This is a genomic window from Veillonella sp. Ser01 (assembly GCF_053850375.1).
The window spans coordinates 230,687-288,171 of sequence record NZ_JBSPUA010000003.1 but is presented as its reverse complement, the minus strand read 5'-3'; the positions used below and the strand labels follow the sequence as shown (position 1 = coordinate 288,171).

General features: G+C 39.0%; 56 protein-coding genes, 1 tRNA gene and 2 riboswitches (1 of these 59 cut by a window edge). Of the genes, 11 read left to right on the top strand and 46 right to left on the bottom strand.

Annotation, left to right across the window (positions count from 1 at the left end; all coding sequences use genetic code 11):
• Positions 1-147 precede the first annotated feature (147 nt).
• The 4 genes from ACWTVK_RS07630 to ACWTVK_RS07615 form a co-directional block, all read right to left on the bottom strand.
• On the bottom strand, positions 148-588 hold the full coding sequence (locus ACWTVK_RS07630) for a hypothetical protein (RefSeq protein ID WP_105094718.1): 441 nt from the start codon (positions 586-588) through the stop codon (positions 148-150).
• A gap of 11 nt (positions 589-599) precedes the next feature.
• Complete coding sequence (locus ACWTVK_RS07625; RefSeq protein WP_024064651.1) at positions 600-1,046, bottom strand: hypothetical protein; 447 nt, start codon at positions 1,044-1,046, stop codon at positions 600-602.
• A gap of 26 nt (positions 1,047-1,072) precedes the next feature.
• Positions 1,073-1,648, bottom strand: coding sequence for a xanthine phosphoribosyltransferase (locus ACWTVK_RS07620; protein WP_105085269.1), 576 nt, complete (start codon positions 1,646-1,648; stop codon positions 1,073-1,075).
• 247 nt (positions 1,649-1,895) lie between these two features.
• Entirely contained in the window at positions 1,896-2,801 is a 906-nt protein-coding gene (locus ACWTVK_RS07615; RefSeq protein ID WP_024064082.1) for a LysR family transcriptional regulator, read from the bottom strand.
• 268 nt (positions 2,802-3,069) lie between these two features.
• On the opposite strand from ACWTVK_RS07615, the gene ACWTVK_RS07610 reads away from it, so the two are divergent.
• The 3 genes from ACWTVK_RS07610 (at position 3,070) to ACWTVK_RS07600 (ending at position 8,446) form a co-directional block, all read left to right on the top strand.
• Positions 3,070-6,810, top strand: coding sequence for a phosphoribosylformylglycinamidine synthase (locus ACWTVK_RS07610; RefSeq protein WP_456046464.1), 3,741 nt, complete (start codon positions 3,070-3,072; stop codon positions 6,808-6,810).
• A gap of 162 nt (positions 6,811-6,972) precedes the next feature.
• Positions 6,973-8,208: an FprA family A-type flavoprotein gene (locus tag ACWTVK_RS07605; protein WP_456046463.1), complete on the top strand. Its 1,236-nt coding sequence runs from the start codon at positions 6,973-6,975 to the stop codon at positions 8,206-8,208.
• Between the two features lie 147 nt (positions 8,209-8,355).
• Positions 8,356-8,446 (top strand) — tRNA-Ser (locus ACWTVK_RS07600).
• 193 nt (positions 8,447-8,639) lie between these two features.
• Here ACWTVK_RS07600 and mmuM read toward each other — a convergent pair.
• The 3 genes from mmuM to ACWTVK_RS07585 form a co-directional block, all read right to left on the bottom strand.
• A complete protein-coding gene (gene mmuM, locus ACWTVK_RS07595) occupies positions 8,640-9,653 on the bottom strand; it encodes a homocysteine S-methyltransferase (protein WP_456046462.1) in 1,014 nt (337 codons plus the stop codon).
• Positions 9,654-9,740: 87 nt separating this feature from the next.
• Positions 9,741-10,526, bottom strand: a complete 786-nt coding sequence (locus tag ACWTVK_RS07590; protein ID WP_308522329.1) for a basic amino acid ABC transporter substrate-binding protein — start codon at positions 10,524-10,526, stop codon at positions 9,741-9,743.
• A gap of 326 nt (positions 10,527-10,852) precedes the next feature.
• Entirely contained in the window at positions 10,853-12,790 is a 1,938-nt protein-coding gene (locus ACWTVK_RS07585) for an OPT family oligopeptide transporter (protein ID WP_119208625.1), read from the bottom strand.
• 244 nt (positions 12,791-13,034) lie between these two features.
• Between ACWTVK_RS07585 and pepT the strand changes: the two genes are divergently transcribed.
• Positions 13,035-14,258, top strand: a complete 1,224-nt coding sequence (pepT, locus tag ACWTVK_RS07580) for a peptidase T (RefSeq protein ID WP_105085258.1) — start codon at positions 13,035-13,037, stop codon at positions 14,256-14,258.
• 186 nt (positions 14,259-14,444) lie between these two features.
• Here pepT and ACWTVK_RS07575 read toward each other — a convergent pair whose 3' ends face one another.
• From ACWTVK_RS07575 to yedE, 14 genes are all read right to left on the bottom strand, one after another.
• On the bottom strand, positions 14,445-15,695 hold the full coding sequence (locus ACWTVK_RS07575; protein WP_024065714.1) for an MFS transporter: 1,251 nt from the start codon (positions 15,693-15,695) through the stop codon (positions 14,445-14,447).
• 282 nt (positions 15,696-15,977) lie between these two features.
• Positions 15,978-16,571: a DNA glycosylase gene (locus tag ACWTVK_RS07570; RefSeq protein WP_456046461.1), complete on the bottom strand. Its 594-nt coding sequence runs from the start codon at positions 16,569-16,571 to the stop codon at positions 15,978-15,980.
• A gap of 146 nt (positions 16,572-16,717) precedes the next feature.
• Positions 16,718-17,656 (bottom strand): hypothetical protein, encoded by a 939-nt coding sequence (locus ACWTVK_RS07565; protein WP_060923819.1) that lies wholly within the window; start codon positions 17,654-17,656, stop codon positions 16,718-16,720.
• Between the two features lie 54 nt (positions 17,657-17,710).
• The gene (locus tag ACWTVK_RS07560) at positions 17,711-18,442 is read right to left on the bottom strand and encodes a COG3415 family protein (RefSeq protein ID WP_308522331.1); all 732 of its coding nucleotides are present in this window, start codon (positions 18,440-18,442) and stop codon (positions 17,711-17,713) included.
• A gap of 248 nt (positions 18,443-18,690) precedes the next feature.
• Entirely contained in the window at positions 18,691-19,425 is a 735-nt protein-coding gene (locus ACWTVK_RS07555; protein ID WP_308522332.1) for a hypothetical protein, read from the bottom strand.
• An 8-nt stretch (positions 19,426-19,433) separates the two neighbouring features.
• Positions 19,434-20,390 (bottom strand): flotillin-like protein FloA, encoded by a 957-nt coding sequence (floA, locus tag ACWTVK_RS07550; protein ID WP_129823811.1) that lies wholly within the window; start codon positions 20,388-20,390, stop codon positions 19,434-19,436.
• A 36-nt stretch (positions 20,391-20,426) separates the two neighbouring features.
• Positions 20,427-20,891, bottom strand: a complete 465-nt coding sequence (locus tag ACWTVK_RS07545; RefSeq protein ID WP_456046460.1) for an NfeD family protein — start codon at positions 20,889-20,891, stop codon at positions 20,427-20,429.
• A 216-nt stretch (positions 20,892-21,107) separates the two neighbouring features.
• Positions 21,108-22,391: a uracil permease gene (uraA, locus tag ACWTVK_RS07540; RefSeq protein ID WP_105085250.1), complete on the bottom strand. Its 1,284-nt coding sequence runs from the start codon at positions 22,389-22,391 to the stop codon at positions 21,108-21,110.
• 110 nt (positions 22,392-22,501) lie between these two features.
• The gene (locus ACWTVK_RS07535) at positions 22,502-23,845 is read right to left on the bottom strand and encodes an FtsW/RodA/SpoVE family cell cycle protein (RefSeq protein WP_119208615.1); all 1,344 of its coding nucleotides are present in this window, start codon (positions 23,843-23,845) and stop codon (positions 22,502-22,504) included.
• A gap of 1 nt (position 23,846) precedes the next feature.
• Positions 23,847-24,506 carry a tRNA (guanosine(46)-N7)-methyltransferase TrmB gene (trmB, locus tag ACWTVK_RS07530; protein ID WP_456046459.1) on the bottom strand — a complete coding sequence of 220 codons (660 nt, stop codon included), beginning with the start codon at positions 24,504-24,506 and terminating at the stop codon, positions 23,847-23,849.
• A gap of 171 nt (positions 24,507-24,677) precedes the next feature.
• The gene (locus ACWTVK_RS07525) at positions 24,678-25,361 is read right to left on the bottom strand and encodes a carboxymuconolactone decarboxylase family protein (RefSeq protein WP_456046458.1); all 684 of its coding nucleotides are present in this window, start codon (positions 25,359-25,361) and stop codon (positions 24,678-24,680) included.
• A gap of 278 nt (positions 25,362-25,639) precedes the next feature.
• Positions 25,640-27,397, bottom strand: coding sequence for a 1-deoxy-D-xylulose-5-phosphate synthase (locus tag ACWTVK_RS07520; protein ID WP_456046457.1), 1,758 nt, complete (start codon positions 27,395-27,397; stop codon positions 25,640-25,642).
• 290 nt (positions 27,398-27,687) lie between these two features.
• Positions 27,688-27,936 (bottom strand): DUF3343 domain-containing protein, encoded by a 249-nt coding sequence (locus tag ACWTVK_RS07515; RefSeq protein WP_308522335.1) that lies wholly within the window; start codon positions 27,934-27,936, stop codon positions 27,688-27,690.
• Positions 27,937-27,953: 17 nt separating this feature from the next.
• On the bottom strand, positions 27,954-29,015 hold the full coding sequence (gene yedE / locus ACWTVK_RS07510; protein WP_456046456.1) for a YedE family putative selenium transporter: 1,062 nt from the start codon (positions 29,013-29,015) through the stop codon (positions 27,954-27,956).
• A gap of 120 nt (positions 29,016-29,135) precedes the next feature.
• Between yedE and ACWTVK_RS07505 the strand changes: the two genes are divergently transcribed.
• Positions 29,136-30,296, top strand: coding sequence for an aminotransferase class V-fold PLP-dependent enzyme (locus ACWTVK_RS07505; RefSeq protein WP_456046455.1), 1,161 nt, complete (start codon positions 29,136-29,138; stop codon positions 30,294-30,296).
• Between the two features lie 48 nt (positions 30,297-30,344).
• On the opposite strand, the gene ACWTVK_RS07500 is transcribed toward ACWTVK_RS07505, so the two are convergent.
• From ACWTVK_RS07500 to ACWTVK_RS07460, 9 genes are all read right to left on the bottom strand, one after another.
• The gene (locus ACWTVK_RS07500; protein ID WP_303940602.1) at positions 30,345-31,175 is read right to left on the bottom strand and encodes a radical SAM protein; all 831 of its coding nucleotides are present in this window, start codon (positions 31,173-31,175) and stop codon (positions 30,345-30,347) included.
• Positions 31,176-31,177: 2 nt separating this feature from the next.
• Complete coding sequence (locus tag ACWTVK_RS07495) at positions 31,178-31,984, bottom strand: 4Fe-4S binding protein (RefSeq protein WP_303940600.1); 807 nt, start codon at positions 31,982-31,984, stop codon at positions 31,178-31,180.
• Positions 31,977-32,840: a substrate-binding domain-containing protein gene (locus ACWTVK_RS07490; protein ID WP_456046454.1), complete on the bottom strand. Its 864-nt coding sequence runs from the start codon at positions 32,838-32,840 to the stop codon at positions 31,977-31,979. Before ACWTVK_RS07490 ends, ACWTVK_RS07495 begins: the two co-directional genes overlap by 8 nt.
• 416 nt (positions 32,841-33,256) lie before the next feature.
• Positions 33,257-33,487: a 30S ribosomal protein S18 gene (gene rpsR, locus ACWTVK_RS07485; RefSeq protein WP_004693795.1), complete on the bottom strand. Its 231-nt coding sequence runs from the start codon at positions 33,485-33,487 to the stop codon at positions 33,257-33,259.
• 39 nt (positions 33,488-33,526) lie between these two features.
• Entirely contained in the window at positions 33,527-33,925 is a 399-nt protein-coding gene (locus ACWTVK_RS07480) for a single-stranded DNA-binding protein (protein WP_009352155.1), read from the bottom strand.
• A 19-nt stretch (positions 33,926-33,944) separates the two neighbouring features.
• A complete protein-coding gene (gene rpsF, locus ACWTVK_RS07475) occupies positions 33,945-34,229 on the bottom strand; it encodes a 30S ribosomal protein S6 (RefSeq protein ID WP_004693799.1) in 285 nt (94 codons plus the stop codon).
• 142 nt (positions 34,230-34,371) lie between these two features.
• Complete coding sequence (locus tag ACWTVK_RS07470) at positions 34,372-35,556, bottom strand: multidrug effflux MFS transporter (protein WP_456046453.1); 1,185 nt, start codon at positions 35,554-35,556, stop codon at positions 34,372-34,374.
• 288 nt (positions 35,557-35,844) lie between these two features.
• Entirely contained in the window at positions 35,845-37,020 is a 1,176-nt protein-coding gene (locus ACWTVK_RS07465) for an MBL fold metallo-hydrolase (protein WP_456046452.1), read from the bottom strand.
• Between the two features lie 2 nt (positions 37,021-37,022).
• On the bottom strand, positions 37,023-38,048 hold the full coding sequence (locus ACWTVK_RS07460) for a hypothetical protein (protein ID WP_456046451.1): 1,026 nt from the start codon (positions 38,046-38,048) through the stop codon (positions 37,023-37,025).
• Positions 38,049-38,385: 337 nt separating this feature from the next.
• Between ACWTVK_RS07460 and ACWTVK_RS07455 the strand changes: the two genes are divergently transcribed.
• From ACWTVK_RS07455 to ychF, 3 genes are all read left to right on the top strand, one after another.
• A complete protein-coding gene (locus ACWTVK_RS07455) occupies positions 38,386-39,615 on the top strand; it encodes an LL-diaminopimelate aminotransferase (protein ID WP_303940290.1) in 1,230 nt (409 codons plus the stop codon).
• A 218-nt stretch (positions 39,616-39,833) separates the two neighbouring features.
• Positions 39,834-40,808 carry a diaminopimelate dehydrogenase gene (locus ACWTVK_RS07450; RefSeq protein WP_105085236.1) on the top strand — a complete coding sequence of 325 codons (975 nt, stop codon included), beginning with the start codon at positions 39,834-39,836 and terminating at the stop codon, positions 40,806-40,808.
• A 353-nt stretch (positions 40,809-41,161) separates the two neighbouring features.
• The gene (gene ychF, locus ACWTVK_RS07445; RefSeq protein WP_308522342.1) at positions 41,162-42,268 is read left to right on the top strand and encodes a redox-regulated ATPase YchF; all 1,107 of its coding nucleotides are present in this window, start codon (positions 41,162-41,164) and stop codon (positions 42,266-42,268) included.
• Positions 42,269-42,349: 81 nt separating this feature from the next.
• On the opposite strand, the gene ACWTVK_RS07440 is transcribed toward ychF, so the two are convergent.
• From ACWTVK_RS07440 to ACWTVK_RS07410, 7 genes are all read right to left on the bottom strand, one after another.
• Entirely contained in the window at positions 42,350-42,586 is a 237-nt protein-coding gene (locus ACWTVK_RS07440) for a CsbD family protein (RefSeq protein WP_456046450.1), read from the bottom strand.
• Positions 42,587-42,650: 64 nt separating this feature from the next.
• Entirely contained in the window at positions 42,651-42,890 is a 240-nt protein-coding gene (locus tag ACWTVK_RS07435) for a GlsB/YeaQ/YmgE family stress response membrane protein (protein ID WP_308522344.1), read from the bottom strand.
• 153 nt (positions 42,891-43,043) lie between these two features.
• The gene (locus tag ACWTVK_RS07430; protein ID WP_456046449.1) at positions 43,044-43,754 is read right to left on the bottom strand and encodes an NAD(P)H-dependent oxidoreductase; all 711 of its coding nucleotides are present in this window, start codon (positions 43,752-43,754) and stop codon (positions 43,044-43,046) included.
• Positions 43,755-43,911: 157 nt separating this feature from the next.
• The gene (locus tag ACWTVK_RS07425; RefSeq protein ID WP_303940282.1) at positions 43,912-44,169 is read right to left on the bottom strand and encodes a DUF3343 domain-containing protein; all 258 of its coding nucleotides are present in this window, start codon (positions 44,167-44,169) and stop codon (positions 43,912-43,914) included.
• A 44-nt stretch (positions 44,170-44,213) separates the two neighbouring features.
• Positions 44,214-44,810: a sulfurtransferase-like selenium metabolism protein YedF gene (gene yedF / locus ACWTVK_RS07420; protein ID WP_456046448.1), complete on the bottom strand. Its 597-nt coding sequence runs from the start codon at positions 44,808-44,810 to the stop codon at positions 44,214-44,216.
• Between the two features lie 182 nt (positions 44,811-44,992).
• Positions 44,993-46,024 carry a selenide, water dikinase SelD gene (gene selD / locus ACWTVK_RS07415; RefSeq protein ID WP_456046447.1) on the bottom strand — a complete coding sequence of 344 codons (1,032 nt, stop codon included), beginning with the start codon at positions 46,022-46,024 and terminating at the stop codon, positions 44,993-44,995.
• Between the two features lie 9 nt (positions 46,025-46,033).
• On the bottom strand, positions 46,034-46,237 hold the full coding sequence (locus ACWTVK_RS07410) for a DUF951 domain-containing protein (RefSeq protein ID WP_004693828.1): 204 nt from the start codon (positions 46,235-46,237) through the stop codon (positions 46,034-46,036).
• 629 nt (positions 46,238-46,866) lie between these two features.
• Between ACWTVK_RS07410 and rbr the strand changes: the two genes are divergently transcribed.
• Positions 46,867-47,412, top strand: coding sequence for a rubrerythrin (gene rbr, locus ACWTVK_RS07405; RefSeq protein ID WP_298696737.1), 546 nt, complete (start codon positions 46,867-46,869; stop codon positions 47,410-47,412).
• Between the two features lie 193 nt (positions 47,413-47,605).
• Here rbr and thiM read toward each other — a convergent pair whose 3' ends face one another.
• Genes thiM through thiW form a run of 3 tightly spaced genes read right to left on the bottom strand, consistent with a single transcriptional unit; the run spans position 47,606 to position 50,449 of the window.
• Positions 47,606-49,123 (bottom strand): hydroxyethylthiazole kinase, encoded by a 1,518-nt coding sequence (thiM, locus tag ACWTVK_RS07400; RefSeq protein ID WP_456046446.1) that lies wholly within the window; start codon positions 49,121-49,123, stop codon positions 47,606-47,608.
• A gap of 4 nt (positions 49,124-49,127) precedes the next feature.
• Positions 49,128-49,970 carry a bifunctional hydroxymethylpyrimidine kinase/phosphomethylpyrimidine kinase gene (gene thiD, locus ACWTVK_RS07395; RefSeq protein ID WP_456046445.1) on the bottom strand — a complete coding sequence of 281 codons (843 nt, stop codon included), beginning with the start codon at positions 49,968-49,970 and terminating at the stop codon, positions 49,128-49,130.
• A complete protein-coding gene (thiW, locus tag ACWTVK_RS07390) occupies positions 49,970-50,449 on the bottom strand; it encodes an energy coupling factor transporter S component ThiW (protein WP_456046444.1) in 480 nt (159 codons plus the stop codon). Before thiW ends, thiD begins: the two co-directional genes overlap by 1 nt.
• Before the next feature lie 63 nt (positions 50,450-50,512).
• Positions 50,513-50,607, bottom strand: a riboswitch (TPP riboswitch).
• Positions 50,608-50,688: 81 nt separating this feature from the next.
• Positions 50,689-50,794: riboswitch (TPP riboswitch) on the top strand.
• A 56-nt stretch (positions 50,795-50,850) separates the two neighbouring features.
• Here thiW and cytX point away from each other — a divergent pair.
• The gene (cytX, locus tag ACWTVK_RS07385; RefSeq protein WP_456046443.1) at positions 50,851-52,047 is read left to right on the top strand and encodes a putative hydroxymethylpyrimidine transporter CytX; all 1,197 of its coding nucleotides are present in this window, start codon (positions 50,851-50,853) and stop codon (positions 52,045-52,047) included.
• A 195-nt stretch (positions 52,048-52,242) separates the two neighbouring features.
• Here cytX and ACWTVK_RS07380 read toward each other — a convergent pair whose 3' ends face one another.
• The 3 genes from ACWTVK_RS07380 to modA form a co-directional block, all read right to left on the bottom strand.
• On the bottom strand, positions 52,243-52,872 hold the full coding sequence (locus ACWTVK_RS07380; protein WP_456046442.1) for an ATP-binding cassette domain-containing protein: 630 nt from the start codon (positions 52,870-52,872) through the stop codon (positions 52,243-52,245).
• Between the two features lie 8 nt (positions 52,873-52,880).
• Positions 52,881-53,549, bottom strand: a complete 669-nt coding sequence (modB, locus tag ACWTVK_RS07375; protein ID WP_308511426.1) for a molybdate ABC transporter permease subunit — start codon at positions 53,547-53,549, stop codon at positions 52,881-52,883.
• A gap of 122 nt (positions 53,550-53,671) precedes the next feature.
• Positions 53,672-54,460, bottom strand: coding sequence for a molybdate ABC transporter substrate-binding protein (gene modA, locus ACWTVK_RS07370; protein WP_456046441.1), 789 nt, complete (start codon positions 54,458-54,460; stop codon positions 53,672-53,674).
• Between the two features lie 399 nt (positions 54,461-54,859).
• Between modA and ACWTVK_RS07365 the strand changes: the two genes are divergently transcribed.
• Positions 54,860-55,849, top strand: coding sequence for an AEC family transporter (locus ACWTVK_RS07365; RefSeq protein WP_456046440.1), 990 nt, complete (start codon positions 54,860-54,862; stop codon positions 55,847-55,849).
• A 75-nt stretch (positions 55,850-55,924) separates the two neighbouring features.
• On the opposite strand, the gene ACWTVK_RS07360 is transcribed toward ACWTVK_RS07365, so the two are convergent.
• From ACWTVK_RS07360 to ACWTVK_RS07350, 3 genes are all read right to left on the bottom strand, one after another.
• A complete protein-coding gene (locus ACWTVK_RS07360; protein ID WP_024063797.1) occupies positions 55,925-56,215 on the bottom strand; it encodes an ArsR/SmtB family transcription factor in 291 nt (96 codons plus the stop codon).
• Positions 56,216-56,408: 193 nt separating this feature from the next.
• On the bottom strand, positions 56,409-56,855 hold the full coding sequence (locus tag ACWTVK_RS07355; protein ID WP_005387768.1) for a universal stress protein: 447 nt from the start codon (positions 56,853-56,855) through the stop codon (positions 56,409-56,411).
• Between the two features lie 169 nt (positions 56,856-57,024).
• Positions 57,025-57,485: the final stretch of a hypothetical protein gene (locus ACWTVK_RS07350; protein ID WP_456046439.1), read on the bottom strand. Its footprint extends 811 nt past the window's final position; 461 of the gene's 1,272 nt are visible here — the last part of the coding sequence; its start codon lies off the right edge, out of view — the gene reads right to left on this strand; the stop codon is at positions 57,025-57,027.

Here is a 57,485-nt window from a genome sequence, read left to right as displayed (position 1 = left end):
TATGCTTATTTTTTTGCAAAAAAATAATGTTGGAAGTGACACCGTAGTGGTGTCACCCCAACATTTATTATAGAGCCTATAAAGATAGGATACCCTCTTTTATTTAATTTCCGAACATTATGTCCATTAATCTATATTTGTTATTGATTAGTGAGTACCACTTTCAAAAGCAGCTTTCAACTCACCTACAGCTTCAGGTACATAATCTACAATAGAAGACATCAATGCGTACATCAATGCAGGTTCAAACGCATCATCACCACACATATATACGCAGTCTAAATATAGACTAGAGTCTTGTTCATCAATATATAGTTTATAATTTTTGTATGTCGCATTATCACGGTTGATTAAAGCATTCAAGGCATTCATATTTTGTGCAGTTACCTTTTCAGGGCCCAACACCAAACGAATAACACTGTAAATACTGTTATCAAGAATGACAAATAACGGCATATCCCACAACGGGGATTTAATGTAAGAACGGTATACAACAGTACCGTCTTCATCATCAAAATCCTTACGTTCAAAGGATGTGATTTCTTCGTCTTTTAAAAACTTATCAAATAATAACGCTTTAGGATTCATAACAACCTCTATTAAGCTAAACCAGCTACTTTAAGAATGCCTTTATGCACAGCATCTAAGTGTGGTTGAACAACTTCAAGCAATAAATTAACTACTACTGTAGGATCAAACTGTTCTGTCAAACCAGGAACAGATACATCCATATAGATGTTATTGTCTTCATTGCTTACATAGTATTTAGATACTTTATAATCTTGATTCAATGTGTTAAGTTCTTTTAACACTGCAGGAATCACTTTTTCATCAATAGATGTTGTTGTGATAGCTATACGAGCATAGGAGAATGCAGAATCATCCACAACGATGAATACAGGCAAGCTATGCTCATGAACATCCAAACGGCCGTGATAAACGACTGTATGAAGATCATCTGTCATTTCTTCCTTTGTAAACCAAGAGTTACCACCTTTGTTTAGGTCAGCGATGAGTAAGTCGAATTTTTCTGCTTTTTGATTCATAATTCCCTCTACAAATAATCAGACTATTAGTCTTCGATAAATACACAACCATTGTCTTTAAATTCTTTAATACGAACTAAAGACTCTACACGATAACCTGCATGTTCAAGGCGTTCGCGACCAGGTTGGAATGATTTTTCGATAGCAATAGCCATACCTACCACTTCATCACCTGCGTCTTCTACCAATTTAGCAAGGCCCATAGCCGCCTCACCAGATGCCAAGAAGTCATCGATGATTAACACTTTTTCACCAGCTGGCAAGAATTTTTTAGAAATAGTAATATCGTAGTTTTCTTCTTTTGTGTAGGAGTACACCACACTATGATATACATCGTCTACCATAAGAATAGATTTTTTCTTACGCGCAAATACCAATGGCACATCAAGTTCAAGAGCAGCCATCAATGCCAATGCAATACCAGATGCTTCAATAGTAACAATACGTTGTACCCCTGCATCACGATAACGATCAGCAATTTCTTTACCAATTGCTTTAAACAATTGTGGATCGATTTGATGATTTAAAAAACCATCGACTTTTAGCACGCGATTATTGAGGACAATTCCCTCTTCACGAATGCGTTGTTTTAATAATTCCATGTGCTCTTACCTCCGCAGTATAACTATCTTTAAATTTTAACGTAAATAACCCCTTAGGGTCAACCTATATCAAGTAAAAGCCTTAACAATATGACTAATACAATAACTATCAAAGAGACTTAAAAACTTTCAACTCTGAATTATAAAATTCAACAGGTTTATAACAATATAATATAGCACAGATAAGACTAGTCTAAAATATAAAAAGACACACTTTCTGAAATCTCTCAAAAAGTGTGTCTTATAATTATAAGACCTTATCACGAGTGCTTTCACGATTAATAAGCAAGGATGTGAAGCGCGCAGCCCCTTCAGATTGAGGTACCAAACGAGAACGGACAAGTACAATATCACGGGTCGGTACAGGAATATCTGTATCGATACGCACGATGGAGCCTTCTTGCATCTTTTGTTGCACTACATGGTTAGGCAACATGGAAATGCCCATATTAATTTCTACAAGATCGAGCAATACATCGACGCTACCAAGTTCAAAACGAGGTTTACGGCATGCACCATGTGTTACTTCATCAAAGAAGGTACGGCTCGCAGAGCCCTTATGTAATAATAAAATAGGCTCGTTAAGTAAACGACCTTGATCAAAGAACCCTGCCCCTTTATAGTCAGGGCCACCAACAAATACATCTTGAATTGTAGCCAATGTAGTGACCTCTAATTGAGGATTATCACGCAAGCCTTCATAATCATTAACCACCGCTAACTGAGCCTCTTTATTGAGTACCAACTCTACGCAATCAGGGGATGGACGATTAATGATATGCAATCCGATTTCACTTTCTTGCAATTGCCATTTATGGAAATATGGTAATAAGAAATGGCGACATAATGTATCTGTAGCAGCAAGGTTTAAACTTTCATAAGCTTGGCTAACACGTTCTTGTAATTGAGTCACCCCATTATCAAGGATGGAGAACGCTTTAGCTACCGTATCGAACAATTCCTTACCTTCCGGCGTGAATCCTACAGATTTTGTAGTACGCACGAAAAGAGGCATATTGAGCTCCCCTTCTAATTGTTTAATGCTTTGACTGATGGCGGATTGAGACACACCTAATTCTTTTGCGGCACGAGAAAAGGATAAATATAAGCCTACCCCTAAAAAGGTTCTATATAAATCTGCAGATACTGCCATTTTATTCACCTCTGTTATATACTAATAGTAACGTCTTACTTTTAAATATACATATCATTTACCATATTATAATTATATACTCTCAATATATAATGAATATGTAGAAATCTTCATGAAATCCAGGTCCTATGACCTTCATGAACCTTTCATATTTATTAGTATTTCTAATCTTTTCATAAGTAAGATTATCTTTACTTATAAGTCTAGACCGACTATACTTAATTTGTCAATATCCCATAGGGAATTATATACATTACAGGAGGCTACAATGGCTATACAACGATTATTCGTAACAAAACGAGAATCTTTCAACCAAGAAGCACAACGCATGTTACACACCTTACAACAGGAATTATCTATGCCTGTTACAGGTGTTACCATTTATGAACGATATGATATTGAAAATTTAGATGCCAAAGATTTAGAAGCTGCAAAAAACTTAATTTTCTCCGAACCTCCTGTGGATACAGTATTAGAAGAAATTCCAGCTGTACAAGGTTTCATATTCGCTGTTGAATATGTACCAGGTCAATACGATCAGCGCGCCGATAGTGCTGACCAATGTATTTCTATGCTAACCCTTACATCTGGCCATGTTGTTCGCTGTGCCCGTGTATTCGCTATCGAAGGTACTTTCACAAAAGAACAAGAAAATGCCATCAAAGCATACTATATTAACCCCGTTGATTCCCGTGAAGCAAGCCTTGAATTACCTAACACTTTGGCTCTCAATTTAGAGGACCCAAAACCAGTGGCAACTATCGATGGCTTCACGACAATGAGCGATGATGAGTTAGAAGGACTTATCAAAAATTATGGTCTTGCTATGACATTAGCGGACCTGCAAATGATTAGACAACAATATGCAGAGGTAGAACACCGAGATCCTACGATTACAGAAATTCGCCTCTTCGATACATATTGGTCCGACCACTGCCGCCATACCACATTTATGACAGAGTTAACGGATATCTCTATCGAAGCTAATCGTTTCACAGGCCCTATTGAGGAAGCCCTCGAAGAATACATGGAAGGTCGTGCTGAGCTCTATACAACTAAGAAAAAAGCGCGTTCTCTCATGGACATGGCTACACTAGCCGTAAAAGAATTGCGTCATGCTGGTGGTTTAACAAATCTCGATGAATCCGATGAAATCAATGCATGTACTATCATCGTTCCTGTCGATGTAGACGGAAAGACTGAAGAATGGTTGTTATTATTCAAAAATGAAACTCACAACCACCCTACTGAAATCGAACCATTCGGCGGTGCGGCTACATGCTTAGGTGGTTGTATCCGCGATCCATTGAGCGGCCGCGCTTATGTATACCAAGCAATGCGCATCACTGGCTCTGGCGATCCACATACGAGCCTGGAAGATACATTAGAAGGTAAATTACCACAAAAGAAAATCACTCAAGAAGCAGCTCGTGGCTATTCCTCTTACGGCAACCAAATCGGTCTTGCTACAGGGGAAGTAAAAGAATATTACCATCCTGGCTACGTAGCAAAACGCATGGAAATTGGCGCTGTTATCGGTGCAGCTCCACGCAATCAAGTACGCCGTGAAACGCCTGTTGCTGGCGATGTTGTAGTGTTATTAGGTGGCAAAACTGGTCGCGATGGCTGTGGTGGTGCTACTGGCTCCTCTAAAGAGCACACAGTAGAATCTCTTTCCACATGTGGTGCAGAGGTACAAAAAGGCAACGCCCTTACAGAACGTAAAATTCAACGCCTCTTCCGTCGCAGTGAAGTGACTACACTCATCAAACGTTGTAATGACTTTGGCGCTGGCGGTGTATCCGTTGCTATTGGCGAATTAACAGATGGCGTAACTATCAATCTTGATTTGGTGCCTAAAAAATACGCTGGCCTTGATGGTACAGAATTGGCCATCTCTGAATCCCAAGAGCGTATGGCCTGCGTTATCTCCGCTTCTGATGTAGATACATTCAAAGCCTATTGCGATGAAGAAAACTTAGAATGTACGGTTGTAGCAGATGTGACCGATACAAATCGCCTCATCATGAACTGGAATGGCGAAACAATCGTCGACATTAGCCGCGACTTCTTAAATACAAACGGCGCTAGCCAACAACAAGAGGTTATTGTAAAAGCTCCAACGGATCGTTCTTACTTCTTACGTGGTTCTTCTAGTGCAGATAACTTTAAAGAAAAATGGCTCGCAGCTGTATCCGATTTAAACGCTGCTTCCCAACAAGGCTTAGCAGAACGCTTTGACAGCACAGTTGGTGCAAATACTGTACTCATGCCATTCGGTGGCAAATTCCAAAAAACGCCTACTCAAGGCATGGTAGCAAAGTTACCTGTGCTAAACGGTGAAACTACCACTGCTAGTATCATGACACATGGCTTCGTACCAGAATTATCTGACTGGAGCCCATACCATGGCGCACAATATGCAGTACTATTATCTGTCGCTAAATTAGTGGCTCTCGGTGGTCGCCGTGAAGACGCATATTTAACATTACAAGAGTACTTTGAACGCCTTAACTCAAAAGAATCCTGGGGTAAACCTGTAGCTGCACTTCTCGGTGCCTATAAAGCTCAAAAAGAACTTGAAATTGGTGCTATTGGTGGCAAAGATTCTATGAGCGGTACGTTTATGGACCTTACAGTTCCTCCTACCCTCGTATCCTTTGCGGTTGGTACAGCCCATGTAGATAACATCGTAAGTCAAGACCTTAAAGGCGTAGACCATCGCCTCGTATTCTTCGATGTACCTCGCATGTACGATGACACTCCTGATTGGGATCGATTCAAAGAAAACTGTGATGTCTTACAAGAACAAATTGAAAAAGGTCGTGTTTACTCCGCTTATGTAGTTGACCAAGGTGGTATTCCTGAAGCAGTCACAAAAATGGCTCTTGGCAATAACATCGGTGTTAAATTCGATAAATATGCTGAACGAGGTATTTTCCAACCTGCTCTTGGTGCATTTATCGTAGAGGTAGACATTAAAGCTGTTAACTATCTCTTAGAGTTACCAGGTTTAAAAGTAATCGGTGTAACACAAGCAAATCCAGTTATTGAATGGGCGGATCAATCCATATCACTCAAGGAAATCCAAGCAACTTATGAAGCTCCACTCAACGATATCTTCCCTATACATGCTCCAAATGGATCTGGAGAAGCAGTAGCGTACATCCATGATCAACACGCTAAACCTCGCAGTACATCCTTAGGTGCCAAGCCTAAAGTTCTCATTCCCGTATTCCCTGGTACAAACTGCGAATTTGATGCGGCTCGTGCCTTCGAACGAGCTGGAGCCGAAACAGATATTGTAGTAATTCGAAACCAAACACCAGAACAATTAAAAGAATCTATCGACGTAATCAAAGCTAAATTAGTAGAAGCTCAAATTCTTATGTTCCCAGGTGGATTCAGTGCTGGTGACGAACCAGATGGTTCTGGTAAGTTCATGGCTACCCTCTTCCGCAACCCATACCTTGCAGAAGGCTTAGAAAATCTCTTGTATAAACAAGATGGTCTAGTTCTTGGTATTTGTAATGGTTTCCAAGCTCTTATCAAATTAGGCTTGTTGCCAGGTGGTCATATTGAAACATTAACGGCAGATCACCCTACATTGACGTATAATACAATTGGCCGTCACTTGTCTCGCATGGTCAATACAAAAGTTATTTCTACTAAATCCCCTTGGATGAGTGATGCTAAAGCAGGAGAAATCTACACTGTACCGATCTCTCACGGTGAAGGTCGCTTCATTGCATCCCCTCAACAAGTATTGGAATTCAATAAAACTGGTCAAATTGCTACACAATATGTAGACTTTGATGGTATTGCATCCATGGATAGCCGCTTCAACCCTAACCAATCTGTAGCTGCTATTGAAGGTATTTATAGTCCTGATGGTCGCGTATTTGGTAAAATGGCACACTCCGAACGCTGTGGTGTTGGTATTAGCAAAAATATTCCTGGCCAATTAGAAATGCCAATCTTTACATCTGGTGTAAAATACTTTAAATAATTTATGACTATTCTTCCATGTGAAAGCCTACTCCTTGGGGTAGGCTTTTCAATATTGATTTTTTTCGAAAATATTAGTATTATAAGTTGATGATATATTTACGAACATGAGAATTCGTGTAAACCTATACATAACAAATGTGAGTTAAGAAAGGATTTTATTATGCATTGTGCTCAGAAAATGACCCATAATATCTACTGGATTGGTAGTAATGACTGGACTACAGAACGTTTTGAAAACTTATTCCCTATTCCAAATGGTGTTAGCTATAATAGCTATTTCATCGATGATGAAAAAACTTGTGTTGTTGACTCTGTAGATGCTGAAATTCGCGAAGAATACTTTGACAACTTGACTCATCTTTTGAATGGTCGCGACCTTGATTACATCATCGTAAACCATATGGAACCAGATCATTGCCAAACATTGTTAGATACATTGGAACGCTATCCAAACTGTAAAATGGTTGGTAATGCTACAACATTCCGCATGTTTGAACAATTCTACAATTCTCCAAAACCTGACCAATACTACACAGTTAAAGAAGGCGATGAAATTTGCTTAGGTAAACATACTCTTGTTTCCTACACTATGCCTATGGTTCACTGGCCAGAAGTAACTTGTACATTTGAAAAATCTACTGGTACATTGTTCTCCGCAGATGCTTTTGGTACATTCGGTACCGTTAACGGCAACATCTTTGCAGACCAAACTGATTACGTTGCTACATATGAAGAAGAAGCTCGTCGTTACTATACAAACATCGTTGGTAAATACGGTCCTCAAGTACAAAATGCAATCCGCAAAGTTTCTGGTCTTGATATTAAACGCATTGCTCCGCTTCATGGTCCAATCTGGCGTACACCTGAATCTATCGATTATATCTTGCACAAATACTTGCACTGGTCCAGCTACACAGCTGAGAAAAAAGGTGTTGTTATCGCCTTCGGTTCTATGTATGGTAACACTCGTGACATTGCACAACAATTAGCTAAACAATTATCCAAACGTGGTGTTACAGATATCAAAATCTACGATGTTTCCAAAACTAATGCATCCTACATCATCTCTGATGCTTGGAAATATACTAACTTGGTAACAATCGCACCTACATACAATTTGAACCTATACCTTACTATGGAAAACTTCATTCATGAATTGAAAGCTCTTAACTTCCAAAACCATAAGGTATCTATCATCGGTAACCACTCTTGGGCATCTGCTGCAATGAAAACAATGGTTGCTCACTTTGAAAATGACTTCAAAGACATTGAAATTGTATCCGAACCACTTGATATCAAATCCTCTTTAAAACCAGAAGATCTTCCAAAAATCGAAAAAATGGCAGACGATATCAAAGCATCCATCGATGCAGCTGAAATCAAAGAAGTATTATAATACTAACACCAAAAGCCGCCTGAAAAGGCGGCTTTTTCTTATACTTTAAAAGTCTTATGAAAGTTCAATTATTTCACTATTTTTTGCTTGACATAAATCTAACTTTTTCATATACTATACAAGTACCTGTTACACAACAGAATACATGGAGAGGTGTCCGAGCGGCTGAAGGAGCATGATTGGAAATCATGTGTGCGGTTATCCCGTACCCAGGGTTCAAATCCCTGTCTCTCCGCCATAGTAAAAGCAGTGCTTAGGCACTGCTTTTTTATTATTCCAAAAGAAGAGGTAATACTAATATATCACCTCTTTTATTATATTTACATTACTATTTCCGTTTCTATATCACATACCACAAGCTAATAATCTTTTACTAAAATCTAAAAAGGCTATTCCTATCTAAAGGAATAGCCTTTCTATTTACTTACTAGTTATTTATGAATTTTCTTTGCAATATCACCGATGATTTCAGGTGTCGTTCTACAGCAGCCACCTATAATATTAGCACCGGCCTCGCGCCATGAATCTACATAATCAACAAAGGATCCTGGGTCACCATACCAAGTCTTAGTTTCACTATCATAACTTTCACCAAGATTTGGATATACCGCAATTGGTTTATCAGTAACTGTACGAACATCCTTAACCAAAGACTCTACATATTCAGGTTTAGTACAATTGATACCAAGGCCAGTTATAGGACGAACCTTATCGATCATTTCCGCGCATTTAATGATTGTTTCTCCACTAGAGACATGATGCTCATCCTTACAAGAGAAGGCAATCCATCCAGGAATCCCTCTTGATGTATATGGATCAGACATGGCCCGGGCAATAGCAATAGCTTCGTCATAGGATGGTATTGTTTCAAAGGATAGTATATCAGGATTTTCTTCACAGAATAAGGCTAAGCGCGGAATATGGAACACCTCGAGATACTCAGTTTGTACGCCAGGATAACCACGGTACTCAGAGCCATCCGCTAAAAAAGCTCCGTATGGGCCTACAGAAGCTGCTACTAATGGTTTAGGTAATGCACCTTCGGAAAAATATTTAACGCCGTCTCCTGTTTCTTCTCCTAGCTTAATGCCTCTAAGTGTAAGCGCCCCACTTGCCTTGGCTTCCACGAACTCATTACGAGCTTGTACTGCTAGACGAACAGATAATTTAACGAGTTCTATGGCCTCTTCCGTACCAAGCCCTAATCCTTTAAAGCCTGCTACAGTTGCTTGATAGCCAGAGCTTTGAATAATATCTGCACCAGCCGCTAAGTAGGAAATATGTATTTTCTTGATGATATCCGGTTGATCCATAAGAACCTTGGCAGACCACAACTTATGTTGAAGATCACAGCCATAACGTTCTAATTCTGACCCTAACCCACCATCTAAAACGAGGGCGCCCTTCTGTTTAATTATATCTAAAAATGCTCTTCGTTTAGCCATCATATCACCTATTCTATACTACCTCATACCATTCGAGGTTTACAAAACGTATTATAACAGATAATACATTTTGGTACTATCTACAAACTATTTTAATACCTCTGCTGGTGGCTCTTTACCAAACCATTTTTTATAAATCTCAGCATATTTGCCATTTGCTTTAATCTTAGCTAGACCATCATTAATTTTAGCAAGGATCTCTGTATTACCTTTTTTCACAGCAATACCAAGTGGTGCCGCATCATAGTCTTCTCCAGTGACTTTTGCGATACCTTTACCTTTCCCATTAACATAATATTCGTTTACTGGCGTATCATTAATAACTACATCGACACCTTTATTTTGTAGTTCTAAAAAGGCATCAACGATGATATTGAACTGGCGTACATCAGCATTTGGAATCTTGCTAGCAATCTCAGCACCCGTAGAACCAATAGATACGCCGATACGCTTGCCTTCTAGATCCTTAAAGCTATTAATATTTGTGTTATCTATATTAACAACGAGACCATTACCTGCAATATAGTATGGTTTACTGAAGTCTACAGATTTCGCTCGTTCTTCAGAAATGGTCATATCTGAAATAGCAATGTCGATAGTATTACTTTGTAATGCTGGTAACAGTGCATCAAAGTTCAAGTTTTGAATATCCGCTTCAATGCCCTCTTCTTTTGCAATAGCATTGATAATATCAATATCAAAACCAGCTAATTTACCGCTATCTTTATCTTTAAATCCAAATGGTGCATAGGTCGCATCAGTACCGACGCGCCATGTCTTTTGACTCGTACCTGTATTGCCACAACCAGCGATAAACAAGCTGCTAGCAATTGTAAAAGCTCCTAAAAGAGCTGCGATTTTCTTAAATTTCATAATTGCCCCTACTTAACCCTGTTTACTTAGAAACAGGAGTTCTATTTAATCAACTATTATATCTATACTTACATTACATGGACATAATAAAAATAATACCTCTAAAGGTATTATAGTATTATGATAACATTCGATATAGTTGAGGTCAATTAATCCAATCATATAAATAGGTTTTAAACTCACATAGTTTTTAGCTATATCAAAAAAAGACCGCCTTTACCAATTAAACAAAACCTCGGTAAAGGCGGTCATCCCCAGAGTGGAGAATTCCTAACAATTTTTAATCAAACAATATGCTCACATGCTTAAGGATATATTTTTATTCTTTATTTAGCTTTTTTAGCTTTTACGTACATAGCTACTTTGTACAAGAATACACAGAGTAACAAGTACATTACGATACTGAGGTATGTTGCTTCTGGTGTTTCAACCCAGTCTTGAGCGAATACATCAACACCTGCAATACGAAGTACGGCACTGAATAAGGAGCCAATAGCACCACCAGCTACGAGACCAGATGCAATGGTACTACCTTTGGAGAAGCGAAGATCTGCCAATTCTTTATCTTTTGTACTATTTTGTACGAAGTATGCAATCAAACCACCGATAAGTAATGGTGTGTTGATTTCCATTGGTAAGTACGTACCAAGTGCAAATGCCAATGGTGGAACTTTTACCATCCATAAGATGATGGCAAATAATGCACCAGCCATGTATAGAGGCCATTGAGCACTACCACCAGTCATCATAGGTTCGATGATAGCAGCCATAGCATTAGCTTGTGGAGCATTTAATGCATGGTCTCCTACGAAGCCATATGCATCGTTCAAGAGGATCATAACACCTACAGAAAGTACGGCACAAAGAATGGTACCAACGATTTGCCATTGTTCCATTTTCTTAGGTGTAGCACCTGTCATGTGCGCTACTTTGAGTTCAGACATGAAGTTACCAGCCATACCGATGGTTGTACCGATGAAGGATGCCATCATGAGGACTGCAATCATACCTACTTTACCAGTCATACCTGCAGCTGTTAAGCATACAGCGGAGATGATAATCATGAAGATTGTCATACCAGATACTGGTTCTGTACCTGTATAAGCAATGGAGCTGATACCTACTACAGATAATAAGAAGGACATAATTAGAACGATTAAGAATGCTACGATTGTTTGGGAGAAGCTTTCAGCATACATAAAGTGGAAATATGCTGCAAATAGAACTGTACATAATAAGATGCCAGCGCCAATCCAAGATGTAGGAACGTCACGTTGTGTACGAAGCAAGTTAACATCAACGGTTTTGGAACTGAAAATATCAAGTACTGCATTTTTTACAACACTAGCTACTACCTTAGACATATTGAGCAATCCGATGATACCTGCCATAGCAAGCATACCGATACCAATATGGCGAACATAGTCTAAGAATACTTTACGAATAGGAGCTTCTGCAAGTGGAACTGCATGCCCATTGATTTGCATGATGTGTTCCGGAGCTAAATAGTATACGATTGGAATACATACGAACCAAGAGAAGAAGGAACCAGCTGCGATAATAGCTGCATACCGTAAGCCTGTAAAGTAACCAAGGCCAAGCAATGCAGCATCTGTATCTACAGCAGCATTTAACTTAGTTTGATCTGCCAAAGCAGTGCCCCACTTAAATGCGGTAGTACGGATAACCTCTTCCCACCAGCCGAGGCTGTTAAGAATAAAGTCATATACAAGAGCGATAAGACCAGAACCAAGCATGAGTTTCGCTTTGCTACCTTCATTACTCATTAGCACTTCAGCAGCAGCACGACCGCTTGGGAACGGATACACATAGTGCATTTCCTCAACAAAGTAGCGACGGAACATAACGCATAATAGAACACCAAGTACGCCACCAAGGATAATAGGAATCGCCATTTGTACAAAGGTTACATCTGTAACATTCCAAATGTATAGAGCTGGTAAGAAGAACATGGCACCAGCTAATGTGTTCGTACTAGAACTAGCGATAGCCTGAATGTGAACCGTTTCGGCAAAAGCATTTTGCCGTTTCAAAATAACTGCTGTACCCATAGCAAGTACAGATACTGGAGCAAAGGCATCTACTGTTTGACCAATTTTCAAACATAAATACCCTACAGCCAGTGTGAAAATTGCCGCATAGAATAGGCCCCAGAATACTACATATGAGTTAATCTCTACGTAATCCTTCTTAGGATCCAATACGGGTTCTACGGGCGGAATAGAACGAGTTTCGTCCGACATGGTAAAACCTCCTCACAGAAAATGTACAAACGTATAACTATTCACCTTTATACTAACACGGCACTATATATGGTTCAATGGTTTTCTATGCATTATGCGAATAAAATATCACACCTTCCATAAATATTTATTTTGCATTTTCATCCCCACTGTTCTACAATGAAAGTATATTAAGAACCTTTATTATATACAGTATTTATACCAATATGTATAACACGTATGTTTACTTACGAGGAGGCTCATTATGGAATCAATGGTCGAACGTTTTGTACGCTATACAAGCATAAATACACGGTCAAACGAAGAAAGCACTACTATTCCGAGTACACAAACACAAGTAGATTTTGCAACTAATGTACTTGTTCCCGATTTAAAAGCAATCGGTTTAGATGAAGTTATTTATAACCGTGAAAATGGTTTTGTTATTGGCACATTAAATGCTAATACAGATGAAAAGGCACCTGCTATTGGCTTTATCGCTCATATGGATACAGCTGATTACAACGCAGAAAATATTAAACCTCGCATTGTAGAAAACTATGATGGCGGCGATATTTGCCTCAACGAAGAGCATCAAATCTACACACGTCGTGCAGATTTCCCTAATTTAAAGAACTATATTGGTAAATCCTTGGTGGTAACCGATGGTCTTACCCTACTAGGCGGTGACGACAAAGCTGGTATTTGCGAAATCATGGAAGCTCTCGCCTACCTCGTAGCTCATCCAGAAATCAAGCACGGTAAAATCATGTGTGCCTTTGGCCCAGATGAAGAAATCGGTACCGGTGCAGATCACTTTGATGTAAAACAATTCCCTGTTGATTTTGCTTATACTATTGATGGTGAAAGCCTTGGCCAACTTGAATACGAAACATTTAATGCTGCTGGCGGTACTGTTACATTAAAAGGTGTATCAGTTCATACTGGCACTGCGAAAGGCATTATGATTAACTGTGCTAAATTAGCAATGCAATTCGATGCTCTATTACCAGGTGCTGCTGTTCCAGAACACACATGCGGTCGCCAAGGTTTCTTTATGCTCATGAGCATGGAAACTCAAGTAGATACTGGTAAAATGAACTATATCATACGCGACCATGACAAAGAATTGTTCGAAGCGAAAAAAGCATTCTTCTTACAAGCTGGTCAAACATTAAACGAAATCTATGGCCGCGAAGTATGTGAAGTATCCGTAAAAGATCAATATTACAATATGTACGATATCATCAAAGACAACATGGAATGTGTCAACGTAGCTAAAGCAGCTATGGAAAAAGCAGGTATTACTCCTATTTGCGACCCTATCCGTGGCGGTACAGATGGTTCTAAAATTTCCTTCATGGGCATCCCTACCCCTAATATCTTTACTGGCGTAGAAAACCTACATGGTCGTCACGAATTCGCATGTATTGATGACATGAAAAAAGCCGTAGAAATTATCGTAAACATCGTTAATATTGAGAAATAATAGATTACGATGTAACTTCTCATGCACCTATACTACTAAATGGCATTTAAACGATATTTAAATACTAAACTAGTAGTATAGAATACAATGGAATACTAAGATACCTGAACAATAAATAAGGACTATACGAGATATCTCGTATAGTCCTTTCTATATGTTATGTGCTTGTAAGTAATATAGCTAATGTTATGCTAATTTTCCATTACGTTTACGATTTCTGATTTGTTCTTCTTCAGCGCGAGCTTTCAAAGAAAGATCTTTTTCAGTACCTACATAACGGCCATAGAGGAAATAATAAGCAACGAATGCAAGAAGTGCTACTACAACAGTAACATGGAACATACTTGTATAACCGACTACCTCTTTAATAGCACCTAAAATGTATGGACCAAAACCTAGGCCCATATCTAAGGCAATGAAATATGTAGATGTGGCAACACCAATGCGGTGAACAGGAACGATTTTAACAGTTACTGCTTGACCGTTTGACATAAATGTACCGTAACCAAGACCAACAAACACAGCAGATAAGAGTATAAGCCATGTAGAGTGAGCGATGGACAATAAGAAAATACCAAGCGCTAAAGATATGAAGCAAGGATAAAGAACGAAGTTTTCCCCTTTCATATCAAATACAATACCAAGTAATGGTCTTGTTATCGTAATAACTACAGCATATACAACGAAGAAGAATGTACCTGCTAAGATAAGGTTTAAATCTTTTGTATAAGCTGCCATAAAACCAATAACACCAGAGTATGCAAAACCTACTAGTATAGAAACAAGACTAATAGAATTCATACGTGGTTCGATATAATCGGAAATTTTAATGCCTTTATGTTCTTCAGAATCAATATCGAGCTTAGGTTCATTAAATTTCATGATAACGGAACCGATACCACAAAGGATGATAAGAGCAACACAGAAGGCGATGATAAAGTCATAGCCAAGGCTATGAAGCATCAAAATACCTAAAAACGGGCCTACTGCAGCGGCAAGAGATGTAGACAAACCATAGTAGTTAATCCCTTCACCACGACGTGACATTGGAATAATAGCGGCTACGATTGTACTTGTAGCTGTAGATGTAATACCGTAAGCAAAACCATTTAAGAAACGAACACTATCGAGCATCAATAAATTAGGTGTGTAGAAGTACATAGCTGTTGAAATCAAGTAAATCAACAAACCTAAGTACAACATCTTACGACAGCCTAAGATACTAATAAACCGCCCTGCTAACAAACGAGCAACAACAGTACCAATAATATAAATACCAACGGCCAAGCCAGCTTGACTTGCTGTGGCATGAAGATTATCCTTTGCTACTACCGCAATAATAACGATTAATAAATAATAAATCAAAAATACTAAGAAATTAATCAAAGTATCGAGGACAAAGGATCTTGTCCATAAGGCCTCTTTAGCCTTATCCATAATATCAACTCCATTTTCTTAAACTATTGTCAACCATTTGCAACAAAGGTTAATTATAAACCTCTCACTCTAAAAATCAAGAATTAAAATGTTATATATCTCATTAATTTTATTTATAATAAGATATATACAACCAATCATAATATAGTTACATCCATTTTTCTAATTCACATTAATTTTTGATAATAAAAACACCTTTGACAATTTATATAGCATCATTAAAAACACAATATAACAACAAAGGTGTTATTTATACATATTAAATTAGTTTACTTATCAAGATTATTTCGTTTGTAATCCACAAGCCTTAAAGAAATTTTTATAGGCTTCAGCCTTTTTGGCAAGGCTTAATGGATATGCACGAGATGTAGATGGCAATCGTGTTAACGTCAATTCACGACCGTTAAGCACAAAGGGAATTGTCTCCCCTGTTTTAGGTAGTTTAACCTTTTCTGGCAAAAGGCTTAACAAAATTTCTGTGGCCTTACCACCAGTGGTCCCAATATGTTTACACTGTGGAATTTGCTCCAATACCTCTGCAAGCGGTACAGGTTCAACGACCTTAAGAAATGCATCCGATGCATTGCCCTTTTCGCGTATAGCTTTTAAAACAGTAGGACAAGAAGCAATCCCCGCTTCAGATAAGAACGCTTTAATCTTATCCGCATCAAAGGCTTTTTCCTCGCCTTTTCTAAAGTGTTCTTTGTCGTCAAAGAATACTAAGCCATACACGCGCCACATATCATTTTGAAAGTTAGGATAATGAAATTCCATAGAACGCTTTTCGGAAGTTGGTGGGAATGTCCCCATCATCATTACCGTCGTATTCTTTGGTAAGAACGGCGGAAATGGTCTCGTTTCAATTGTTTCTGCCACAGAGCATCAACTCCTTTCACAATCTAGTATGGACTCAACTTTCAGCACAATATATGAACTATGTCACACATTCAAGTTCAATAACATACTACGTGAGATATTAAAAATATTACTAAAACATATAGCGATGACTATAAGATCAACCATTATTGAACGATAGGTTGAGATACCAATGTATTGATATAATCAAAACCTACTGGTGTTGGAGATACGAGGTACAAGCACACAACAGCAGCTACAGCAAATCCAATAGCCAAGTAGGAGAAGCTGCCATGGCGTGGAAACTCGTACAAACCAAAGAGACGAATACCGATAGCCGCACCAATAGCAGTAATCAAGGATGGTATGGAGAAGATATTATACAGTCCAAACACCACCATGAGACCTGCATAACCACCTACTACGGTAATCATTGGTAACATACGATCCATTGGATTTGGAATAGAACGAGTTAGCGCTGCTGGATAGTAAGATGCTTCTACACCAAACATACCCAAGAATAGATTAAAGTCAGCCCAAATTGTTTCCCACGCACCTCTAAAAGCATCTCGATGGTTACCTACATACCATGCAAAGCCTGTAATAACTAAGATTGCTAAACCAGCACAGATGAAATAGTATTCGCTAGGAATTTTGGGACCTGCATAAGCACCTACAGCCGTTACAACAGCACTCAAAACGGACGTAACGATAACGCGGTGTAAACGAGGACGTTTATTTTCAGGAATGCGTTTATACACGGTAGCCAATAGTTCTAATACAAAGCAAGCCATAAAGACTGCAATGCCCGCAGCCGGTGCAAAGTAGGCTGTAATAATAGTCAAAATAAAGGGAATGCACAAGCGCCACTTAGGGAATAATACAAGATCTTTATAATCTAAACGAACGTCTTGTGTCTCCATTGTAAAGTTGTTATACACTACAAAGAGCAACATGAAAGCGATGACATCAATGGCATTAGCACCCCAAATCAATAGAGTTGGTACTATAATCATTGACAAGGCCACCCCAGATACACGGGATAAACCAGCAGCAACTATGCCAAGTAAGAAAAACGGTATTAAAGCAGAGATAATTTCGAACATAATATTCCTCCCATCATTGTATAAATTTAAGTATATAGTATCTACTACACTACATCAAGGAGAGATATATTTTTTCATAGCTAGTCGCTTTCTCACCGCAGAAGCAGAGCAGCCCATCATCTGCGCTATTTTAGCAACACCATACCCTTTTGCCCGTAGTTTTTTTATATTATTTTCATCTAACTGTAAAGTATTGGTACGAATTTCTATGCCTTGTTCCCGTAAATAAATAGCTACCGTAGATCCTCGTATACCATAGGCTAAACCTATATCATCTGTACTCATATGATGATGAATATATAAGTAAGCCATCTCCTCTACCTTTCGATGATTTTGTACCTTCGGTGTTGTACACATTCCCATATGCCTCAACACATGATGTACTTTCCATTGCGATATACCGTACATGCGAGCAATAGAATCCGAAGTATTTCCACTTTTATAAGCCCTACAAATACGTACTGGATCGATAGATACATTCTTCGTGGACCGCTGACAAGCCAGTCCATATTCCTTCATACGGCTTGCCATTGTCGTAATAGACACATCATAACGCTTTGCTAACGAGTGTAGAGACCACTTACCAGTTTCGTATAGAGCTTGTACATGAACCATATTGATATCCTTTTTTAAAGGTCTTCGCTCAATGTCATACTGCTTCATGCGTCGCATAATAGTGTCTACACTACACTGAAAATACGCTGCTACCTCTCTAACACTCCACTGTTTTTCTACATATAGTTGTTCCAATAGCTGTCTAGGTATAACGCGCACATTACGATACATAATATCACCTTTCCTTATAGACGAACTCCTTTCTCTATTATTGTGAAAGCTCCATCAAGAAAAAACAATACAAAAAAGGTTCCTAATAGTCACATAGGTGACCAATAGGAACCTCTTTCCATATGTAATTATATGCACCGCATATGATAGGTGTAATTCTAGTTGCTATCACAATATCTATGCATAAACCATCCATATTCTATTGCCTAATAACCTCCTAGTGGAGCTTATTGTTATTAGTATCCTGATTAGCGATATCTCCGCTCTAGAGCTTTAGGCTTGCCTAAAATGATAGACCACTTCATCCCCTCTTTCAAGGCATGATTAGCTTTTCGTTTACCTGTTGAGGTTACAGCTGGGGCAGTCGTAACGCCTATATTCTCAAGAAGAACACGACCCTCTTTAGATGCTTTATCTCGTTTAAACTCAGCTAATCGCTCATTTAAAGAAGGACCTGTAACAGATTCTCGAGCCGAGCGAGTCGTATTAGTACTAAAGCTAGTTGATTTAATTGAGGTTTTCTTGGATGAACCATGAGTACCTTGTTGCGTTGTAGACGCTTCATCGTAATGATTCTCGGAACCTAAAACTGTTTGAGTTTTATCATTACTTGGATGCACTTCAACATGTTTTTCAGATGTCTCCGTATCATCATATTGAAACAGTCTTCCGCCCTTTTTTCGTAAAGGGGCCTCAGGATGCTGATTCTCAATCGGTCTATTTTTAAAAATATCTCGATAGAAATCATCATCATACAACAAATCCTCAGGTGAAGGTTCTACAGGCTTTTTCTCTATAGAGATACCATATTCACGCTCCATATCCTCCCAAGTCTGACCTGAACTTTCATGGTCCTCATACTCTTCAGGCTCTTCAGTATTCTTGCTTTTTATAATAGAAAAAGCAATGTACGCGATGATAGCTAGAACAAATATAGGATTATTCGAAAAGATGGATAGCACGGAAGACAAAATAGAGTCCATAGCTACTCCTATTCACTATCTGCTAAGTTTTCACGCATTTTAGTGTCTGCAATAATATTGTTCATATTGTAGTAATCCATAACGCCAAGATTACCGTTTCTGAAAGCTTCTGCCAATGCTTTAGGAACTTCAGCTTGTGCTTCCACAACCTTAGCTTGCATGTCTTGTGTTTTCGCACGCATTTCTTGTTCTGTAGCAACAGCCATGGCACGGCGTTCTTCCGCACGAGCTTGAGCAATTTTCTTATCCGCTTCAGCTTGGTCTGTTTGCAATTGAGCCCCGATATTACGTCCTACGTCTACGTCAGCAATATCAATGGACAAGATTTCGAATGCAGTACCCGCATCAAGACCTTTACCCAAAACAGTACGAGAGATGTGATCTGGATTTTCTAGTACATCTGTATGCTCTTCAGAGGAACCTACAGTTGTTACAATACCTTCACCAACACGGGCGATAATAGTAGCTTCACCAGCACCACCAACGAGGCGGTCAATGTTAGCACGTACAGTTACACGAGCACGAACCTTGAGTTCGATACCGTTTTTCGCTACTGCAGAGATAATTGGTGTTTCAATCACTTTAGGATTAACGGACATTTGTACTGCTTCCAATACATCGCGACCTGCAAGGTCGATAGCTGCAGAACGTTCAAATGTCAAAGGAATAGATGCGCGCTCAGCGGCGATCAACGCATCTACGACGCGGTCAACGTCACCACCTGCAAGGTAATGCGCTTCTAGCTGATTTACGTTTACATCAAGGCCTGCTTTATTAGCTTTAATCAAAGGCATTACGATTTGGGATGGATTTACACGACGCAAGCGCATACCTACGAGTGTAAAGATACCAACATTAACGCCCGCTGCAAGAGCAGATACCCAAAGGCCTAATGGCACAACATACAAGAACACCATAATCCCAATCAGTAGAATGGGAATCAAAACTAAAATACCTACATCCATAATAACCTCCATTATATACGACGATGTGGTGAAAGCTTAATCGCGCTTTCTAACAATATTGCGGCCCCCTACAACACGAAGCACCACAATCGGTGAACCGGCATCGATGAAGTCCCCTTCGGTTACAACATCTACCAAATTACCATCAATTTTAGCAATACCTGCAGGGCGCAGTGTAGTATGAGCTACGCCTTCTTTACCAGCTAAATCCTCTAATACATCAGTAGATACATAGCCAGCCTTGGTCGTAGATCGTTGCCCTAAGGTAAACAATTTGCCTATCCAAGTCTTTTCAAAGTGATTAAAGAACACGATGATAAGGACAATTAGTAAGGCTGTTAATCCTAGAACTGCATACAGCGCTATCGTTCCTTCTCCAAGAGCTACAAAAACGCCCCAAAGAAATGCACAATAACCGATGAGCCCCAAAATACCGCCCGGTACAACGAGTTCTACCGCCATCAGGGAAATCCCTATAGCCATCCAAATTAAAAACTCCATAGGCCCTCCTCTCTATAATTAATTTTATACAACTTATATACTCATTATACAATATTAAAAATAATTTATAAAGATAATTACTAATAATAAGTAAACTAAAAACGACTACTTTCACAGAGATACATCTGATCTAGTAGTCGTTTATTATAAGGAGTAAAAAACAAATTGGGCTTATAAACACACAGGTTTATATCATAGCCTCTCTAGCAACTTGAATTATACTTCTGTTTTTTTCAATTGATCATTACCAACGCCTGTTTTTTGAAGGATTAATAAGATAATACTCATTGCCATGCCTACTACAGTAGCAAGACCCATGCCTTTCAATACAACAGGACCTACCGCAAGTTCTGCACCGCTAAGACCTACAACAAGGATAACAGATGTTAAGATCATATTAACAGGGTTTGTATAATCTACCTTGCGTTCTACAAGCATGCGCAAACCGGATGCTGCAATGATACCGAATAAAAGAATGGATACACCACCCATAACTGGAACTGGAATAGCATGAATAAGAGCTGCTACTTTACCTACAAAGGAGATAATCATCGCAAGAACTGCAGCACCACCAATTACCCATACGCTAAAGCAACGAGTAATAGCGAGGACACCGATATTTTCACCGTATGTCGTATTTGGTGTAGCACCAAAGAAACCAGAAAGGATGTTCGCAAGGCCATCACCTAGCAAGGAGCGTTGTAAACCTGGTTCTTTCATCAAGTCTTTTGATACAATGTTGCTTGTTACAACTAAATGACCTACGTGCTCAGCAAATACTACAAAGAGTGCTGGCATAATCATAATAATGGCATTGATATCAAATACAGGCATGCCATAGAACTGTGGTAAAGAGAACCAAGGAGCAGCCTCTACACCAGAGAAATCAACAACGCCCATGAAAGCAGACAAGATATAGCCGGAAACAACGCCAATCAAAACAGGGATTACAGCTAAGAAGCCACGGAACACAACAGTACCAAGCAAGGTAACAACTAAGGAAAACATAGAGATAAAAATAGCTTGGCTGTGGCTCATGCCTAAATCTTGATTACCAATAAGGCCAGACATACTCATCGCTACTGGCGCTAATTCCAAACCGATAATAGCTACGATAGCCCCCATCGCTGCTGGAGGGAATAACTTATCGATCCAACGAGTACCAATATAACGAACGAGAATAGATAAAATCACAAAGGATAGACCAAATACAACGAAGGCCCCCTTTGCGGCCTCATAACCGAGACCTGCAGATAATACGCCCGCTACAGGAGCAATGAAAGCAAAGCTAGATCCGAGATATGCAGGGATTTTACCTTTACAAACAAATAAATACAGTAATGTACCGATACCATTCATAAATAAAGCTGTTGCCGGATCTACTTTTAACAAATATGGTACCAATACAGTAGAACCAAACATAGCAAATAAATGTTGGAAACTAAGTGGCAACATTCGACCCCAGGACGGGCGTTCTTGGATATCAATATAATCCTTCATTTTTTCTCCTCACACACAATACAAGTACGTTACATTAATACAGCACCTCTTAAGAGATGCTATATAAATCCACACTAAATATATTCACCTTATACTACATAAGTTAAATATCAACGTTCAGACCTAGGTCGTCTACGAGTAGGCTTTTTAGTCTCTCTCGGTCTAAATGGACCAGGCATTTCCGTTTTTTGAGGACTCTTCGGAGCAGCCGGTTTGAATCGGCTTTGCGTTTCCTCGCGTAAAGATGGCAAAGCCTCAGCAGTACCAACTTGTTTTACACCTTCTACATTGCGACGACCAACGCTAGCTAACAAGCCTATAGCCATAAAGTTCATCAACAATGAGGAACCACCATAACTAATAAATGGCAAAGGTACCCCTGTTACAGGCATAATGCCACAGACCATGGCAATGTTAAATAATGCTTGTCCACTGATGAGCAAGGTTATCCCCATCGCTAACCATTTGCCAAATTCATCGCGAGATCGATTAGCAATGCGGAATCCAAAGAATGTAAAGGCTGCCACCAAAAGAACTACAAAGACAGCTCCAACAAAGCCCATTTCTTGAGCCCACACGGCAAATGCAAAGTCTGTATGTGCTTCTGGCAAGTAAAAGTACTTAGATGTACCTTGCATAAAGCCTTCCCCAAGAAAACCACCAGAACCTACGGCCAAAAGGCCTTGCACCGTTTGATAGCCCATATCTTGAGCATGAGGCCAAGGGTCGAACCAAGACTGAATCCGTTCCCAACGATACGGTGACATACGAGCTGCAATAAAGCCTATCACGCCAGCTACAGCAAAGGCACCACCAAAGAATCGACCATCAAAACCTGCTAAATAAATTAATATGAAGGAGAACCCAAAGATTAGCACAGTTGTCCCCATATCTGGTTGCAAGATCGTTAACACTGCAAAGATTATAGGCCAAACTAACATTGGCAACATATAACCTACGCGCTCACTCACATAACCTTGTAAGTTTGTGAGTGGATTATTATATCTTGATTTACCCCATTTTCTCATGGTACTCAATTTAGCGGATGTCCATATTATGGCAGCTAACTTGGCAAATTCCGACGGCTGTATCGATACGGGACCGATAACAATCCACCTACGCGCACCATTAATGACAGAGCCCGCCACAAGAACTAACACCATGCCTATTAGGGTTGCAATCATTATGCGTTGCAACATATGTGGCTTTTGTAGTTGCCTATAATCATACCGATATAAAATAACACCTATTGCCATTGAAAGAAATAAGAACCCTATATGTTTTGAAAAGTACCCTAAAAGCCCTGTATTTTCGTAAATAGAGTTAATATAAGTGGCACTAAAGATATTCACACTACCTATAATCGTGATGAGCAATATAGGTAAGAGCATACCTTGTAAATCATTTTTAAAGAGTGAGCCCCACCGACTATCCCCCTTATTCGGTGTTTCCATGTTAAGCCTCCTTTTGTACTTTTGGCTTAATTGCTTCTAAGCGGAAAATAGGTTGACCTTTAGCACTAAACTTTTCTTCATACTCAGTTTTTACATTTGGAAGGTCTGTACTATGTAAATCATAGGTTACATTTTTAAGTTCCCATCCACATTCTTTGAATTCTTCAAGAGAGAACATAAATAAACCTTCATTATCAGTTTTAAAGTGAACCTCACCACCGTCTTTTAAAAGACGAGCATAACGATCGAGGAATGTATGATATGTAAGGCGACGCTTAGCATGTTTTGCCTTAGGCCATGGATCACAGAAGTTGATATAGAAGCGATCTACTTCACCTGGCGCAACAATCTCTTCAATACCAGCGATATCAAAGAGAGATACCTTAGCATTATCTCGTTCTGCTTCAAAGATTTTTTGTGCGGCGTAATAAATTACCCCCATTTGCACTTCAAATCCTACGAAGTTAGCATCTGGATACGCTTCAGACATGCCCGCAATAAAGCGTCCCTTACCTGTACCAAGCTCCATATATAATGGGCGTTCAGGATGTGCAAACAACTCACGCCATTTTCCCTTATACTGCTCTTGACCAGATAAAATAATATGAGAGTCATATTCGTGGATAGCTTCATCAATCCACGGTTTTCTACGAAGGCGCATACTTTCTCCTTACATCTATATTAATTATAAATAATATCTATTATTACAGGTCATATACCTATCTTATTAATTATAGAAAAGGGGGCGTTAAACGTCAATTATATTTCCCTTTTCTACATATGATTTAGCACATAAAAAGACCTACCTCCGAAGAAGTAGGTCTAGATAATATTAGAAAATCAAAGTTTCAAGATTTTCAATTTGATATTTGCTGAGGCCAAGCTCAGATAAACTCTTTTCAGATGCAGCGAATAGATTATTTTTACCTACACGCGTACCTAAAGCTGCGGCAGCGACCAATTCACGGTCCAATTTACCTAGGCGAGAACGATTGCGATTTTGCGGTTTCGGCTTCTTCATACGGAACGTATTATATTGAACCGCTTCTTTAGCGTCCTCAGGCTTCTGCTTTGTTAAAGCAGCCCCATTAGTGCCATTCCCCAATAAAGCACTAAGACCTGTTTGCTTAGGAACCAATTTTTCGTAATCAGCACCAAACTCAGGGCGCTCTTCACGCAATTGATCGAATGTAGCTAAAGCTGCATTCATTTGCTTCAAACCAGCAGCAGAGTAAAGTTGACGAATCGCAATACTCACCTCTTGCGGCGTCAGCGTACCTCGCTCAATAGCAGAGGCGATTGAACTTTTCAACGCACCTTGATCACCGGACGCTGTATAGCGACCAATATCGACCAAATCCTTTTGGCGGGCGTTGAGTTCTTTAGGCGTATATATGTTTATCTCAGATATAGACGGTGCCTGCTTAGAAGGCTGTTCTCCCGCCCCATTAGCCTCAGACATATAGCCACCGGCGACGATGGCCACGGCTAATGTTAAGGTTAATACTTTTTTCAACGTCTTAGAATCTCCCTTTTCATTAATACTTACTTATATAATACTGTGATATTTTTGTACATTAACAACAAACTTGTTCTACTGTAATACATACTGTAGATAATATTATATAATACTTCATCTAATTTTTATAGTCCTATTCGAAAAAAATCTATAATCTTTTAACATTTGTTATATTTTTATAAAATATAACATCAAAATAATGCAGTAGAAATCGGAAATTCACTAGATTTCTACTGCATTTATAGAGAGAATTATTTATTTAATATTTTATCAAACTAAACGGATAAAATTTGTTTGGCATCAGCCACAATTTGTTCTAAAGAAATGCCATTTTCTCTTAACAGTTCAGTTGCATCATAACGATCGTGGAACTCTTTAGCAATACCGTAGTTTTTAACGCGCACATTAGATGGACCATAGAAACTAGCTACACGTTGGCCCCAACCGCCTTCAACTACACCATCTTCCAAGGTAAATACTACAGAATGGTTTACTTTCAACTCTTCTAGTAGTTCTTCGTCTAGGCCAGAAGCAAATTTAGGATTTACTACAGTTGCATTAATGCCTACTTTAGCCAATTCATCAGCTACTTGATTAGCGAGATGATAGAAATTACCTAAGCCTAATAAAGCAATACCTTCGCCACGACGAGTCACTTCAGATTTATTTAAGAGGCTATAATCCGTTGTATCTGCAACACCTGTGCTAGTAAACTCACCAACAGGCACACGAATTGCTACCGGATGCTCATGTTGATGCACGGCATACTCAGTCATGGCCAACAACTCTTCATTATTGGTAGGTGCTAAGTATACTAAATTAGGAATGCTTGTAAGCATAGGTATATCAAAGAATCCCAAATGAGTGACATCGTTCATGCCATATACAGAGGCCTGGTGATTCATAATAACGGCACTATTATTATTGACGCAAAGATCTTGTACTAATTGGTCATAGGTACGTTGTAAAAATGTACTATACACATTAAATACTGGTTTACCGCCATTTTTAGCAATACCCGAACTCATGGCAATAGCATGCTCTTCTGCAATGCCTACGTCAATATATTGTTTGCCAGCCTCTTTGCGCCGTTCGGAATTAAATCCAAGTCCACCTGGTGTACCTGCAATAATAGCTACCACTGTTGGATCTACTTTGATTTGCTCCATCAAGTAGTTCGCAATCGTACCAACATACGTTGGCCCATTATCTCTCGCTTTTAGCTTACCTGTTTCTAAGTCAAATGGCATAGTCCAGTGGAACTTTTCTTTATTTTGCTCTGCAATGGCATAGCCCTTACCTTTTTGAGTAACAATATGTAACACAATTGGATGATCAATGTCTTTCACATCCTTAAACACATCAATTAATGTTTCTAAATCATTTCCCTTTGCTACAAAACGATAGTCTAAACCAATAGCCTTGAAAATATTGTTGGAACTTTCACCATTAGTTTTGCGCAATTCACTAAGACCACGATATAAACCGCCATGATTTTCTGCAATGGATTGGTCATTATCGTTGACGATGATAATCATATTACTATCTAATGTGGCTGCATAATCGAGACCTTCAAAAGCTTCCCCACCGGATAAAGATCCATCGCCAATAATAGCGATAATATTTTCAGAGTCCCCTTTTAAATTACGAGCTGTTGCTAAACCAGATGCTAAAGAGATAGATGTGGAGGTATGACCAATGTTGAAGAAATCGTGCTCACTTTCAGCAGGATCTGTATAACCTGTTACATCGTCATAATGATCATGGTCTAAAAATGCTAAGGCACGACCTGTAACCATTTTATGTACATAAGACTGATGAGATACGTCATAGACAATCTTATCTACAGGAGAGTTAAATACATAGTGCAAGGCCATAATCATTTCCGCTGCGCCCATAGGAGGGCCAACATGACCACCGTGTTCAGATACCTTTGTCATGAGGGCTTGACGAGCTTGTGCAGTTAGATCTGTTAATTCAGCAAGGGATAAGCCTTTTAAATCGGCTGGAGATTTCATATCAATTAAATTCATAAGTTTCCTTCCTATTTGTTTTGTGTTACTAACCGTGCTATACTGTATGTCCAGCATGTAACAAATATAGAACTTAAAGTTAGGTTTAAGTTAAGCAAAAACATAAAATTTAAATCTACCCTTTAATCATATACATAGATTATATACTAAATATATTACTCCTGAAACTAAATCCATTTACAAATTTAATATGAAACCAAAAGGAGCTATCCCAACGGATAGCTCCTCTTTTACATGACATAATAATTGGAGAACTGTTTACATTAATAGCTCTAAATAGGCTTTAGGCCTTATTTATTGGGACTTTCATATATAGTTTTATAACCGCCCTCTGTAACAGCTACGATTTGTTCAATCTCCTCTGTTGAATCCTCTGTGAAAGTAAAACTTTCACTAGCATCAAAGGATGCACTCGTTCCACAAGAGGAACTCAAATCGCGCGGCACCGGTCGGAGTTCTATATTAGTTACCCCTTCAGGGGCTTCACGGTTGAAGCGAATCGCGCCAAAGTGAGAGTAAAATGTTGCAATATATTTCATAATCCCCCATTTCTAATCTACGCATTTGCTCGTTTTGTATTAACTACAGCAATAATAAGTGCCACAATAAAGCCAACAACTACAGCAATTTCACCATTTAGTGTAGGACCAGCACCAGAGGCAGCTAAACCAAAGTTATGAGCGAACGCCGCACCAGCTGCAAGGCCAAGTACTGTAACCGCAGAATCAGAATTACCTTCACCAGTCATAATCAATTGACGCAATGGACAACCACCGAGCAATACGCTACAGAAACCTGCAAGCGCCATACCTAAGAAGTTCCACAATCCATCTGTATGTGCAATCGGTTGGTTTTCAAAGCCAAGATGGAAGTTACCGAAGCTAATATTTACTAAAAATACACCTACAAGCACTGCAAGGTATCCAAAAATAAGAATAGATTTTTTGAACAAGAATAAATCACGGAAGCCACCAACCGTACAAAGTCGGCTAAGTTGAGACAAGCCACCTACTACAAGACCAGCTGCCAAAGAAATGAGCCATGGAGCATGCATAGCGCCAGGACCTTTTTGGCTAAAGAAAATAAATGCTGGTGCTGTTACAACAAGTACGAGCAAACCTACTTGAATAGCAGGCATCATAGCAGATTCTAATTTGCTCAACGCATAGGTGCGTTGTAAAGAATAGCCTTTTTTCAAGAAAATTGTACCGAATCCAATACCACCTGCAAAACCAGCAATACCGAACAAAGCATTTAGGTCACCACCGCCAAGTCGCAAAATCATTCGAATTGGACAGCCAAGGAACATCAAAGCACCAATCATAACAAAAAAGCCAAGAATAAAACGAATAATTGGAGATGAACCACCTTTACTTTGGTGCTCGCCACGAATCATGGACAATACATAAGCCCCTAATATAAGACCGATAATTTCTGGGCGAATGTACTGTACCGGTGCGGCACGATGTAGACCTAGACCACCGACAGTATCGCGAACAAAGCACGCAATACAGAAGCCCATATTACCTGGATTTCCAGCTAATACGAGGAAGCCCGCGATAGCACCAATAATAAGGCCTGCGATAATTAAATTCCGTTTTTCATGAGACCCACTCATAATAAACTCCTTTCAAACTACAAACACAAAAACTCTATGAGTACATGCTCCTATCCTATACCACATGCTACTCATGATATAATAGCCATAAATATACATTGTTATTTACGGAGATTATCTATGGACTATATCTATTTAGACAATGCGAGCACTTCATTTCCCAAAGCACCAACAGTCGCCACCGCTATGTCCGACTATATAACGAACCGGGGTATCAATATCAATCGTGGCTCCTATGCTCTCGCCTACGATGTAGAGGATATTATCTATACAACAAGACAACGACTAAAAACCTTATTCAACGGCCATGATCCATCGCACGTTATCTTTACACAGAATGTGACGATGAGCTTAAATATGGTTATCAAGGGCCTATTAAAAGCAGGGGATCATGTGCTCGTTAGCTCAATGGAGCACAACGCAGTTATGAGACCGCTCACGCAACTACTAGATAAAGGCATTACCTTTGATACTATTCCATGCGACTCCACAGGATCCATCCAAATGGACTCTATTGAGCCATTAATTCGTCCTAACACAGTAGCTATGATTATTAATCACGCATCCAATGTATGTGGCACTATTCAACCGCTCGAATTAATTGGCCCCATCTGCAAGGCTCATAATCTACAATATATAGTAGACGCAGCCCAAACGGCAGGTGTTATTCCTATTGATGTGAAAGCATGTCATATTGATGCCCTCTGCTTTACAGGTCATAAAGGTTTATTGGGACCTCAAGGTATTGGTGGCATTATCTTGACAAAAGAAATGGCTCACACCTTAACCCCTCTTATCGCTGGCGGTACAGGCAGCTTCTCACATTTAGAAACGATGCCTACTCATATGCCCGATGCCTTCGAATCAGGTACTTTGAATCTACCTGGTATCATCGGGCTCAATGAAAGCCTCTCCTATATTGAGTCACAAGGAATGGAAAACATTCATAACCATGAGCTAGCGTTAACACAAGCCTTCCTCGAAGGATTGCAATCAATAGATGGTATTAACATCGTTGGTAAGCAGAATATCCAAGATAGAACTGCCGTTGTATCCATCACAATCGATAGTATGGACCCAGCAAGTATTGCTTACGAACTAGAATCTACTTATCACATCATGACACGTGTTGGTCTCCACTGTGCCCCACGAGCACACCAAACACTAGGAACCTATCCAGAAGGAACTGTGCGATTCTCCTTTGGCTATGCTAACACACTTGAAGATGTAGAGGCTGCATTATCGGCTCTAAACACAATCGTAAAGAACTATAAAGAATAGCTATCACTGTTAAGGCTATATACCTTGAGTATATAGCCTTTTATGCTTCTACGCTTCGCACAAACGACCGATAGCATCAGCTCTACAGCGTTTGCAGTGTGTCATTTGCGGCACATAGTGTCCAATAAATTGACGCATGTTATCGATTTCTTCTGAAGTTGGACCTCGGTGATTTTCAAAGGCCGTATCATGAACGGGAATCATAGCAATACAGTTCATCAAGTCAACACCCCAGGCTTCTGCTTGTTTAGCAATGGCTGGCACATGATCCATATTTACATCAGGCACTACTACGGTATTAATCTTAACAATGATGTTCTTTTCCTTTAGTTTTCTGATACTTTCAGCCTGACGTTCTAATAAAATACGGGCCCCATCGATTCCCTTGTAGATATTACCCTCATAGCGAACCATGGAGTATACATTTTTTGCAATCTCTGGATCAATAGCATTAGTCGTAATCGTTACATGCGTAATTCCTAAGTCAGCGATTTCATCAATATAATCAGGTACGGCTAAGCCATTACTAGATAAACAAAGCATGACATGAGGAAAATCATTTTTTACGAGACGGAAGGTTTCAAGCGTCTTGTCTGCATCACACATAGGGTCCCCAGGACCTGCAATACCCACTACAGAGATATCCTGACGAGCATCAAACACCTTGTGCACAAAGGCAGCCGCCTCTTGTGGCGTATAGACATGCTGTGTCACGCCTGGTCTATTTTCATTCGCACAATCGTACTTGCGATTACAATAATTACATTGAATATTACAATTCGGTGCTACTGGTAAATGTAAACGCCCCCAATTAGCAGAAGCGGCCTTGTTGTAACAAGGATGATTTTGTAGGAAACTTTGTCCTTGAATTTCTTTCATAATTAACCTTTCCGACCAAATCTAATAGCATCTTTATGGCAAACATGTAAGCAATCACCACAATTGGTACAATTCATTTCATTTGGTCGTGTTCCCATTTCACATACGCGCAAGCACGCATCACAGTTATCGCAATCATTTGTTTTAAAAATTCTAAAAATAGAAATTTTGCGTAGCAACTCCATAACGCCCCCAAAAGGACATACAAAGCGGCACCAAGCATTGGCGATAATAAGGGAACCAGCAATAATAGAAACGACTGTTATAGTACGAGCCGCCCAATACCATTCGGAGAACTGCATAGATAAAATGACAGCATTAAAATATTCATCGCTCGTCCGAATTGGAATCATAACGCGGGGATTACCAAATTTAAAATATACTACGAGTCCTAAAATTATAGTTGCTACCATGCCGAGTTGAAGGAAACGCATATAGCTCTTACGATTTCTTAGTGGCCCCATAGATATTTTTCCCAGCATTTGGTTAACCCAACCACTTGGACAGAACCAGCTACAGAAAGCACGCCCAAAGAATACGACCATAATCGGCAAGATAATCCACCACGCATAAAAGTACGTCGTGATGCGACCCCAGCAGGTAATAATGGAACAGCTTTCACAGTTTACGAATGGAACAATATAAGGGCATCGGAATATGCCATAGTATACCCATTTCCCCATAATGAAGAGGAAGATAAACTGTACAATACGACGCCAAAGGGTTAAATTTTTAGGCGCTTGCTTTCCGGATACACCAGAATTACCTTGAGTTCCACAGGTTGCAGATGACGGACAATGATTACACATCTTTTACACCAAACCTTTCTATCAAATCGAGACCTCTCGCACTATGAACGGATGTGAATCCGTGATTTTCTAAGATTTGTTGTCCTTCTTGAGACCGTGTAAATTCAATATAATCGGCAGCCAGCACACGATCTTGTACATATTTCATCGTATTAATAGTGAAAGTAAGCGGTGCAGGTGGCACAAATTGTGCAGGTATAGAGAAGTACTCTATACGATCCTTAAACCGATCATGTGTGGTAAGACGTTTTTCAATGATGGATACATCGGCTTTACCTTCTACGAGATCACACATCATGGAAATTACACAAGCACTTTCAGCCATTAAGTTTTTCATGATACCATCGGTCAAACCAGATAATTTCATGATACCCTTTACAGATGCACTACCTGGAGGCGAAGCGCCTAACGGCAACATAACGCGTACACCAGGCTCGGCCATATCTTTAAGATCGCGAATCCCTGCGGGATTCCCCTTAGGTGTAACGATAACGTAATCCGTAAAACATAATGGTTCAAAAGCAATACTTACGCCTTTTTTACGCATATTCTTCGCTAGATCTAAACCGCGAGCTCCAAAGACTTCTGTGCGACTCTTCTCAGCCAACAAGGATTTACCAATAGCTCCTGCAAAGGCACCAGTATACTGAATATTGTGCCCCGTGTGCATCGTATAAACTTGGTTTAAATCAAGAAAAGCTTCGGACAAGCCGCCACAAGTCCACACTTGTAATGAATCAGACTGTGTTGGCTTATAGGCACCTCGTATAAACGACGGCACTGCTGATGCGGCTGCTAAAGCTAAAGCACCACCAATAAACTGGCGACGGGATATATCCTTTTTCAAAAATCCCATGTACTTACCACCTTTCACTGAACTTTACAGTACTAAGCATATACTCACATTATAGTATAAAAATCATAAGTTTTGATGATAACATGCATAAGTTTGATTAATTCATTTATATAGATTAGTCATGTAAATACTGTTCTTAAAGGTATTATTATAAAATTTTAAGATATTCTTTCCATATCTATATTATTGAATATTTATTGTATATGATGGATATGCTATTTTTTAGGTTTAATGAAGCTAAAATCTCGCTATGCGCTCATTGCATAGTAAACAAGCATAATCAGCTCTATAGACTATATTTAGATGCTTTACAGCACTCATGGCTCTTTAAAATTTAAATTCACTATAAAACAATACCTCCAAAAAAACGCAAAAAGGCGGTACAACCAAATGGTTGTACCGCCTTGATTCATCAATTATTCAGCAGTGAATGGCAATAAAGCAATTGCACGTGCACGTTTGATAGATGTAGTCAATTTGCGTTGATGTTTTGCGCAAGTACCGGAAATACGACGAGGTAAGATTTTGCCGCGTTCAGTCGTGAAACGACGAAGTTTAGCAACATCTTTATAGTCGATTTGATCGATATGGTCTGCACAGAAAACACATACTTTTCTTCTTGGCTTTCTGCCTCTATCTCTTCTCATTGCGAATCCTCCTTTTCGAATTAGTAGGAGTCCCTGACACTAGAACGGGATGTTTTCGTCATCGCCGCCTGTACTGAAACTATCAAAATTGGACCCACCTTCGAAAGAATTAGTATTCATATCAAGGGATTGGCCCACAAAGTTCGCTACTACTTCAGTAACGTACCGTTTTTGACCGTCCTGAGTCTCGTAAGAACGAGTTTGCAAACGACCTTCTACAAAGCAACGACTGCCTTTACGAAGATTGCCTGCCGCTTCACCAAGTTTACCCCATGCAACGCAGTTGATGAAAGCAGTTTGTTCTTTCGTTTCATTTGTTGCAGAGTCAACATAGGTATTTGTTGCAGCTACTGTGAAAGTTGCTACCGCACGACCTGTTTTAGTGTAACGTACTTCAGGATCACGAGCTAAATTACCTAGAATTTGTACAGAGTTCATGTTTTCCTCCAGGCTTTAATTATGCTTCGTGTTTTACAATTAGATGTCTTAGGACTTCATCGTTGATTTTCAATACACGATCGATTTCTTTGATTTCAGCAGGTGCTGCTTCAAAGTTGATCAATACATAGAAACCGTCAGTGAATTTCTTCACAGCGTAAGCAAGACGACGCTTGCCCCAACGATCTACCTTTTCTACTGTGCCGCCTACACGAGCAATTAAAGCTTCTACTTTTTCAATAACAGCGTTAGTTGCTTCTTCTTCAGCTGGTTTCACAATAAACATGACTTCGTATTTGTTCATACAAAATCACCTCCTCTTTCGGACTAATGCCCCTATCGACACATAGGGGTAGGAAGTGCTTACCATCAATAAGCCTTACTATTATAACCTAAAAAAAGAATGAAAGCAAGAGCTCAAATTTAAGTCCTTGCTTTCACCAATATTATATGCGATTATATTTTTCATCTTCAGGAAAAGCGATAATAGCACAAATAATTACAAATATTGCAATTACACCCATCATAGGGTCTGCCGTATCATTTGGTAAAAAGGTAAGTATCAACGATGATACAATACCACTACCATATTGCATAGCACCTAGTAGTGCCGCCTCAGAGCCAGCCATTCTGCCAGCTCTATCTAATGCTAAGGCATTTGTTACAGCCGCAATAATGCCATTCATGGAGAAGAATAAAAAACAACCAATAACAATTAACCACAGTGAGTGGTAGCCCACAATCATTAAGCCCATTACAACAGATACACAAATGGCAGCAAATAATGTGGCATATCGCAACAACCTATCGAGTCGTATAGCACTTACAATACGACGATTAATAGCACTTAGTAACATTACGCCAATAATATTGACAGAAAAGAGATAGCCAAAGTATTCCTTGGGAACTCCATAAACATCAATATATACATAAGGAGAACCCGTTAGGAACGCATAGATAGCAATATAAAAAGAGCTAACACATAGCGTATATTTCATAAAGCCTTTATTACGTAATAAAATCCAATAATTATTATAGGTATGTCCTATCGACTTTTTACTACGTTTCTCTAACGGATGTGTTTCTGGAATGACTAATACGGCAATGAGCATCAGAATACCGATGGCAACCAATAACCAGAATATGGCATGCCATGTATACCATACAAGTAAATGCCCTGCCAACATCGGCCCTGCTATAGGTGCTATGGCCATAACAATAGCTAAGGTAGATAGCATTTTAGCAGCTTCAGTCCGACCATATAAGTCGCGAATCATAGCCCGTGATAACATAGGTCCTACGCAGGCACCAAACGCTTGAAACACACGCCATGCCAATAATTCCATCATGGATGAGCTCAAGGCACAGCCTACAGAGCCAATGATAAATAAAACTACCCCCATAATAAGTGGCTTCTTACGTCCAATTTTATCGCTAACGGCGCCCCAGAAAAGTTGGGCCAACGCAAAACCTATTAAGAAACCAGTCAACGTTAGCTCCGCATCACCATTAAGATCTCGCCCCATCTCAGGCATGGCAGGTAAATAAATATCCGTCGACAATGACGTAAACGCCATCAATGCACTTAATATAGAAGTAAAAAGCCATCCTTTATTGCTAATCATCAGCATAAAGACACCACTTTCATGTAAAATCACACTATAATATGTATTTATTTAAATTATATCAAAAACAATGTTAATGCTATATAGTTTTGATATTTTTTCAACAAAAAAGCGTAGTAAAATACTACGCCCAAAGTAGAGTAAAGACAAAAGCCTAACGCAACAGAGTATTCAAAATACTCGCACGCTAGGCAATCCTCTTAAAACTGTTTATAAGATGAGCCTAACGCTACCACACGTTGATGACTCTCCTTTTTCTTTATTATATAACATAAACAGAATTTCTTCGAAAATTTATATGATAAATGGTTCATTGTCATTAACAATATAAACATTTCTTTTAGGCACTAGTTGCTCTAATCTCTCAGGATTATCAGTATGAACCGGAATAATAGCGTCGGGATTAACTAGTTCTATAAACTTAGTCAAATCATCTTTAGACACATGGCCACTGGCATGACATATATAGGTTGGGTAGGTCTCTAACAAAGTTTTCAATACTAGGTTGTCCTCAATATATCCTGTCCACATGGAATATATGATACGTACATCATCTTTAGGAAACTCTTTAATGTGAGAAATAAAATTTTCTGTTCCTCTTACTAAGGATACAAATCCATGATCCATATAATATTTAGGATACGGTCCTTTATTAAGAACTAGTGGGCTATCATGTCTACGATACAAAGAACTTTCATAATATACATTATTTATGACAGTATCTAATATTCTTTTCTGATAAGCATCACAAATTAAACCTTTATCAGTTGGCATATTCTGCCAAATCCCCATAATACGATCAATATTCGTAGATGAACACATAACAAATACATATTTTCCATCTTGAATATATGAAGAAATATCTTCTAATACGGCAGCTTCAGATATACTCCCATGTACGTCTCTAGACAATGAAGTCCCCTCTGTAATTAATACATCAACTTCACCTATATATGTATTAACTAATTTTTGTAATACGTGATGGCGCAACCCATGCATCCGGAAATCACCTGTATATAAGACACGTTTACCTTCTGCTTCAATGACAAACATATAACTATCAGCAGCACTATGGTCGATAACAAGAGGTCTAATACGTATATCACCAATTGTAAAAGCCTCTCCTCCACGAAATATATTTGCACCTAATAATCTTAAGTATAAGTTTTTATCTTGATATTCAGTAGCTATCATAGCCACTTCTTTACTCAACTCTCCCATATATAATGGGATTTCTGGAAGTACAGAGGTTAGTTGTCCTAAGTGATCCATATGATAATGAGAAATCACAATACCGTCACAATCCGGCATCCCTTTTGTAACGCCGTCTATATCTAAATTTATAGGTATGTACTTTTCATCTAAACTTAATTCGTTACCAAAGTCCAATATAATACGAGTAGATGCTGTACTAATTTCTATGGCACTACCACCAATTTGATGAGTGCCACGATGGATAATTATATTCATACTTAACCTTTACGAGGAATAGTTAGTAATGTCTCTGCTCGATATAATCGATCTAATTTTCTAGACCAACCTTTTATATTAGTTGGATAAGAAGATTTACTATCTGTATCAACACGTAATACAACAAATCGAATTTGTTTTAAATGAGGCTCTTGTGCCAAGATTTCTTCACATAAAGTTTGTAACCCCTTACGTTTACTAGAATCAATCAATTCTTTACACTCTTTAAACTGTTGTGACACAACAGTTTTGGATGGATACCTAGGATTATTAGGTTCATTTGGATCAATACGAAGCATCAAATTAGTTTCTGCTCCACCGTCATCTTTGGTACAAGATTTTTCATCAAATAAAACGACTAACTCTGCTTCATTCGTATGTTCATACCTAGGTAATTTTTTTAATTTCTTTATACCATCATGTCCAACAGCAGAATTAATCTGTTTTATATCTAGCAGCTTATAATATGTATAAGCCTCTAAAACACATCGTAGTAAAGTTTCCTCACTACCAGATGGACGATATTTTAATTCAATAACAGAATAACATTTATCATCAGTGTTATAACCTAATAAATCTATTTTCCCATAAGAATCATTTCGTGTCTCTTTTAATGGTGTTTGGTAATCAAAAATATAGCCTAATCCAGCAACTTCACGTTGATAAAACAATAACTTCGCTAATATTTCCTCTTTTCGATTAGTAATTTTTAGGGCATCCACGTTTTCATCTCTATTCGGATGATTTATCTTAAAATGTTCTGGTCTTACGGGTATTAAATTTAACCAATCTTTTATAAAACTATCATTCACAAGGGATTCGGCAATAACTTCACTATATAGGTCTTTAGAGCCGTTTACATACCCCTTGTAATTTACAATAGCCGACTTATAAAAATTGGCTGCAAATTTTGTTTTTCCCTTTTCATCAGAAGGAGTTATGCCATAGGTTGTTTTAAACTCTTCAAACTTATCAACGCGCTTAATCCGATCAAAAATTTTCTTAATAGACATCTTACAAGCTACCATAATAATATCCCTCCAAAAAATAATTTACGCCCCTAAATACAGCCAATAATTTAGCTCTCATTACATACAAACAATCAAGATATTTACTTATAAACTCATTATATCAACAGCTATTTTATGAGTAAACAATGAAGAGATTAAATCAATGCTAATAATCGCTTTATCTATATATACTTTAATATAATTAACGAGTAATAAATTCCCCATAATACGCTCTTTTATAGTGATAAACTAAAACAATATTTATATAAATTAGAAATTCTATAGAAAATCCTTGCGTCATTATTCTATATAATTTACTATATATAGAGAAATCTAATTATAAAAAGGAGTCATCATGGCTAATATTAATGAAAACTATTTAAACCTACAAGGTTCTTATTTATTTGCTAATATCGCTAAAAAGGTTGCAGATTATCAAGCAGCTCATCCAGATGCAGATATCATTCGTCTTGGTATCGGCGATGTTACATTACCACTTGTTCCAGCAATTATCGACGCTATGAGCAAAGCGGTTCAAGAAATGGGCAAAGCTGAAACATTCCGCGGTTACGGCCCTGAACAAGGTTATGATTTTCTTCGTCAAGCAATCATTGATGGCGACTACAAACCATTAGGTGTAGACATTGCGATTGACGAGGTATTTGTATCCGACGGTGCCAAATCTGATGTGGGTAATATCCAAGAATTATTCAGCGAAGACAACATCATTGCTATTACTGATCCAGTGTACCCTGTATACTTAGACTCTAACGTTATGGGTGGTCGTACTGGCGAAGCGGTAGATGGCATTTTCCAAAAGGTTGTCTACCTTCCTACTTACGCTGAAAACAACTTCTCTCCAGAATTCCCTTCTGAAAGAGTAGATATCGTATATCTTTGCTCCCCTAACAATCCAACAGGTACTGTTTTGAGCCGTGCTCGTTTAGCAGAATGGATTAAATGGTGTAAAGATAATGATGCGATTTTGATGTTCGACTCCGCTTACGAAGCTTTCATCAGCACAGAAGACACTGTAAAATCCATCTACGAAATCGAAGGCGCTCGCGAAGTAGCTATCGAATTCCGTTCCTTCTCCAAAACTGCTGGTTTCACAGGTACACGTTGTGCTTATGCTGTAGTGCCTAAAGAAGTAACCGGCAAAACTAAATCCGGTGACCGCCAACCACTAAACCCTTTGTGGAACCGTCGCCAATGCACTAAATTCAACGGTGTGCCTTACATCATTCAACGCGGTGCTGAAGCAGTATACACTAAAGAAGGCCGTGAACAAACTCGTGCTAACATTGCATACTACAAAGAAAATGCTCGCATTATCAAAGAAGGTCTTGAATCCATCGGCCTTACTGTATATGGTGGCGTAGATGCTCCATACATTTGGTTAAAAACACCTGGTAACATGACTAGTTGGGAATTATTCGACCTTTTACTCGAACAAGTTCAAATCGTATCTACACCAGGTTCTGGCTTTGGTCCTCACGGTGAAGGTTACCTTCGTCTAACAGCTTTCGGTAGCCGCGAAAATACAATTCGTGCCGTTGACAGAATCAAAACATTGAAATTCTAAATTAAAATTCTAATAGGATATCCCGAATATCGAGTTTATCCACTATAGGAATTAATATCTACAAAAACAAACGGCCGATTGTGCTCCTATAATAAGAGTGCAATCGGTCGTTTATATCTCTCATCATTTGATTCTATAGAAAAATATTAAATCCCCTAATTTTGTGCTATAATAGTTATATTAATTATTAAACTTCTCGATTTATATAGGAGGCTAATATGAGCAAAATTCGTATTGGTATCGTTGGCTACGGCAACTTAGGTCGTGGCGTTGAAGCATCCGTAAAATTACAACCTGATATGGAGCTTGTTGGTGTATTCTCTCGCCGTAAAGGTTTAGAAACAGTTTCTGGTGTTCCTACATATACTATGGAAGATCTACCAAACTTCAAAGGTAAAATCGATGTTATGGTTCTTTGCGGTGGTTCTGCAACAGACCTTATCGAACAAACTCCAATGGTAACTAAATACTTCAACTGTATCGATTCCTTCGATACACATGCGCGTATTCCTGAGCATTTTGCTAATGTAGACAAAGTAGCTAAAGAAGCTAAAACTGCTACATTGATTTCTTGCGGTTGGGACCCAGGTATGTTCTCTTTACAACGTGTATATGCTGAAAGCATCTTGCCTCAAGGTAAATCTTATACATTCTGGGGCCGTGGCGTTTCCCAAGGTCACTCCGATGCTATCCGTCGTATCGATGGCGTTCTTGACGCTCGTCAATATACTGTTCCTAAAGAACAATACCTTGAAGCAATCCGCAATGGTGAAACTCCAGACGTTGATGGCTACAAAGGTCATCTTCGTGAGTGCTATGTAGTAGCTGCTCCTGATGCGGACAAAGCTAAAATTGAAAACGAAATCAAAACTATGGAAAACTACTTCGTAGGTTATGAAACTGTAGTAAACTTCATATCTCAAGAAGAACTTGATCGCAACCACAAAGGCATTCCACATGGTGGCTTCGTTCTTCGTTCTGGTGAAAGCACAGAAGGCACTCGTCACGTTGTCGAATATTCCTTGAAACTTGATTCTAACCCTGAATTCACAGGCTCTGCATTAGTTGCTTACGCACGTGGTATCTACCGCCTTGCTAAACACGGCGGCACAGGTTGCTACACTGTATTCGACATTCCACCAGCTTGGATTTCCACTCATTCTGCTGAAGAATTACGAGCTCACTCTCTATAAGATATATAACAAAAAACCCACACTAGTGTGTGGGTTTTTGTCTTCTTATATGGTATACTATTACAAGAAGCGAGGCATAGATGTTTAGTAGCGTCAGCCTTGTTTCTATAGGTAAAAATTTGAAGAAACGGCTTGATTCTACTGGGTCAGGCCCTTTTTCATTCTATCGGTAGAAAGCTAGGTGTACTATTTTGTAAATGTATTTAGTGACACTACTAATCACCTATGTGACTAATGGTGTCACTTTTTTAGTACAAATTTATAGCATCTATATGATATAATATTTATTTGATAGAGTTTCTACAGAAGCTTTCCTAAAGAACGAAATCAATTAGTTAATAAAAGGTGGTACCATGAGCACAAATTTAGAAGTAGGCATCGTAGGCCTTCCAAATGTTGGTAAAAGTACATTATTCAACGCCATTACAAAAGCAGGCGCTGAAGCTGCCAACTATCCATTCTGTACAATCGAACCAAACGTAGGTGTCGTTGATGTTCCAGACAATCGTTTAGCTGTATTGGCTGAAATGTTCGGTTCCAAACGCATCCTTCCTGCTGCTATGCGCTTCGTAGATATTGCAGGTCTCGTAGAAGGCGCATCCAAAGGCGAAGGTTTAGGCAATAAATTCCTTAGTCACATCCGTCAAGTAGACGCCATTGCTCAAGTTATCCGTTGCTTCGAGGACCCTAATATTACTCATGTTGCAGGTTCTATCGATCCAATCCGCGACATCGAAATCATCAATACTGAACTTTGCCTTGCTGACCTTGAGTCCGTAGAAAAACGCAAACAACGTATCGAAAAAATCGCTAAATCTGGCGACAAAGACGCTCGTGCTGAATTACCATTACTAGAACGCATCATCGAAGGTCTAGGTGAAGCAAAACCAGTTCGTGCACAAGGTCTCGAAGAAGAAGAATTAGAAATGATCAAAGAGTTGACATTGCTTACAGCAAAACCATCTCTTTATGTAGCCAATATTTCTGAAGACGAAGTATCTGATTACTCCGGTAATGAATATGTAAAACGCGTAGAGGAATATGCAAAAAACGAAGGCGCTGGCATCGTTGTTGTTTCTGCCCGCATCGAATCTGAAATTGCTGAATTATCTGAAGAGGAAGCCGCTGCATTCCTAGAAGATCTTGGCCTTGAAGAATCTGGCTTAACTAAACTTATCAAAGCAAGTTATGCACTCTTAGGTCTTATCAACTACTTCACAGCTGGTGAAATGGAAGCTCGTGCATGGACAATTGTAGACGGCACAAAAGCGCCTCAAGCAGCTGGTAAAATCCACTCCGATATCGAAAAAGGCTTTATTCGTGCTGAAATCGTATCCTTCGATGACTTACAAGCTTGCGGTAGCCAAAATGCGGCTAAAGAAAAAGGACTTGTACGCCTAGAAGGCAAAGAATATGTTATGAAAGACGGCGACGTAACACACTTCCGCTTCAACGTATAATACAAATTAATAACAATAAAAACCAGTAAATCGAACGATTTACTGGTTTTTTTAATGCTACAAAATAGCTTTTATTTAATTTTATTTGTCATCATTGCCCAATGCATTTTTAAGGCCACTAATCGCACCTTCTACAGCATCTTTAGCATCATCTGCAGTTTTTTTGATATCTTCAGCTACAGTATTAGCAGTATCTTTTACTTTTGCCACTGTATTTTCAATAATCCCTTCTGCTTCTAATTGTTTATCACCAGTTAATTTACCAGCATTCTCTTTCAATGCACCTTTAGCTTGGTTCAATTTATCTTCTAATGCCATAATAGTGACTCCTTTCATGTAAATCACGTTTAACTATATTAAAACTACTTTTAAAAGTTGATTACTATCCCCTTTTTCCGAAGAAAAATGAGACTACAGCAATAACAATTACTGCACCTAATACAGATGGAATTAAGGACATCCCTGCTAAGCTAGGACCCCATGTACCAAATAGGGACTGACCTATGGACGAGCCAATTAAACCAGCTACAACTTTAGCAATAACGCCCATTGCACCGCCTTTGTTAGTGATGGCACCCGCTAGGAACCCGATAAAACCACCAACTATAATTGACCATAACATACAATCACTCCTTCCTATTCAATCAAAACATTCATAAATCCTATTAAATAATACAGCATTTATAAATATTTTAGAATTCTTGTATATTTATAATATAGCATTCAACTCTAAAGATTAAATGAAGAATTTCGATTTAGTTCTACCTATAACGATCTATTCAACTACTGTTACAATTTCATCTAAAGTACGACGTGTTTTATTGCGATGAGGTTCTTCGTCTCGGTAGCCGAAGGCTGCCATTACAGCAATGCCAAAGTGTTTAGTATCGAAAAAGCCAAGTTCATCACCTAAGAGTGCTGTCATGTCATCTTGATTGAAGCCTTCTAATGGACAAGAATCTAAGCCTTCATAAGCGGCCATTGTCATCATGTTCGCCATAACGATATACGTTTGTTTAGATGCCCAGTCAAAAGCAGCCCGTTCAGATTCAAAAGTTTTATAGTCACTTGTAGTAAATTGAGCATATTTTTCGCGATATGCTGCATCTATTTCTGCAGGTAATTGCTTAACCGTTTCTTGGATATAACGTACATAAGGAGAGTCAAACTCTAAGTCTACTTTTTTACGTGTTAAGAATACCACCAAATGACTTGCTTCGAGGCCCGCATGAATGCCCCAGCCATGAGCTTTCATTTTTTCTCGAATTTCTGGATTTTGAATAACTAGCAATTCAAAAGGCTCAAATCCAAGGGATGTAGGTGCCAAACGAGCTGCTGTTAAAATAGCATTCCAATCTTCTTCAGAAATCTTCTTCGTACTATCAAACTTTTTACATGCATAACGATATGTCATAGCATATTCTAAATCTTTGCGATCCAATTTAGGGGCTGTTAATTTTACATTTTCTATTTCATACTTGCTCATATAAACCTCCATAATGATAAAAAATATCATATATCTATAGTACCATAGTCAGCCTTTAAATTATATAAGAATCAAAACTTTACTAAAAAAGAAAGAAAAAGCCTAGACATCTGTAGTGACCCCAAAAAGTCTAACTTTTTGGGGTCACTACAGATGTCTAGGCTTCATATGGTACAGCTAGCTCACCTTTTTCGTACCAAAAGAGGCCAGATGTACTAATCTTATGTTCTTTTAAAATAGTCTGAACCTGCTCTACAATACTTGGATCTATTTGCACAGATAACCCACACATATCGTAAAGCTCAGGAGGTGTAGCCATCAATTGATGAGGCACCTCTAATTCTGTTAATACCTTGTCTGCTTTATCGCCAAAATAATAGGACGTAAAAACGACTAGTAATTTTTTATTTTCCAATGCGCCACACCTGTTTTAAGTTTATCTCATAAAGTCAGGGACAATTATAGTTTAATAATATTATCGCCTAAAATAGAATCTGTAATAGCATACATATTTGTAATGCTGCCTACGCCAAGCTCTTCTTTTACCCCATAGAAATCAAGACAAATACCACATGCTGCAATCTCAACACCAAGATCAGCTAATTTTTTAATATTTTCTAAATGAACCGAATCATTTACAACCATCTTAACACTGCTGTTGATGAAATAGATCTTAGATGGTTTCACATCGGCTTCAAGCATACACACCCAGAACGTTTTCATTAGATTGCGACCTAACTCTTCACTACCTTCACCAAGATAGTCCTTTGTCATCAAGATGACACGGTTACCATAGCTCATTGGTTCACAAATTTCAGCTACTGGATTTGCATTAGGGGTCATAGTGAGGTAGAAATCCTTACCATCTTGTCGAATGTCCACGCCATAACCGCGAGACTTACCGAATTTTTCTACATTATCACGACTAACCTCATTATCTACGATAGTAATAATAACAGCACTCGGATTCGCATCACTTACCTTCTTAGTTTCAATAACAGGCTTTGGACACAAGCTACCACGTACATCTACAGTTAATTCATTTGTATTGCTCATCATACACCTCTATATTATATACATTAAATATTTTGTAAAAGTATTACCTATCAGCTATCAGCTATCAGCTATCAGCTATCAGCTATCAGCTATCAGCTATCAGCTATCAGCTATCAGCTATCAGCTAATGATATTGTAATTAAATATCGCTTGCCAATGGTAAAAACGTATTTTTTATAAATCTATTCTGTAACACGTACCGCTAGCCCACTGAAACTTTCAACAGTACCTACTATAGCAGCACAGTCTATATCAGCCTTATGTAACGTCTCTACGAGTTTTTCACCTTCATTAGCAGGAACAGAGAACAGCAAACCACCCGAGGTTTGTGGATCAAAGAGAATATCCGTCCATACAGGGTCTAAAGATTCATCTACTTGTACGTCAGTTATAGCCTTGCGGTTACCATAAGACGCAGCTGGTACTAATCCCATTTGAGCCGCTTCGATGACATCATCAAAGAGAGGAATGTCGTAAGCCTTAATGTGTATTGTCACATCAGAGGCACTAGCCATTTCTACAGAGTGCCCCATAAGGCTAAAACCAGTCACATCAGTACAAGCATGCACAGTAAAGTTGTGAGCTACCTCTGCACCGACTCTATTTAAAGTACTCATACTAGTGATAGCTTGCTCTGTACCTACAGGGAATAAATCGGCTTTCAGCGCATTGTTCATGACACCTGTTCCAATACGTTTTGTTAGTACTAATACATCCCCTACTTGGGCCCCTTTGTTTTTCCAAATACAATTGGGATTCACTTGCCCAGTCACAGACATGCCAAAGATAGGTTCTTTATTTTCTATACTATGACCACCTACGATAGCCGCACCAGATTCGGCAACCATTGAGCCCGCGCCGTTTAATACGTCTGTTAAGATGCCTTGCTCCACAAGAGGTACTGGGAAGCCTACGATGTTCATAGCAGTCAATGGAGTTCCACCCATAGCATACACATCACTCAAAGCATTAGCAGCTGCAATTTTACCAAATAAAATAGGATCATTAACCATGGGCGTAAAGAAATCTAATGTTTGCACTAATGCCAGTGTATCTGAAAGTTTATATACCCCTGCATCATCAGAACCGGTCATATCGGCTAAGACTTGGTCATTTGTAACAGGTGTCACTGCTTTCAAAACACGATTTAATATATGAGGACCAATCTTACACGCACAGCCCCCATTTGTCACATAGTCGGTAAGTCGTACCATAGGACCTCCTTACTCATTCTCTGGCAATCGAGATACGATTTTCTTGACAGCCTTTTCAAATTTAGGGCGCGGCATCAGCAGTTGATGACCACAGCCGTTACATACGATGAGAAAATCCGTGCCAATACGTTTCACTTCCCACTCGTCACTACCGCAAGGATGTGATTTTTTCATCTTCACCACATCGCCTACGTAATATCTAACAAATGCCATAGCGCCTCCTTTAACATCAGTCAGTATTTATATACTTATTATACATAAAATACAAAGTTCTATAAACATATCATAATTCTATAGTTTATATAATAGTTTATATAGTAGTTTTTGTAGTTATTTTATAGGTAGTTATTAGTACATTTAACGAAAAGATTATTAATTACTAATCAATAATGATTTTTCATTTAGTTATCATTCTCAATATCAAAATGACAGTTTTTTACAAATCCCATACTATCCATGCTTTAAAAAACCGCATTCTTACTGCATTGATAATATTTATCATTTAGAAAATTTTCGAAATAAATTTTACAAAAACACTTGCATTTCTCATTTAGTATGTTACAATATAGTCAACAATGATTATTCGTTAAGTATACGGATAGCACATTGTATATAAAACTGTTAAGACGGCAAGTGCCGAAAAAACAAAAATCAGTAAGTACTATTTTAAGAGTTAGGCAAGTGTCTATTTAATCTAAGAATAAGTTTTCTTACTAAGGCGAAGTCGCCCACGAAAATTGTAGAATAAGTATTCTATTATTTGAATTCACAACCAAGTGGTTATGAATATATAAGTTAAGTAACAAATTTTGAAATTATCGTAAGTACAAAGGAGTATTAAAATGGCAGAATTAAAAGGTTCTAACACTGAAAAAAATCTTCAAGCAGCATTCGCTGGCGAATCCCAAGCATTCCAAAAATATACTTTCTACGCAGCAGCAGCTCGTAAAGCTGGCATGAACGAAATCGCTGATTATTTCGAAGAAACAGCTCACAACGAATCCGCACATGCTAAATTGTGGTTCAAAGCTCTTCATGGTGGCGACGTATCTTCCGATATTGAAGCTAACCTTCGTGATGCAGCAGCTGGCGAAAACTACGAACACACTACAATGTACAAAGAATTCGCTGACGAAGCAGAAAAAGAAGGCTTTGCTAAAATCGCTTTCCAAATGCGCGAAGTTGGTAAAATCGAAGCTCGTCATGAAGCTCGTTACCTTGCATTAGCAGCTCAAGTATCTGGTAACAAAGTATTCACTAACGACGAACCAGTTGCTTGGATCTGCGCTAACTGCGGTTATGTACACGTTGGTGAAGAAGCTCCTAAAGTTTGCCCAGTATGTGCTCACCCACAAGCTTTCTTCCACCGTTTCGTTGAATCCATCTAATCTGTAAGTACGACACTAACTAAACTAACAACCTGTAAGTACAGATTTAAATTAAACATACCTGTAAGTACAATATAATCTTACAGTAAGTACTAACAACTTCCTTAACAAAAAGACGATGACTTAGGTCATCGTCTTTTTTGTGTTCTATTCGCTATTAAGGTTGTATTTTGGTTGTGTTTTGTAAGAGCAACTATTTAGTACTATCTACTAAATGCTTAAACTGTTGTACCGCCTCATAAGGGTTATCTGCATGAGCAATAGCAGATATGATGGCAACACCACAGGCTCCTGCTTCCAGTATAGGCTTCGCATTGTCTAAAGTAATTCCCCCAATACCAACACATGGTAAGGTCAAGCCTTCTGCCTGTAGTTCAGCGACACGCTTCGGTCCACATGGCTCTTGTGCATCAGGTTTACTACTTGTAGCGTACATAGGACCTACACCTACACAGTCAGCGTAGATTACATCTGTCTTATGTAGTTCCTCCACAGAGTGAATAGAAATACCAACCACCTTATGGCCTACAAGATCACGAACTGCTTCTAGGCTCATATCCTCTTGTCCTACGTGAATGCCATCAGCATTAACAGCTACTGCTAAATCTACATCATCGTTGATAATATACAGCACATTGTACTTAGCACAGATTTGTTTTAACTGTTGAGCTAACTCTAGTTTCTGTTGCCCCACTAAGGTACCTGCGCCCTTTTCTCTAAATTGGAAACAAGTCACACCGCCTCGACAAGCCTCTTCTACGACAGATAGCAAGCGATTTTCATTAAGACCTACATCTTGAGTGCCACCAATGAAATATACTTGTAACTGGTCTGGTACAACTACAGGGCGTATACGATTTTCAGACATAAGCACCGCATCATCCAGTGTATATAAACTATCCATAAAGGCTACACTAAAGCTACCAGGTTTTACGCCACTTACCTGCACCGCACTTTCACCAGCCAAACCATAGTAAGCCAATGCATAAGCGAGAAATTCACCGATAGATAGTCTGTTTTTACATGGATAATACGCACTGAAGAAAGCCGCCAATACAGCCCCTAATAGACAGCCCGTGCCCGTTACAGCCGTCATAATAGGGTGCCCGTGTGGAACGGCAAATACTCGAGTTCCATCAGAAACATAATCCTCTTCGCCAGTAGCTACAACAGGGCAGTGGATAAGGCGCGCTAGACGATAGGCAATAACAGCACTATCCTCAACCTGCCCTCCATCTACACCTTTACCTGTAGTGGAAGTATCTACCTGATTATTAGGGCTTAAAGCATCGTAGATAGCTTTAATTTCGCTTTGATTACCTCGTAATAGAGAGATGTTGCCAGTCTTAATCAAATCTAACACCACAGATAGACGATACGCCCCCGCATGACACCCCACTGGATCTAAAACGATAGGAACCTCATGTTTCTTTGCTAGTTCTATGGCATCTTTGTAGTAACTAACCTTGTCTGGCGTAAGAGTGCCAATATTGATGAGTAGCGCCGATGCATGGACGATAAGGTCTTTCAAATCTTCACTACACTCACTCATCACCGGTGATGCGCCAATGGCGAGCAAACCATTGGCCGTAAAGGTCCTCACCACATCATTGGTAATACAAATAACGAGAGGGTTTCTCTGGCGCAAGATTTCTAATATATTGAGTTCAGGCCAAATTTGACCATTCATGTATGGATTTTCATAGGTCATATCACTATCTCCTCTCGTCATTTTTCAAGAGCTCATCCATCGTTTCAGGTCCATTAGATAACAGGCCATACGCCATATGATTAACGGGACCACAGCCATTTCCCAGCCCAGGATTATGCTTAATAGCAAGGGCAATATAGTCCTTGGCAATACCAATGGCATCCATTACATCGCGGCCCTTTGCAAGCTCCGCCGTAATCACTGCAGAGAAGGTACAGCCCGTACCATGCGTATGCATCGTATCATATTTAGGGCTTGTCCAAGTACGGACGCTGCCATCTTTAGTGAAAGCATAATCCGTTGCATCTTCGCCGATGTGACCGCCTTTAATGATAACTACTTGAGGTCCTAAGTCCTGTAAGATACGATTGGCCGCAGTTGTTATATCCCTTTCACACGTAATAGACATATCCGCTAAGACCTCAGCTTCATTGCGGTTTGGTGTAATCACTGTAGCCGTCGGAATAAGTTTGGATTTTAAGAAATTTACTGCCTCATCTGATACAAGTCGGTCACCGCTAGTAGCAATCATAACGGGATCCATTACATAGGGAATTGGTTTACTCACATAAGGATAGATAAGGTCCATCATTTCAGGCAATGCAATCATGCCCGTCTTAACGGCTTGTGGTTCAATATCGGAATACACATCGTGTAATTGTCGGTCAATACTCTCTAGCGATAAATGCTCTACATGATGTACGCCCGTCGTATTCTGAGCCACCACAGAGGTCACAACAGCCATGCCGTATACATGACGACTTTGGAAGGACTTCAAATCGGCCATAATACCAGCACCACCGCTAGGGTCGGTACCAGCAATTGTCAATGCAGTATGTAGTTTCATTATGCCTCCTTATGTAATAAATGACGACGAGATAAGATTTGTAATACTATGAAACCAATGCAAGCACCTGCCACAGAGCTCATGGAGAAGGATGTAATCAAGGTTAACAATGCCAAAGGTTTACCTAATAGGAAATGGGCTATTGGATAACTCACGAGAGCACCAATAAGGCCTGTACCAATAATTTCACCAAGAGCTGCTGCCCATAGAGCATTATATTTTTTATACAAATACGCAGATAACCAAGCACCGATCATACTGCCAGGAAAGGCTAGCGGAGAACCTAGTGACAATACATTCCGTAAACAAGATGTACTAAAGGCAGCACCTACTGAAAATCTTGCCCCCACTACAACGGCTAAAATAACATTAATCATATGTTGAAACGGAAAAATGCGAGCTGGTCCAACAGGAATTGATGTAGTAGATAGCACTACGCCTAAGGCCACACATATGCTAGCAATAATCAGTTTTTTCATAATACCTCCAAACATATAAAAACAAGACCACTCCAAATGGAATGGTCTCGTAATAGTTTAGTATTATGTTGCACTCCACTTTCCTACGCCAGTATTATCTGGATCAGGTCTAGGGTTTTGAATGGTCAATCTCAGCAAAAGCACCCCTAGTGGCAATATATTTTTATACTCTAGTTATAACATTATTATACAATCCATGCAACAAAATAATTGACGGTTCTCTTATAGACGCATATAATGAAGCCATAACGGGGTGCTCACAGGAGTGGGCTGAGAGTAAGCTAAAGCTTTAACCCATAACCTGATTTGGATAATGCCAACGTAGGGAACATAGAGGATTAATAGCCGAGTTCCTTTTGGGGGACTTGGCTTTTTCTATGACTTCCTGGCAAGGAGGACGTATGAAAAACACATACATTACACAACCACAGTTCGCCATGATATGGTTTGGTGCCGCTCTATCTATAGCGGAAATTATGACAGGAACCTATCTGGCCCCCTTAGGGCTCACCCAAGGTCTATATGCCATTATACTAGGGCATATTATCGGCGGTGTATTGCTCTTTGGAGCAGGCCTTATTGGCGGACGTTTACGGCAAGGCAGTATGAATACTACCGCCTTCAGCTTTGGCCCACTAGGCGCTAAAGGCTTTGCCGTTTTAAATATGCTTCAACTCATCGGCTGGACTAGCATCATGATCTACGATGCCATGCTAGCCTTACAAGAGCTAGTACCCCTATCTCCTATAATTTGGACGATAGCTATCGGAGCACTTGTCATCTTATGGCTTTTCATCGGCCTCCACAATACGGGCTATATTCAAGCTATCGTTTCTGTGCTATTGCTAGGCCTCACCCTCTACATGGGCGCTCACATGATATCCCAGTGGCCTAGTGAAGGTACCCTTCTAAGTAGCGGAAACATGAGTTTCATCGCTGCTCTTGAATTATCTATTGCCATGCCACTATCTTGGCTACCTCTTATCAGTGATTATACTCGTGAAAGCAAAAATCCTGTCTCCGCATCACTTACAAGTGCTATAGTCTACACTGTAACAAGTATCGTTATGTACACCTTAGGTCTTAGTGCCGCTATCTTTGGCGGTGGCGACTCCATCATTACGATCATGATGAATGCAGGACTTGGCCTTGCGGGCCTCATCGTTATCATCTTCTCTACCGTTACTACAACCTTTATGGACGCTTACTCTGCAGGCGTATCTAGTACGACTATCTATAACGGTGCATCTAGTAAAGGTATCGCCGTCATCGTTACTATTGTGGGCACTATTGCAGCTATTCTATACCCAATGGATGATATTACAGACTTCCTATACCTCATCGGCTCTGTATTTGCACCGATGATTGCCATCTTATTGGCTGACTACTTTATCAATCGCCAACAAGTGCAAACATTATCCGCTTATCTCGTACGAGGTCTTATTTGGGCCGTATCTGTTGGTTTATACCACTATATGTTACATAGTGAAAGCACAATAGGTGCTACATTACCAACCTTTACAATGGCATTTGTCGTTACAGCTATCGTTGGATTTATAAGTAAAACAGCACACACATCGGCAGAAATTAAACAGTAACAACAAAAACCTAATGTACGTATACTAAATCAATAATAAAGATTATAGTAATATCGTAATAGAGTAATAGAGCAATAGCATAATAGCAAAAACACCTTCACAAACAGTCATCATAATGAGTTCCTATTCACGTTGAATAGGATAATTATATGATAACGTTTATGAAGGTGTTTTATATTTTTATTAGACTACCCCTCATTTAGGAATGGTAATAATTCCATTTTCGCAGGTCCAGTGTCTATCTCCTACGCGTTCTGCTTCGCTTTCATCATGGGTAACCCATACGCAGGGTACATCCCATTCACGTATGATAGAAACGAGATCTTCTCGAACTTGTTTTCTCAAGTTCCAATCTAATGCAGATAAAGGCTCATCGAGGAGCAAGATAGTCGGTTTAGAGTAAAGAGCACGCCCAAGTGCAACCCGTTGTTGCTCACCACCAGATAAGCTACCCGCCTTAGTTTTTCGGTATTTCTCTAAGCCTAATCGCTGTAATAGCGTATCACACATATCAGGTGTACCGCGTTTACTGTAAGTAATATTATTTTCTACAGACAAGTGAGGAAATACGATATTACCTTGTGGCATATACCCTACTTGACGGTCTTGCGCAGGTACCCAGATTTTTTTATCTCGATCAACCCACGTTGTATCATCACATTGAATACTGCCAGTTGTGGGTTTTACTAGGCCCGCGATGCATTTGATAAACGTACTTTTACCACTGCCGGACTGACCAGTCAGCACAGTAATGCCAGACGGCAGCGCACCATTGGCTTTCACAGTCACAGAAGGTCTAGCTACAGTAAAGGAAAATGTAATCATAGAACCTCCTAATTATTATCTGTATGGCGGAACAAGGAGCCTTTTGTAATGAGGTGAATCCCGCTCAGTAACGCCAATGTAAGAACACAAATATAAATAACGAGCTCAAAGGCATCCATGTACTGCCCTGCCTCTACATAGGAGTAGATAGCTAACGGCATAGTACGTGTTACCTTAGGAATATTACCGGCAATCAAGATGGTAGCACCAAACTCGCCCATAGCACGGCAGAACGCTAAAATACTACCAGTTACAATACCTTTCCATGCGAGCGGTACAGATATGGTAAAGAAAATGCGTAACTCTGAAGCACCTAATGTTCGAGCTACGTCCTCCATATTATGATCTACGGACTGTAATGCAGAGCGCACTGTTTGATAAAACAGTGGAAATGCAATAACAGAAGAGGCTATAACGGCACCGGAAGCAGCAAAGACTACGCTCATGCCATGAGCTTCAAGCCAAGCCCCAAAGGCATAACCCGGCGTAAATACCATAAGCAGCGCAAAACCAACGACTACAGGAGGTAGTACTAGAGGCAATGTAATAAGGGCATCAAGAATAGCAATGCCGCCCCATTTACAGCGATTCATCCAGTAGCAAACGGCTAAGCCACTTAGGATAACAATAACGAGGGCAATGCTCGCCACCCATAATGATAACCAAAATGGACTCATGCTATCCCCCCTTTCTATTTAATAATGCTGACATCATATATTTCCAGCTAGGACTAACAACAATAGTAATATATATATTGTATCATAAGAAAACGCTAGCCTCGAAAGCTAGCGTTTAACTCTTATTTAGAAGTAGAAAAACCGTATTTCTCTAACACTTTTTGGCCTTCTGGGCTCATTACATATTGGTAGAAATCTTTTGCCAATGCATTGTCATATTTTTTGATGATACCGATTGGATAGATAACTGGATCATGAGAGTCTGCAGGTGTTACTGCGGAAATTTGAACGGCATCACCTGCTGCAATGGCATCAGTTTTGTAAATGAAGCCTGCATCACCAGCACCTTGACTAACAGAAGCCGTTACGGCTTTTACATCTTTTGCGTATACTACATTAGGCTCTACTTGTTCCCAAACGCCTAATTTTGTTAATACTTGTTTACCATAGTTCCCAGCTGGCACTGTTTCAGGGTTACCCAATACAATGCGTTTCACACTAGCAATTTGGCCTAATTCAACTTTAGGTTGACCTTTTGGAACTACGAGAACGAGTTCATTTGTAACGAATGGTTTTACATCACTGACAAGATCTTTTTCTTGTAACATTTTCATATTTTTTTCGTCAGCAGAGATAAATAAGCTAGCTGGTGCACCTTGTTCAATTTGTTGCCGCAATGTGCCAGAACCAGCAAAGTTAATAGTAATTTGATCATCTGCTAAATGATGGCTTTTCTTGTAAGCATCAGCCAGTTCTGTAAGAGCCCCTTTAAGACTAGCGGCTGCTTGTATAGTAATCTTTTCGGATGTACTCGGTTTAGCAGATTCAGCTTGTTTACTTGCATCATTACCACAGCCTACCAGAAAGGCAAGCATGAAAACGCTCATTAATACTAATAAAATTCGTTTCATAATTCCTCCTATGCACCCCTCTAACATCCACACTGTGAAAGCTATGGTCAAACCTAGAGACACCTCAACTAACAAAAAACTAAATATACAATATATTCACATTATACTATAAATCTACAATCTTGGTCGTATGTAAAACTCACATTTTGCATAGGTATTTCTGATGATTATGATTAGTAATCATAATAGATAAATTTTCAACCCTAAAAGAATACATACTATGGTATGATAATACTATAGAGGCTAAGAAAGTCCTGAACAGATTTTGAAATGTATCCACTAATCATTCATATAATATTAACTGTATAGCAACTGTATAGTAACTGTATATTTACTCTATACGGTTATACAATACGTTAAAACTATGCCCTATTTTAATAAGAAACTCCAGGTGAGATAATGAATTTACTCGTATTAATAGGCCATATCTTTATGAATTCCATGATTCCTATTTTAATACTTATAGGGGTTGGATTTATATTAGATAGAAAATTTAAACTCGATCTGTATACGCTGAGTAAGCTGAACTTCTACATATTATTACCTACGTTTATATTTAGAGCTATGTATGAAGCAAAACTTAACTCAGGTACGTTAGAAATTGTATTTGTTGCATTCTGTGTACTCATACTAAACTCCATACTAGCAGATGTAGTTGGTCGAATGCAGGGGTATGACGTAGCCAAGATTGCTACCTTAAAAAACTGCGTTATGTTTAACAATGTAGGGAATATGGGCGTCGCCCTTGCTATATTTGTATTTACAAACGTACCCTATATTATTGATGGAGCCACACCCTATGCAAACTTAGGTCTTGTCAGTGTCGTATCCATCATGATTATTCAAACCATCAGCAGTAATACATATGGTTTCTACCAAGCTGGTGCAGGCAGACTCAGCCCACGAGATGCACTAAAGGTAGTATTCCACATGCCAATGGTATATGCCATTCCACTAGCTCTACTCTGTCAGTTTCTGCCTTTTGATTTACACGGTCTCTTCTTCTTTGCACCGCTTAATATCTTCGCCAATGCTTTCGTCGGTGTTGCTATGATTGCCTTAGGTGTACAGATTAATAGAACGCCGTTAAACTTCTTTAAGCTTGATGTTATGCTTGCTTCAACCTTACGTCTTGTTGTAAGTCCACTCATAGCCGCTGCTATAACTATACTGTTCATCAAGTTCTATGGTCCTATGCACCCAATAGCAGCGCAAACTATTATCATAACCTATAGCGTACCAACAGCTATTAATATGTCTCTCATTGCCATTGAAATGAAGAATAATCCTGAATATGCTACGCAAATCGTAATGGGCACCACAATTCTATCGGCAGTAACTATGCCGCTATTTATTACAATCGCCTATTACCTTTTCCCATTATATTGATACTAGTATACCTATACAAAAAGGAGCCCTTTTAAAGGGCTCCTTTTTGTACACTTTAAACAATTATCATGTTACTTACTGATGAGATACGTGTTCCATACCCATTCTTACTAGACCTTCCACATGATCATCGTTTAAAGAGTAGTATGCAGTTTTCCCTTCCTTACGATAGGTCACAAGGCGTGCTTGACGCAATACACGCAATTGGTGGGAAATGGCAGATTGACCCATTCCCATAGTTTCTGCGATGTGATTTACACACATTTCGTTTTCTAATAATAATTCTACTATTTTAAGGCGTGTAGGGTCACCTAAGATTTTAAACAGCTCTGCTAACTTTAGCAATGATTCTTGTTTGTCGCTCATATAGTCCCCCTCAATTTCATTCATATTCATGCTTATAATCTGTATTTCTTATGTATAACTAATCGATGTTGCTTAAATTAGATTTCTCATATATAGAGCATATATATAAATATTATATCATTTTTATTATATTAAAAAAGAGACTTTGTAAAAACAAAGTCTCTTTTTGTATCATATCAAAACAGGATATGAATTATTTAATGATTAATACAGGGCAAGTGGAGTGACTAGTTACATAGCTACTTACGCTACCCATGAATAAGCCTTTCAATGGACCAAGGCCACGGCTACCCATTACGATAAGATCAGCATTGTATTTTTTAGCTACTGCCAACAATGCAGGACCAGGGGAGCCAACTTCGAATACGCTTTTAACTTTTACACCTGTAGGAATTTCTTTCACTACATCATTAAGAATTTCTTTACCAGTTTCTTCCATATCTTCCGCAATTTGTTCAGATACGTAGCCACCGGAAATTGGTGTTTGATCGAAATTGGAAATAGCAGACACAATGTTTGCAACGTGAACAACAATCAATTCAGCATGGTTGCGGTCCGCTACAGCGAGAGCATGTTCCAACGCACGTTTAGCATTTTCAGAACCATCAGTAGGTACGACAATAGTTTTGTAGGTAACCATAATAACCCCTCCTATTTCTAATCCCTCAAAGGGGATATGATCAAAGATCGTTTAGCCTATATTATTATATTCTAGACCATCAAGGAAAACTCCTCTTTTTCTAGAGGATTTCTTTTATTATAGCACAACTTATACAGAATTATACAAATAAAAGAATATTATGTGTATATTATAACACTTGCGAAGATTGGTTCGTATTCAATGTAGTAGTCAACTTGAATCCATCGAGCACATCGATAAGCTCTGGTGTGCTAAGGCTAGTGCCTGCTGGGCCAATCATACGAGCCACAGCCACATTGCCTTCATTACCTAAGATAATAGTAGCTGCGAAGGATACCGGTGCCGCTGCGGATGTATCAGCTGTATTAGGATTCTTCATATGACCTGCCAAATAGAACATAACATTACCATCGATAATATGCGTTTCATATCTATTGATAGTTGCCTTATTCACTTCAACTAATTGTTTAAGATAGTAATCACCTAGCATTTGTTTGCCCATCATCGTAGGCATGCCTGTGCTAACTGCTTGTACTGGAATTGTAAAGGATTCAATATCAAGGCGTATATTATGCTTAGTGAAAGCAATTTTCCCCTTTTCATTAAGACGGGTAAATCCTTTTGGATAAT

Bases quoted from the DNA above. Each gene is read 5' to 3' on its own strand.
- ACWTVK_RS07495 (WP_303940600.1), bottom strand. From the start codon at position 31,984: ATGTGTAATCATTGTCCGTCATCTGCAACCTGTGGAACTCAAGGTAAT.
- ACWTVK_RS07460 (WP_456046451.1), bottom strand. From the start codon at position 38,048: ATGGTAGCTTGTAAGATGTCTATTAAGAAAATTTTTGATCGGATTAAG.
- trmB (WP_456046459.1), bottom strand. From the start codon at position 24,506: ATGCGCCTTCGTAGAAAACCGTGGATTGATGAAGCTATCCACGAATAT.
- selD (WP_456046447.1), bottom strand. From the start codon at position 46,024: ATGGTACGACTTACCGACTATGTGACAAATGGGGGCTGTGCGTGTAAG.
- ACWTVK_RS07500 (WP_303940602.1), bottom strand. From the start codon at position 31,175: ATGAAAGAAATTCAAGGACAAAGTTTCCTACAAAATCATCCTTGTTAC.
- ACWTVK_RS07490 (WP_456046454.1), bottom strand. From the start codon at position 32,840: ATGGGATTTTTGAAAAAGGATATATCCCGTCGCCAGTTTATTGGTGGT.
- ACWTVK_RS07355 (WP_005387768.1), bottom strand. From the start codon at position 56,855: ATGGTTACCTACAAAACTATTGTCGTACCTACTGATGGTTCTGAAAAT.
- ACWTVK_RS07365 (WP_456046440.1), top strand. From the start codon at position 54,860: ATGAATTTACTCGTATTAATAGGCCATATCTTTATGAATTCCATGATT.
- mmuM (WP_456046462.1), bottom strand. From the start codon at position 9,653: ATGGCTAAACGAAGAGCATTTTTAGATATAATTAAACAGAAGGGCGCC.
- ACWTVK_RS07615 (WP_024064082.1), bottom strand. From the start codon at position 2,801: ATGGCAGTATCTGCAGATTTATATAGAACCTTTTTAGGGGTAGGCTTA.
- ACWTVK_RS07480 (WP_009352155.1), bottom strand. From the start codon at position 33,925: ATGAACTCTGTACAAATTCTAGGTAATTTAGCTCGTGATCCTGAAGTA.
- thiM (WP_456046446.1), bottom strand. From the start codon at position 49,123: ATGACCTATGAAAATCCATACATGAATGGTCAAATTTGGCCTGAACTC.
- ACWTVK_RS07435 (WP_308522344.1), bottom strand. From the start codon at position 42,890: ATGTTATGGTCAATTATAGTTGGTGGTTTTATCGGGTTCCTAGCGGGT.
- ACWTVK_RS07565 (WP_060923819.1), bottom strand. From the start codon at position 17,656: ATGTTCGAAATTATCTCTGCTTTAATACCGTTTTTCTTACTTGGCATA.
- cytX (WP_456046443.1), top strand. From the start codon at position 50,851: ATGAAAAACACATACATTACACAACCACAGTTCGCCATGATATGGTTT.
- ACWTVK_RS07630 (WP_105094718.1), bottom strand. From the start codon at position 588: ATGAATCCTAAAGCGTTATTATTTGATAAGTTTTTAAAAGACGAAGAA.
- rbr (WP_298696737.1), top strand. From the start codon at position 46,867: ATGGCAGAATTAAAAGGTTCTAACACTGAAAAAAATCTTCAAGCAGCA.
- ACWTVK_RS07450 (WP_105085236.1), top strand. From the start codon at position 39,834: ATGAGCAAAATTCGTATTGGTATCGTTGGCTACGGCAACTTAGGTCGT.
- yedE (WP_456046456.1), bottom strand. From the start codon at position 29,015: ATGAGTGGGTCTCATGAAAAACGGAATTTAATTATCGCAGGCCTTATT.
- ACWTVK_RS07360 (WP_024063797.1), bottom strand. From the start codon at position 56,215: ATGAGCGACAAACAAGAATCATTGCTAAAGTTAGCAGAGCTGTTTAAA.
- ACWTVK_RS07410 (WP_004693828.1), bottom strand. From the start codon at position 46,237: ATGGCATTTGTTAGATATTACGTAGGCGATGTGGTGAAGATGAAAAAA.
- ACWTVK_RS07465 (WP_456046452.1), bottom strand. From the start codon at position 37,020: ATGAATATAATTATCCATCGTGGCACTCATCAAATTGGTGGTAGTGCC.
- ACWTVK_RS07455 (WP_303940290.1), top strand. From the start codon at position 38,386: ATGGCTAATATTAATGAAAACTATTTAAACCTACAAGGTTCTTATTTA.
- ACWTVK_RS07470 (WP_456046453.1), bottom strand. From the start codon at position 35,556: ATGCTGATGATTAGCAATAAAGGATGGCTTTTTACTTCTATATTAAGT.
- rpsR (WP_004693795.1), bottom strand. From the start codon at position 33,487: ATGAGAAGAGATAGAGGCAGAAAGCCAAGAAGAAAAGTATGTGTTTTC.
- modA (WP_456046441.1), bottom strand. From the start codon at position 54,460: ATGAAACGAATTTTATTAGTATTAATGAGCGTTTTCATGCTTGCCTTT.
- uraA (WP_105085250.1), bottom strand. From the start codon at position 22,391: ATGAAGGATTATATTGATATCCAAGAACGCCCGTCCTGGGGTCGAATG.
- ACWTVK_RS07545 (WP_456046460.1), bottom strand. From the start codon at position 20,891: ATGGAGTTTTTAATTTGGATGGCTATAGGGATTTCCCTGATGGCGGTA.
- ACWTVK_RS07625 (WP_024064651.1), bottom strand. From the start codon at position 1,046: ATGAATCAAAAAGCAGAAAAATTCGACTTACTCATCGCTGACCTAAAC.
- ACWTVK_RS07380 (WP_456046442.1), bottom strand. From the start codon at position 52,872: ATGATTACATTTTCCTTTACTGTAGCTAGACCTTCTGTGACTGTGAAA.
- ACWTVK_RS07515 (WP_308522335.1), bottom strand. From the start codon at position 27,936: ATGAAATATATTGCAACATTTTACTCTCACTTTGGCGCGATTCGCTTC.
- yedF (WP_456046448.1), bottom strand. From the start codon at position 44,810: ATGAGCAATACAAATGAATTAACTGTAGATGTACGTGGTAGCTTGTGT.
- modB (WP_308511426.1), bottom strand. From the start codon at position 53,549: ATGAGTCCATTTTGGTTATCATTATGGGTGGCGAGCATTGCCCTCGTT.
- ACWTVK_RS07575 (WP_024065714.1), bottom strand. From the start codon at position 15,695: ATGGATAAGGCTAAAGAGGCCTTATGGACAAGATCCTTTGTCCTCGAT.
- ACWTVK_RS07560 (WP_308522331.1), bottom strand. From the start codon at position 18,442: ATGTATCGTAATGTGCGCGTTATACCTAGACAGCTATTGGAACAACTA.
- ACWTVK_RS07590 (WP_308522329.1), bottom strand. From the start codon at position 10,526: ATGAAATTTAAGAAAATCGCAGCTCTTTTAGGAGCTTTTACAATTGCT.
- rpsF (WP_004693799.1), bottom strand. From the start codon at position 34,229: ATGAACAAATACGAAGTCATGTTTATTGTGAAACCAGCTGAAGAAGAA.
- ACWTVK_RS07585 (WP_119208625.1), bottom strand. From the start codon at position 12,790: ATGTCGGACGAAACTCGTTCTATTCCGCCCGTAGAACCCGTATTGGAT.
- pepT (WP_105085258.1), top strand. From the start codon at position 13,035: ATGGAATCAATGGTCGAACGTTTTGTACGCTATACAAGCATAAATACA.
- ACWTVK_RS07555 (WP_308522332.1), bottom strand. From the start codon at position 19,425: ATGGACTCTATTTTGTCTTCCGTGCTATCCATCTTTTCGAATAATCCT.
- ACWTVK_RS07440 (WP_456046450.1), bottom strand. From the start codon at position 42,586: ATGGCATTAGAAGATAAATTGAACCAAGCTAAAGGTGCATTGAAAGAG.
- ACWTVK_RS07520 (WP_456046457.1), bottom strand. From the start codon at position 27,397: ATGAATTTAATTGATATGAAATCTCCAGCCGATTTAAAAGGCTTATCC.
- ACWTVK_RS07505 (WP_456046455.1), top strand. From the start codon at position 29,136: ATGGACTATATCTATTTAGACAATGCGAGCACTTCATTTCCCAAAGCA.
- ychF (WP_308522342.1), top strand. From the start codon at position 41,162: ATGAGCACAAATTTAGAAGTAGGCATCGTAGGCCTTCCAAATGTTGGT.
- ACWTVK_RS07430 (WP_456046449.1), bottom strand. From the start codon at position 43,754: ATGAGCAAGTATGAAATAGAAAATGTAAAATTAACAGCCCCTAAATTG.
- thiD (WP_456046445.1), bottom strand. From the start codon at position 49,970: ATGAAACTACATACTGCATTGACAATTGCTGGTACCGACCCTAGCGGT.
- floA (WP_129823811.1), bottom strand. From the start codon at position 20,390: ATGGATGTAGGTATTTTAGTTTTGATTCCCATTCTACTGATTGGGATT.
- ACWTVK_RS07620 (WP_105085269.1), bottom strand. From the start codon at position 1,648: ATGGAATTATTAAAACAACGCATTCGTGAAGAGGGAATTGTCCTCAAT.
- ACWTVK_RS07605 (WP_456046463.1), top strand. From the start codon at position 6,973: ATGCATTGTGCTCAGAAAATGACCCATAATATCTACTGGATTGGTAGT.
- ACWTVK_RS07610 (WP_456046464.1), top strand. From the start codon at position 3,070: ATGGCTATACAACGATTATTCGTAACAAAACGAGAATCTTTCAACCAA.
- thiW (WP_456046444.1), bottom strand. From the start codon at position 50,449: ATGAAAAAACTGATTATTGCTAGCATATGTGTGGCCTTAGGCGTAGTG.
- ACWTVK_RS07535 (WP_119208615.1), bottom strand. From the start codon at position 23,845: ATGGAAACACCGAATAAGGGGGATAGTCGGTGGGGCTCACTCTTTAAA.